This window comes from Geomonas azotofigens (genome assembly GCF_018919395.1).
Taxonomy (GTDB): Bacteria; Desulfobacterota; Desulfuromonadia; order Geobacterales; family Geobacteraceae; genus Geomonas; species Geomonas azotofigens.
In genome coordinates this window covers 1-57,671 of the sequence record NZ_JAHLME010000005.1, presented here as the reverse complement: position 1 = coordinate 57,671, position 57,671 = coordinate 1, and the positions used below count along the sequence as shown (strand labels likewise).

At 61.9% G+C, this 57,671-nt stretch carries 49 protein-coding genes, 4 tRNA genes and 1 riboswitch (1 of these 54 running past the window's edge); of the genes, 36 read left to right on the top strand and 17 right to left on the bottom strand.

Features of this window, described 5'->3' with window-relative positions:
• On the top strand, positions 1 to 1,010 hold the 3' portion of the coding sequence (locus tag KOL99_RS16495) for a cytochrome c3 family protein (RefSeq protein ID WP_216511568.1). 784 nt of this gene lie to the left of the window's left edge; 1,010 of the gene's 1,794 nt are visible here — the last part of the coding sequence; its start codon lies beyond the left edge, outside the window; its stop codon occupies positions 1,008 to 1,010.
• Positions 1,011 to 1,051: 41 nt separating this feature from the next.
• Here KOL99_RS16495 and KOL99_RS16490 read toward each other — a convergent pair whose 3' ends face one another.
• Positions 1,052 to 1,426: a hypothetical protein gene (locus KOL99_RS16490; protein WP_216511567.1), complete on the bottom strand. Its 375-nt coding sequence runs from the start codon at positions 1,424 to 1,426 to the stop codon at positions 1,052 to 1,054.
• A gap of 539 nt (positions 1,427 to 1,965) precedes the next feature.
• Here KOL99_RS16490 and KOL99_RS16485 point away from each other — a divergent pair.
• From KOL99_RS16485 to KOL99_RS16425, 13 genes are all read left to right on the top strand, one after another.
• The gene (locus KOL99_RS16485; protein ID WP_216511566.1) at positions 1,966 to 2,433 is read left to right on the top strand and encodes a cytochrome C; all 468 of its coding nucleotides are present in this window, start codon (positions 1,966 to 1,968) and stop codon (positions 2,431 to 2,433) included.
• A gap of 63 nt (positions 2,434 to 2,496) precedes the next feature.
• Complete coding sequence (locus tag KOL99_RS16480) at positions 2,497 to 6,120, top strand: hypothetical protein (protein WP_216511565.1); 3,624 nt, start codon at positions 2,497 to 2,499, stop codon at positions 6,118 to 6,120.
• A 142-nt stretch (positions 6,121 to 6,262) separates the two neighbouring features.
• The gene (locus KOL99_RS16475; RefSeq protein ID WP_216511564.1) at positions 6,263 to 9,343 is read left to right on the top strand and encodes a hypothetical protein; all 3,081 of its coding nucleotides are present in this window, start codon (positions 6,263 to 6,265) and stop codon (positions 9,341 to 9,343) included.
• Between the two features lie 137 nt (positions 9,344 to 9,480).
• Positions 9,481 to 10,896 (top strand): PAS domain-containing sensor histidine kinase, encoded by a 1,416-nt coding sequence (locus KOL99_RS16470; RefSeq protein ID WP_216511563.1) that lies wholly within the window; start codon positions 9,481 to 9,483, stop codon positions 10,894 to 10,896.
• A 58-nt stretch (positions 10,897 to 10,954) separates the two neighbouring features.
• On the top strand, positions 10,955 to 11,629 hold the full coding sequence (locus tag KOL99_RS16465) for a response regulator (RefSeq protein ID WP_216511562.1): 675 nt from the start codon (positions 10,955 to 10,957) through the stop codon (positions 11,627 to 11,629).
• Positions 11,630 to 11,961: 332 nt separating this feature from the next.
• Positions 11,962 to 12,402 carry a cytochrome C gene (locus KOL99_RS16460; protein WP_216511561.1) on the top strand — a complete coding sequence of 147 codons (441 nt, stop codon included), beginning with the start codon at positions 11,962 to 11,964 and terminating at the stop codon, positions 12,400 to 12,402.
• A gap of 18 nt (positions 12,403 to 12,420) precedes the next feature.
• A complete protein-coding gene (locus tag KOL99_RS16455; protein WP_216511560.1) occupies positions 12,421 to 15,474 on the top strand; it encodes a PKD domain-containing protein in 3,054 nt (1,017 codons plus the stop codon).
• A 98-nt stretch (positions 15,475 to 15,572) separates the two neighbouring features.
• Positions 15,573 to 15,971 (top strand): ArsR/SmtB family transcription factor, encoded by a 399-nt coding sequence (locus KOL99_RS16450; protein ID WP_216511559.1) that lies wholly within the window; start codon positions 15,573 to 15,575, stop codon positions 15,969 to 15,971.
• Between the two features lie 8 nt (positions 15,972 to 15,979).
• Positions 15,980 to 17,128 (top strand): mercury methylation corrinoid protein HgcA, encoded by a 1,149-nt coding sequence (gene hgcA, locus KOL99_RS16445; RefSeq protein WP_407931860.1) that lies wholly within the window; start codon positions 15,980 to 15,982, stop codon positions 17,126 to 17,128.
• Between the two features lie 11 nt (positions 17,129 to 17,139).
• On the top strand, positions 17,140 to 17,436 hold the full coding sequence (hgcB, locus tag KOL99_RS16440; protein ID WP_216511558.1) for a mercury methylation ferredoxin HgcB: 297 nt from the start codon (positions 17,140 to 17,142) through the stop codon (positions 17,434 to 17,436).
• Between the two features lie 78 nt (positions 17,437 to 17,514).
• Positions 17,515 to 17,814: a DUF1540 domain-containing protein gene (locus KOL99_RS16435; protein ID WP_216511557.1), complete on the top strand. Its 300-nt coding sequence runs from the start codon at positions 17,515 to 17,517 to the stop codon at positions 17,812 to 17,814.
• Positions 17,815 to 17,962: 148 nt separating this feature from the next.
• Entirely contained in the window at positions 17,963 to 18,151 is a 189-nt protein-coding gene (locus KOL99_RS16430) for a ferredoxin (protein WP_216511556.1), read from the top strand.
• Between the two features lie 21 nt (positions 18,152 to 18,172).
• Positions 18,173 to 18,475, top strand: coding sequence for a hypothetical protein (locus KOL99_RS16425; protein ID WP_216511555.1), 303 nt, complete (start codon positions 18,173 to 18,175; stop codon positions 18,473 to 18,475).
• A gap of 175 nt (positions 18,476 to 18,650) precedes the next feature.
• Here the strand turns inward: KOL99_RS16425 and KOL99_RS16420 are convergent, their stop codons facing one another.
• A complete protein-coding gene (locus tag KOL99_RS16420) occupies positions 18,651 to 19,130 on the bottom strand; it encodes a ferritin-like domain-containing protein (RefSeq protein ID WP_216511554.1) in 480 nt (159 codons plus the stop codon).
• A 436-nt stretch (positions 19,131 to 19,566) separates the two neighbouring features.
• On the opposite strand from KOL99_RS16420, the gene KOL99_RS16415 reads away from it, so the two are divergent.
• Positions 19,567 to 20,613, top strand: coding sequence for a DMT family transporter (locus tag KOL99_RS16415; RefSeq protein WP_268898953.1), 1,047 nt, complete (start codon positions 19,567 to 19,569; stop codon positions 20,611 to 20,613).
• Positions 20,614 to 20,655: 42 nt separating this feature from the next.
• A complete protein-coding gene (locus tag KOL99_RS16410) occupies positions 20,656 to 21,183 on the top strand; it encodes a DUF4337 domain-containing protein (RefSeq protein WP_216511552.1) in 528 nt (175 codons plus the stop codon).
• 265 nt (positions 21,184 to 21,448) lie between these two features.
• Here the strand turns inward: KOL99_RS16410 and KOL99_RS16405 are convergent, their stop codons facing one another.
• The 6 genes from KOL99_RS16405 to KOL99_RS16380 all read right to left on the bottom strand — a co-directional run bounded on the left by KOL99_RS16405 (position 21,449) and on the right by KOL99_RS16380 (position 28,693).
• Entirely contained in the window at positions 21,449 to 23,173 is a 1,725-nt protein-coding gene (locus tag KOL99_RS16405; RefSeq protein WP_216511551.1) for an amidohydrolase family protein, read from the bottom strand.
• A 384-nt stretch (positions 23,174 to 23,557) separates the two neighbouring features.
• Entirely contained in the window at positions 23,558 to 23,872 is a 315-nt protein-coding gene (locus tag KOL99_RS16400; protein WP_216511550.1) for a hypothetical protein, read from the bottom strand.
• Positions 23,873 to 23,973: 101 nt separating this feature from the next.
• Positions 23,974 to 26,076: a methyl-accepting chemotaxis protein gene (locus tag KOL99_RS16395; RefSeq protein WP_216511549.1), complete on the bottom strand. Its 2,103-nt coding sequence runs from the start codon at positions 26,074 to 26,076 to the stop codon at positions 23,974 to 23,976.
• A gap of 478 nt (positions 26,077 to 26,554) precedes the next feature.
• Positions 26,555 to 27,001 (bottom strand): hypothetical protein, encoded by a 447-nt coding sequence (locus KOL99_RS16390; protein WP_216511548.1) that lies wholly within the window; start codon positions 26,999 to 27,001, stop codon positions 26,555 to 26,557.
• Between the two features lie 233 nt (positions 27,002 to 27,234).
• Positions 27,235 to 28,353 (bottom strand): glycosyltransferase family 61 protein, encoded by a 1,119-nt coding sequence (locus KOL99_RS16385; RefSeq protein ID WP_216511547.1) that lies wholly within the window; start codon positions 28,351 to 28,353, stop codon positions 27,235 to 27,237.
• A 109-nt stretch (positions 28,354 to 28,462) separates the two neighbouring features.
• Positions 28,463 to 28,693 carry a hypothetical protein gene (locus KOL99_RS16380; RefSeq protein ID WP_216511546.1) on the bottom strand — a complete coding sequence of 77 codons (231 nt, stop codon included), beginning with the start codon at positions 28,691 to 28,693 and terminating at the stop codon, positions 28,463 to 28,465.
• Between the two features lie 464 nt (positions 28,694 to 29,157).
• On the opposite strand from KOL99_RS16380, the gene KOL99_RS16375 reads away from it, so the two are divergent.
• The 4 genes from KOL99_RS16375 to KOL99_RS16360 all read left to right on the top strand — a co-directional run bounded on the left by KOL99_RS16375 (position 29,158) and on the right by KOL99_RS16360 (position 33,560).
• Positions 29,158 to 29,991 (top strand): hypothetical protein, encoded by an 834-nt coding sequence (locus KOL99_RS16375; RefSeq protein WP_216511545.1) that lies wholly within the window; start codon positions 29,158 to 29,160, stop codon positions 29,989 to 29,991.
• A gap of 236 nt (positions 29,992 to 30,227) precedes the next feature.
• Positions 30,228 to 31,445, top strand: coding sequence for a DUF898 family protein (locus tag KOL99_RS16370; protein WP_216511544.1), 1,218 nt, complete (start codon positions 30,228 to 30,230; stop codon positions 31,443 to 31,445).
• Positions 31,442 to 32,473 carry a M48 family metallopeptidase gene (locus KOL99_RS16365; protein WP_216511543.1) on the top strand — a complete coding sequence of 344 codons (1,032 nt, stop codon included), beginning with the start codon at positions 31,442 to 31,444 and terminating at the stop codon, positions 32,471 to 32,473. Before KOL99_RS16370 ends, KOL99_RS16365 begins: the two co-directional genes overlap by 4 nt.
• 52 nt (positions 32,474 to 32,525) lie before the next feature.
• A complete protein-coding gene (locus tag KOL99_RS16360; RefSeq protein ID WP_216511542.1) occupies positions 32,526 to 33,560 on the top strand; it encodes a DUF5684 domain-containing protein in 1,035 nt (344 codons plus the stop codon).
• 20 nt (positions 33,561 to 33,580) lie between these two features.
• On the opposite strand, the gene KOL99_RS16355 is transcribed toward KOL99_RS16360, so the two are convergent.
• Together KOL99_RS16355 and KOL99_RS16350 are read right to left on the bottom strand one after the other, a co-directional pair.
• Complete coding sequence (locus KOL99_RS16355) at positions 33,581 to 34,489, bottom strand: AEC family transporter (protein ID WP_216511541.1); 909 nt, start codon at positions 34,487 to 34,489, stop codon at positions 33,581 to 33,583.
• A gap of 47 nt (positions 34,490 to 34,536) precedes the next feature.
• On the bottom strand, positions 34,537 to 34,794 hold the full coding sequence (locus KOL99_RS16350; protein WP_216511540.1) for a hypothetical protein: 258 nt from the start codon (positions 34,792 to 34,794) through the stop codon (positions 34,537 to 34,539).
• Between the two features lie 218 nt (positions 34,795 to 35,012).
• Between KOL99_RS16350 and KOL99_RS16345 the strand changes: the two genes are divergently transcribed.
• Together KOL99_RS16345 and KOL99_RS16340 are read left to right on the top strand one after the other, a co-directional pair.
• Positions 35,013 to 35,651, top strand: a complete 639-nt coding sequence (locus KOL99_RS16345; RefSeq protein ID WP_216511539.1) for an NADPH-dependent F420 reductase — start codon at positions 35,013 to 35,015, stop codon at positions 35,649 to 35,651.
• 160 nt (positions 35,652 to 35,811) lie between these two features.
• A complete protein-coding gene (locus KOL99_RS16340) occupies positions 35,812 to 36,465 on the top strand; it encodes a fibronectin type III domain-containing protein (RefSeq protein ID WP_216511538.1) in 654 nt (217 codons plus the stop codon).
• Between the two features lie 935 nt (positions 36,466 to 37,400).
• Here KOL99_RS16340 and KOL99_RS16335 read toward each other — a convergent pair.
• Entirely contained in the window at positions 37,401 to 38,360 is a 960-nt protein-coding gene (locus tag KOL99_RS16335; protein ID WP_216511537.1) for an SGNH/GDSL hydrolase family protein, read from the bottom strand.
• Between the two features lie 460 nt (positions 38,361 to 38,820).
• A riboswitch (cyclic di-GMP riboswitch) is annotated at positions 38,821 to 38,895 on the top strand.
• A gap of 118 nt (positions 38,896 to 39,013) precedes the next feature.
• Between KOL99_RS16335 and KOL99_RS16330 the strand changes: the two genes are divergently transcribed.
• The 5 genes from KOL99_RS16330 to KOL99_RS16310 all read left to right on the top strand — a co-directional run bounded on the left by KOL99_RS16330 (position 39,014) and on the right by KOL99_RS16310 (position 43,726).
• Positions 39,014 to 40,033: an LPP20 family lipoprotein gene (locus tag KOL99_RS16330; protein ID WP_216511536.1), complete on the top strand. Its 1,020-nt coding sequence runs from the start codon at positions 39,014 to 39,016 to the stop codon at positions 40,031 to 40,033.
• 46 nt (positions 40,034 to 40,079) lie between these two features.
• Entirely contained in the window at positions 40,080 to 41,117 is a 1,038-nt protein-coding gene (locus KOL99_RS16325; RefSeq protein WP_216511535.1) for a hypothetical protein, read from the top strand.
• 63 nt (positions 41,118 to 41,180) lie between these two features.
• Complete coding sequence (locus tag KOL99_RS16320) at positions 41,181 to 41,753, top strand: LPP20 family lipoprotein (RefSeq protein WP_216511534.1); 573 nt, start codon at positions 41,181 to 41,183, stop codon at positions 41,751 to 41,753.
• Between the two features lie 353 nt (positions 41,754 to 42,106).
• A complete protein-coding gene (locus tag KOL99_RS16315) occupies positions 42,107 to 42,889 on the top strand; it encodes an enoyl-CoA hydratase-related protein (protein ID WP_216511533.1) in 783 nt (260 codons plus the stop codon).
• A gap of 63 nt (positions 42,890 to 42,952) precedes the next feature.
• Complete coding sequence (locus tag KOL99_RS16310; RefSeq protein ID WP_216511532.1) at positions 42,953 to 43,726, top strand: class I SAM-dependent methyltransferase; 774 nt, start codon at positions 42,953 to 42,955, stop codon at positions 43,724 to 43,726.
• A gap of 31 nt (positions 43,727 to 43,757) precedes the next feature.
• Here the strand turns inward: KOL99_RS16310 and KOL99_RS16305 are convergent, their stop codons facing one another.
• Complete coding sequence (locus KOL99_RS16305) at positions 43,758 to 44,090, bottom strand: type II toxin-antitoxin system RelE family toxin (protein ID WP_216511531.1); 333 nt, start codon at positions 44,088 to 44,090, stop codon at positions 43,758 to 43,760.
• A gap of 6 nt (positions 44,091 to 44,096) precedes the next feature.
• Positions 44,097 to 44,387 (bottom strand): nucleotidyltransferase substrate binding protein, encoded by a 291-nt coding sequence (locus tag KOL99_RS16300; protein ID WP_216511530.1) that lies wholly within the window; start codon positions 44,385 to 44,387, stop codon positions 44,097 to 44,099.
• Positions 44,388 to 45,323: 936 nt separating this feature from the next.
• On the opposite strand from KOL99_RS16300, the gene KOL99_RS16295 reads away from it, so the two are divergent.
• A complete protein-coding gene (locus tag KOL99_RS16295; RefSeq protein ID WP_216511529.1) occupies positions 45,324 to 46,400 on the top strand; it encodes a DUF3089 domain-containing protein in 1,077 nt (358 codons plus the stop codon).
• A gap of 428 nt (positions 46,401 to 46,828) precedes the next feature.
• Here the strand turns inward: KOL99_RS16295 and KOL99_RS16290 are convergent, their stop codons facing one another.
• On the bottom strand, positions 46,829 to 49,063 hold the full coding sequence (locus tag KOL99_RS16290; protein WP_216511528.1) for a vitamin B12-dependent ribonucleotide reductase: 2,235 nt from the start codon (positions 49,061 to 49,063) through the stop codon (positions 46,829 to 46,831).
• 237 nt (positions 49,064 to 49,300) lie between these two features.
• On the opposite strand from KOL99_RS16290, the gene KOL99_RS16285 reads away from it, so the two are divergent.
• The 8 genes from KOL99_RS16285 to KOL99_RS16250 all read left to right on the top strand — a co-directional run bounded on the left by KOL99_RS16285 (position 49,301) and on the right by KOL99_RS16250 (position 53,916).
• Positions 49,301 to 50,371 (top strand): GGDEF domain-containing protein, encoded by a 1,071-nt coding sequence (locus KOL99_RS16285; RefSeq protein WP_216511527.1) that lies wholly within the window; start codon positions 49,301 to 49,303, stop codon positions 50,369 to 50,371.
• Positions 50,368 to 51,657 (top strand): right-handed parallel beta-helix repeat-containing protein, encoded by a 1,290-nt coding sequence (locus KOL99_RS16280; protein ID WP_216511526.1) that lies wholly within the window; start codon positions 50,368 to 50,370, stop codon positions 51,655 to 51,657. Before KOL99_RS16285 ends, KOL99_RS16280 begins: the two co-directional genes overlap by 4 nt.
• A 238-nt stretch (positions 51,658 to 51,895) precedes the next feature.
• Complete coding sequence (gene rph / locus KOL99_RS16275; RefSeq protein ID WP_216511525.1) at positions 51,896 to 52,615, top strand: ribonuclease PH; 720 nt, start codon at positions 51,896 to 51,898, stop codon at positions 52,613 to 52,615.
• Positions 52,612 to 53,208 carry an XTP/dITP diphosphatase gene (locus KOL99_RS16270; RefSeq protein ID WP_216511524.1) on the top strand — a complete coding sequence of 199 codons (597 nt, stop codon included), beginning with the start codon at positions 52,612 to 52,614 and terminating at the stop codon, positions 53,206 to 53,208. The genes rph and KOL99_RS16270 overlap by 4 nt, the downstream gene beginning before the upstream one ends.
• 302 nt (positions 53,209 to 53,510) lie before the next feature.
• Positions 53,511 to 53,588 (top strand) — tRNA-Pro (locus KOL99_RS16265).
• A 21-nt stretch (positions 53,589 to 53,609) separates the two neighbouring features.
• A tRNA-Arg gene (locus KOL99_RS16260) sits at positions 53,610 to 53,686 on the top strand.
• Positions 53,687 to 53,698: 12 nt separating this feature from the next.
• Positions 53,699 to 53,774 (top strand) — tRNA-His (locus KOL99_RS16255).
• Positions 53,775 to 53,832: 58 nt separating this feature from the next.
• Positions 53,833 to 53,916: transfer RNA gene (locus tag KOL99_RS16250), tRNA-Leu, on the top strand.
• Between the two features lie 409 nt (positions 53,917 to 54,325).
• Here KOL99_RS16250 and KOL99_RS16245 read toward each other — a convergent pair.
• The 3 genes from KOL99_RS16245 to sucD all read right to left on the bottom strand — a co-directional run.
• Complete coding sequence (locus KOL99_RS16245) at positions 54,326 to 56,575, bottom strand: NADP-dependent malic enzyme (RefSeq protein ID WP_216511523.1); 2,250 nt, start codon at positions 56,573 to 56,575, stop codon at positions 54,326 to 54,328.
• Positions 56,572 to 56,766, bottom strand: a complete 195-nt coding sequence (locus KOL99_RS21850; protein ID WP_216511522.1) for a ribbon-helix-helix protein, CopG family — start codon at positions 56,764 to 56,766, stop codon at positions 56,572 to 56,574. Before KOL99_RS21850 ends, KOL99_RS16245 begins: the two co-directional genes overlap by 4 nt.
• 30 nt (positions 56,767 to 56,796) lie before the next feature.
• A partial coding sequence (sucD, locus tag KOL99_RS16235) for a succinate--CoA ligase subunit alpha (RefSeq protein ID WP_216511521.1) occupies positions 56,797 to 57,671 on the bottom strand: 875 nt, incomplete at its 5' end.

Below are 57,671 nucleotides of genomic sequence, written 5' to 3'. Positions count from 1 at the left end.
CGCCGCAACGGCTCATGAAGGAGTACCCCGAGGAGCAGGTCTGCTTCCCCTGCCACTCGGCCGGCGGGGTGGGGGCCGACATCCAGGACGTCATGGCCCTGAACTACCGGCACCGCGTCGCCGACACGGCGGGGGTGCATGATGAGGCGGAAAATACGCTGAGCTTCCAAAAACACGCGGAGTGCGAGGACTGCCACAACCCCCACGCCCCGCAGTACACGGGGGCCTCGGCCCCGGTGGTGGTGGGCGCCCTGGCGGGGGTGAAGGGGATTTCCCTGGCCGGCGAGGTGAAGACCAAGGCGGACTACGAGTACGAGATCTGTTTCAAGTGCCACGCGGACAAGGCCTTCGCCGGGACCTCGATCACCCGCCAGGTGGACACGCTCAACACCCGCTTCGAGTTCTCGCTCGACGCCCCCTCGTTCCACCCGGTGGAAGGGCCGGGCAAGGGGGGCGACGTGCCGAGCCTGCGCACCGACCTCGGGCTGAGCAGCTCCAGCGTCATCTACTGCTCGGACTGCCACGGCAGCGACCAGAGCCGGAAAGGGGGGGGGACCGGCCCCAACGGGCCCCATGGCTCGAGCTACAAGCACCTCCTGCTCAGAAACTACGACACCGACTTCTATCCCCAAAGCTACAGCGACGCCAACTACGCCCTGTGCTTCCGCTGCCACTACCAGCAGCGGCTCTTCGACGCGACCTCGCCGTTCTCGGTGACCGCCACCGGGCTCTCCCTGCACAACGTCCACGTGGTGCAGCAGGGGGTTCCCTGCTTCATCTGCCACGACCCGCACGGGGTGAGCCGGGTCAACGGCGGCAGCGAGCAGCATAACGCGCACCTCATCAACTTCGCCACCAACTTCGGCATCGTGGCCAGCTACGACTCGACCGCCACCCCCAAGAACTGCACCTCCAACTGCCACTCGTCCAACCCCAGAAGCTACGGTCCGGGCGCTCCCGCCGGCCGCGTCCTTCCCAGAACGAAAAAGCCCGCGCTGCGCCCCTTCTAGGGAGCGCCGCGCGGGCCCTTTACGCCACGCCTCGTCCGAGGCTACTGGATGACCACGGTGTTGTCGGCCGCCGAGTAGTCGAGCACGACGTCGTTGTCATCGAAGCTCACGCTCATCTGGAACACCTGCTGCGCGCCCCCCTGCGCCACGGCCTGCAACGGCGGGGCGGTCCAGTACTGCCAGGTCTGCGCCGCCCCCCCCGTTTGTCCCAGCGCCCTTCTCTGCACCGCGTTGGGCACCCCGATCTTTTCCAGGATCTCCTTCTGGGTTGTCTTCCCCTTCACGATCACCTCTTTGGCCCACGCCACCGAGAGCTTGCGCTCGCTTTTTTGAGCTTCGACCTTGGCGTTTTGCGCCGGGGCGTGCGCGCAGGCACCCAGCAGCAGCAACGCCAGCACCAGAGACATCTTTTTCATCTGCGACTCCTCCTGTAGATTCGAAATGCCGGAACTTGAATATGCAAATATTCAGCCGGAAAAGGGGGCGACGTGGTTACGGCTGGTTAGCGGCCTGGCCTTGACCCGTGGCGGCGCCGGCCGTGGGTCTTTTCCCCCAGCTAGGTTATATCACCCCGCGGCATGCCCCACCGCCCCGGCGCGGTTCGCCCCGCCCCTGGGGCGTTCACCCCAGGGGCGCTGGGGGGGGCGGCTCACCCCGGGGAAGCTCCCGCCATTGCTCGCCGCGCGTGGCAGTAAGCCGGAAATGGTCTTGTGATTCAAGCTGTTTGCCGCCCCGCCGCGGCGCCGGCTCCCCTCCCTTCGCCACCGTGACGACCAGATTAATTACGCGATTTGAATATATTGGTACCGCTATTGCTAAAGGTTGTTACGGCTCTCTAAAACTCGTTGTGGCTTCACCGCGGTACCCCGCACCCCTGCACCCCCCGAAAAACGCAGGAAGGACGGGTGGAAGATGTGATGAAGGTTGTCAAATTCAATCAAAAAAGGAACCACTCATGAAGAGAACGAAAAAGATCAGTTCGCTTCTGACGGTTACAGCAGCGGCGGCAGGGGTTGCCATGGGCGCGAGCATCGCCATGGCAGCGCACCCGCCGGTCCAGCTGTACACCTACGAAGAAGTGGCTCAGCAGATGGGCTTCCCGAAAGCACCGGTCATGGTCGACCGGGTGACCAAGCAGGGCATGCCCTACTCCCCGAAGCAGACCTGCTTCGGCGACCAGAACGGCGTCGCCTGCCACGGCACCACCCAGGACGGCGCGAGCGCCAAGCTCAAAGTCGACTACGACGGCATCTCCAAGCACGCCTACCACGCCGCCCTCGGTTTCAACGAGTGGATGGACAACTCCAAGAGCGGCCTGTTCGTGAGCACCGGCACCGCCGACCTGGTACCCGCGGGTACCCAGACCGGCCTCGCCGCCAACAAGCCCTGGGTCCAGTCCCACGGGCACAACGGCAAGTGGTGACCGCCTTCTCTCCGCCAGGTGGCGGATTATCAGAAAGACAGCACCGGTCATCACATCAACTACATGAATTCTGGCGCCAACGCCTTTGAGAACTTCCGCCTCGGCGGCAACAACTACCCGAAGGTCGACATGTCCCTGTGGGACCAGGCGACCATGTGCGCCACCTGCCACGTGGGCGGCGTCTTCTACGAGCAGGACAGGGAAGGGAACCGTCTCCCCGCCAAGACCATGGCTGACTGGGGTCCGTCCATCATGGACAACACCCAGCCGCCGGCGAGCCTGAACCCGATCACCGCCACCGTCTGGGAGAACTACGACCCCGCGACCGGCAAGGACCAGTCCTTCGTCACCATGTCCCCGTGGGTCTACCCGGTCTACATGGGTCGCGGCGGCGCGCCCGACCCGACCCTGCCGGGCGGCGGACCGATGACGGTTCCCAACGGCTGGGGCGTCAACGCCACCATGGCCAACCCCAACGGCGGCTCCAGCTACACCGTGGTCAACAAGCAGCTCATGATGCCCAACGTGAAGGAGATGGACTGCCTCTTCTGCCACCTGAAGGGTTACGACAACGTCATGGCCTCGGTCATGGTCCAGGCCGGCTCCCTCTCGGCCACCCCGACCACCGGCGCCGGTCTCTTCGACATGTTCTCGCTCTCCCAGACCTTCATGGGGTATGACCCGAACAACGGCAAGACCTCCTTCGTCAAGATCAGCGACACCCCGATGGGCGGCATGCTGGGCCAGATGGGCTTCGCGAGCTACTCCTCGCACGAGCTGGTCTTCCTGACCGCCAAGGTCACCGACAACATCAAAGGGAAGCCCGACGAGAACAACTGCCACCAGTGCCACGCCACCAAGACCCTCAAGAACTTCCCCGAGATGTTCGGCGTCACCGGCGGCAGCACCGGCTTCCTCTCCTCCGCCCCGATGGTGTACGACCCGGCTTACGGCGTCGGCCCCCTGGGCAAGAGGATGGTCAACTACGACATCAACTCCCCGTTCATGCAGACCGGCACCTCCCCGAAAATCACCGCCGACAACTTCATGAACTTCATGATGCCGGGCCTCACCTACCTGCAGGCCAACGGTCCGTCTCCGTTCAACACCCTGGGCGACGGCGAGCTGGGCGGCGGCAACATGGCCATGACCGGTCCGCTGTACTACTACACCATGACCGGCCAGGCCGACCAGAACACCCTGAAGAAGTCCACCATGCCGTTCCCCCGCGCCGAGTGGTTCAAGCGCGGTGACGCATGGCAGGCCGGCCAGGACGTTCACGGCAACTTCGGTTGCGCCGGCTGCCACTTCACCGGCAACTCGACCGACAAGAACATGTGCGACCCGGCCCGCGGTTTCGACGCGGCCTCGACCATCCAGGACGGCCTGCCGGCCTTCAAGGAGCGTCAGCCCGTCATCGAGGGTGGCGACGTAGCCGCCACCATCAAAAAGCACGACACCCGCAACACCATCAAGCGTTGCGAGTTCTGCCACGTGACCGGTACCGACTACCAGGGCAACCCGATCGAAACCTTCGGCGCACCCAACCCGAACACCGCTCACGCCAACGCCGGCCTGCTCGCCAACATCAACCAGATGGTTGACAAGATGGGTCTGCACGGCGACTTCGGCGGCAAAGGCGTGCCCAGGGAGTCCAACTTCACCTCCCAGGAGAACGGCACCACCGCCGGCGGCACCATCCTGAGCCGCGGTAACCACCTCGACGTCATGGACTGCACCGTCTGCCACGTGAACAAGGTGAGCATGGCGGTCCGTTCGCTGGACGCCTCCTCCGGCATGCGCTTCCCGGCCATCGTCGGTACCGACCCCTCCAGGGGTATGCTCGGTCTCTTCGAGGACCCGACCGGCATGGGTGCCGATGTCACCAAAATGGGCGGCAAGCTCCAGAACTGGAAACCGGTGGCCATGTGGCAGCCGTACGGCAACATGGAACTGCCGCTGTCCATGGGCAACACCCCGAAAAACGACTTGAAGTTCCGTCGCAAGCTGTACCTCACCAACCCGATCACCGCCGTGCTCTGGAACAACGAGAGCGGCTCCGTCGACGCCAACGGCGACGGCGTGCCGGGCGGCCTGCTCATCGGCGACGACCCGGTCACCGGCCAGCCGACCGCCGAGACCAAGCCGTCCCTCAAAGGCTACCGCGACATCTTCACCGGCGACGTCCCGGACGCGAACAACACCTCCGGCTTCGAGAAGCCGATCTTCGACCCGTGGGCCATGCGTGACCTGAAGTCCGGCTTCAACTTCGTCCCGGGTCCGCTCTCCGTCATCTCCACAGGCTTCGGCGGCTTCGGCACCCCGGCCGGCAAGACCGACCCGACCGGCGGCGCCTACCAGAGCCTCTACGGTCCGAACGGCATGTTCGCCAACGACAACTGGAAGTACGCCTCCGTCTGGAGCGGCGCGGTCGTCTTCACCGAGCCGGACCAGATCCGCGGCTACAAGGCCTACCGTACCGCCATCAAGGACGCCACCGACGGCAAGTCCTGGGACGGCACCACCCTGACCCTGATCGGCGCTCCGTTCATGGTCACCCACGGCGTGAAGTCCGTTTCCACCTACGTCAAGGGTAAATCCTGCGCCGATTGCCACGCTGCTGGCGCCGGCTTCTTCAAGGGCAGCTTCGACATGATCGGCCCCGCCCTGCCGTCCACCCAGACCTACGACCCGAGCACCTACCCGACCGTCGACACCTTCGGCAACCTCGTTGTCGATGCGGCCACCGGCGAGCCGGTGCGCCCGGCCGCCAAAGGGTGGACCATCGAGGGCGACCAGGGCAACATGATGATGCGTCCGCTTGAGCCGGTCCGCATCAAGGCCTACAAGGGCGACCTCACCGGCTACTTCGAGGGTTACAACAAACTCGGCCAGCCGCGCGAGATCAACTTCGTCCACGACGTCAACGTGGCGGGCACCGAGTACAGCTACGCCTCCACCGTGGACCGCTCCGAGATCCTCTACCCCGAGGAAGACGGCGCGATCTACTACAAGGTCGGCCAGGTCAACGCCGACGGTTCCGTCAACGGCGGCGCCCCGCTCGACGGCGCAGCGTACGCGACCTACCTCGAGACCGGCATCGATACCAACCTCGCCAACTACGGTATCGGCATCGCTCCGCAGGCCGTCATCAACACCCCGCTCGCCGACGACGACGCGGTCCAGCTCGGCGTCCAGTGGGCGACCGGCGTGGACCACGCCGTGACCGCCAAGGTTGCCCAGGTCGACGGCAGCAACAACCCGGTGGGCACCGTGGCCTACACCTGGACCACCAGCGACCCGGCCGCCGTCATCACCAACGCCAACTCCAGAACCGACGCGAAGGTGAAGTTCACCACCACCGGCAGCAAGACCGTAACCCTCACCGTCGTCGACGAGGAAGGCAAGACCAGCAGCACCTACGTCACGGTCAACGCCATCGTACCGCCGGTAACCATCGCCTGGGACCACGCCCTGCGCACTGCCACCTTCTCGAACCTCCCGAGTGGCACCAACCAGGTCAAGGTCTACTGGGGCGACGGCGGGACCACCACCAAGACCAGCGGCGTCACCAGCCCGCTGAGCCTGAACCATACCTACACCACCACCACCCAGAAGGTCATCAAGATCTACTGCTACAACTCGGGTGTCCAGGTAGGCTACATGCAGGCGACCATCACGCCGTAACGATGCGTCGGTAAGATGATGTGCATTCGCCCGGGGGGGAAACCTCCCGGGCTTTTTTAAATGAACGCTGAAATGGAGCAGGGAGTAAGCCGGAATCGATGGTTAACCGCAGCCGCATCACGAAAGAAAACCAGGAGGATGCATGAAGATTAACCTAGCCATTATCGCTGCACTCATTTCGACGTTGGCGCTCAGCGGGGCGCCCCCGGCGCACGCGGCCCACCCAAAGCCCGGGGAGACCGGCACCAGGGGGATGCAGTTCAATCCCGCCATGGTCGGCATCCCGCTTTTGGACTACTTCAACGACTCCCCCATCAAGCCGACCGGCGCCCCCGTTTCCGGCCGCTACCTGGGACTCCCCCCGTTCAGCATCAAGGCGAGCTGCAACCTGTGCCATTTCGACATCGTCGCCAACGAGAACATGAACCGGCACGCGACCATGTCCTTCAACAAGCTGCCCCTGTCACCGTACGGCTACGGCTACGACAAGGAGCGCCCATGGGTGTCCGGTCCCGGCAAGTTCGGCAACTGGTCCCCCATCTACAACCGCCAGCTGGGCAACATGAACGCGACCTACTCGTCCCCGTCGCAGCTCTTGCAAAAGCTCGACATGGGGGCCTTCGAGTTCGTCACCGAGTGCGGCGTCTGCCACGTCGGCGGCGGCCCCGGCACCTCAAACCCCTACAGTTTCACCTTCCCGTGGCGCGTGAGCGACTACTTCGGCCGCGACCGCGGGCCCGGCGGGGTGCACAACAACCTCGACAACGATCAGCGCAACCTCTCCATCGCCAACGACTACACCTTCCCGCTGCCGCTCTCCAGTCCGTACTACCCGCGTCGCGTCCCCCTGAACCCGTGGGACTTCTTCGTCAGCTCCGACGGGGCGGTGAAGACGGTGGACTGGGCCATGTGGGGGATGAACGGCACGCTGCAGATGGACTGCCTCATGTGCCACCTCGAGGGGTACGATCACCTCGCGCGCAACCAGGAGATCGTGCGTGACAGCCGCCTCTACAACGCGGGAACCCTCGGCTCGGGGCTGGCGGTCCTGAACCCCGGCGAGGGAGACGGCTTCAACATGGATTACGACGCCGCGCAGCTGAACCTCGGCAGCGACGGCACCCTCTACCTCGGTTTCGCCTTCACCGACCGGATCAGCAGGTACCCCAAGGCGGGCAACTGCGTGCACTGCCACATGCCCACGGTGACCAAGGGGCAGAACGTGGCGAACTGGAAGAACTTCTTCTATTCCTATGACGCGATCCCCTCGGACGACCCCGCCAACCCGGGGAACGTGAGGCCTGCGCGCTACTTGAGCGACCTCGTGAAGCGCGGCGACATCTGGAACCAGGACGAGCTGCACAACGGTCTGCAGTGCGCGGGATGCCACTCGGCCACCGGCAAGTTCCAGGCGTACAACCCGAACCTCCCCAACTACATGCACAGCCCCGGGAAAGGGTACGATCCCATGAGCGGCACCGCGGACGACTTCGGCGGCACCGTGAAGTTCTGCTACGACTGCCATACCCTGCGCGGCGACCTCGACGGGGACGGCAGGGCCGACATCGACACCTTCTCGGCCCCCTCTCCCGACGGTGCCCACGCCGGTGCCGGCCTCATGCTCACCATCGTCCCGGGCGCCCGCCGCATCGACGCCAGCGGCGCCGAGGTCGAGTTCACCGGCAGCCACCTCGATGTCATCTCCTGCACCGCCTGCCACATCCAGAAGCGCTACGCCGCGGCCCGCTCCGTCGATTACAGTACCGGCGCCCAGTTCTTCAACTTCGTGGGGAACCCGCTGGACCAGCCCGGCGCCGGCCAGACGGTCGACCTCCTCTACAGCTGGAAGGAGACCACGCCGCAGCGGACCCTCGCCGACGGCAAGCCCAACCCGCTCTGGCGCCGGCTCATCTACCCCTTCAACTACGTCACCGGCATCTACTGGAACAACGTCGGCAGCAAGGACGCCAACGGGGACGGCTTCACCACCGGCATGAGCAATAACGGCAAGGTGGTCTCCGGCGACCCCTTCTTCCTCAGGAACGTGAAGGAGAACTTCACCTTCGGGGTGAACGCCGACAACAACCGCGTGCCGGTGGCGCTGACCGGGACGGCGGCCTTCGACGCGCAGGCGGTGAAGAACCAGGACGGGGCGGTCATGTTCACCCGTCCGGCCGAGATCGAGGCCTACAAGGCGAAGGTTACCGGCAAGGACGCCGGCTTCGTCCCGCAGCTGGTCCTCGAGTCCGAGCCCTACCTGGTCATGCACAACGTGGTCCCCATGGCGAGCTTCGCCCTGGGGCGGCGCACCATCGACGCCGCCGGCAAGACCGTCTATGGCTGCTCGGACTGCCACGGCGGCGCCGCCGGGGTGTTCAACGGCAAGGTCAACATGATCGGCAAAGGGAAGCTCCCCGACGGCTCCGCGGCCGCGGTGACGGTCTCCTACAACGGCGCCGCCGACGTGGCGACCAAGGCCCTTTACTGGGACAAAAACGGCGTGAAGAAGACCCTCGCCTACGCCGATACGGGCGCCTCCCCCAAAAAGACCCGCGAGCCCGACCGCTGGGAGTTCCTGGGGTACGACGCCGCGCGCGTCGCGGCGCTCAACCTGCCGCAAAGCCCGGCCAACTACGGCATGGGGGTCACGCCGGTGGCGACCATCAACCCGGTCGCCGACGCCGACGCCACCGTGGTCGGCACCCAGGTGGTGGCCGGGGCGCCCCTGGCGCTCTCCTGCCCGCCGGGACAGTACCTCGACGCCAACGGCAACGGCAGGTACGACGCCGGCGAGAAGACGGTGGGGACGGTGCTCTACTCCTGGAGCAGCACCGACACCGGCGCCGTCGTGACCGGCGCCGCCACCCAGACCCCCTCGATCACCTTCGCCACCCTGGGGCCCCAGACCATACGGCTGTCGGTCACCGACGAGGAGGGAATCACGGTGGCCAACACCGCCTCGGTCACGGTCATCGTCCCTCCCATAGCCATCGCCTGGAACCACAGCACCAAGACCGCCACCTTCAGCAGCCTCCCGGTCGGGACCAGCGCCGTCAAGGTCTACTGGGGTGACGGAGGGAGCACGACGCTGTCAAGCGGCGTGGTCGCCCCCTTGTCGCTCGTCCACAGCTACACCACGACCACCGACAAGATCATCAAGATCTACTGCTACAATTCCAGCGGCACACAGTTGGGCTACATGCAAAAGAGCATCACTCCGTAACGACCACCGTGAGAGCCCGGAGGGTATCGACTCCGGGCTCTCAATTCCCGCGCTTTTTGATGTTGATTGAGGCGGCGCGATACGATAAGCTGCTGCCGCCCCGGCCTTTCACCCGCGGTTACCAGAGAGGAAAGACAGTGAAGACCGATCTCTTTGCCAGTATCGTCGCCAATCTCTCCGACGGCATCTACGTGATCCAGCACGACAGGGCGATTTTCCTGAACCAGCGCTTCGGCGAGATCTTCGGCTACCGGGATCATGAGAGCCTGATCGGCTGCGACATGTTCGGCACGGTGTACCCGGACTGGCAAAGCGTCGACCTGTTCCGCAAGGTCCACGAGCAGCTTTTGTCCGGCAACTACGAGAAGATCTCCTGGGGGCAGCCCTCGGCCAAGGTGGACGGCACCCCGTTCTGGATCGAGGTGGAGGCGCGCCTCATCGAGGTGCAGGGGGAGCCGGCCGTGTTCGGCACCTTCCTGGACCGCACCGACTGCAAGCTGATCGGCGAGGCGATGCACGCCTCCCAGGAGACGCTGCGCCTGTTGCTCGACGCCATGGAGGACCGGGTCTACGTGGTCACCGACGACTACCGCCTGGTCTACGCCAACCGCAAGATGAAGGCGGCCCTGCGCGGCGAGATGGAAAAGGAATACTGCTACAAGCTCTGCCGGGGGCTGGACGTGCCGTGCGAGGACTGTTCCACCGACCACGTCTTCATCTCGGAGCGCCCCATGCAGAAGGAGTACTTCAACCAGCTCGCCCAGTGCTGGTACTCGGTCATCGAGCTTCCCGTCCGGATGCCCGGCATCGACCGCCCGACGAAACTCGCCGTGGCCCGCGACATAACCGAGCGCAAGGAGGCCGAGGAGAAGGTCAGGGCCCTGTCGCACCGGCTCATCAACGTCCAGGAGGACGAGAGAAAGCACCTCTCCCGCGAGCTGCACGACGACCTGGGGCAGCGCCTGAACGCCGCCAAGATCGCCGTTGACCTCCTGGCCCAGGACCTCTCCGGGGCTCCCGGGGACGTCGCGGCCCGCCTGGGGCAGCTCTCCCAGATGCTCAAGGGGGGAGTGGAGAGCGTGCGCCACCTGAGCGCGGGGTTGCGCCCCACCTCCCTGGAGCGGCTCGGGCTGGTGGAGGCGATCCGCACCGAGTGCGACCAGCTGGCCGCCCGGCACGGGGTGAAGGTCGATTTCACCCACAACGGCATGGAGGGGGTGCGGCTTTCCCAGGACGCCGAGATCAACCTGTACCGGGTGGTGCAGGAGGCGCTCAACAACGTGGTGAAGCACGCCGGGGCGAGCGAGGTGGGGATCCAGCTGGTGGCGTCCCACCCCATCGTGAGGATGCGCATCCGGGACAACGGCACCGGCTTCGATCCCGCCTCCTGCAAGGGGAAGCGCTGCGACGGCCTCGGGCTCGTGGGGATGGCGGAGCGGGTGGAGCTGTTGCACGGCTCCTTCAAGATCCACTCCAACCCCGGCATGGGGACCCGCCTCACCGTGGAGATACCGATCGCCGAGGAGGCCCAGGCCGAGCCGGCGCGAAAATAACGCCCCGGGGGAGCTTGATCCGCCGCGGGGATGAACTGTGATGCAATGAGGAGGGGAAATGGCAGCGAAGAGCCGAGTGATCATCGTGGATGACCATCCACTGTTCCGTGACGGTCTGAAGAGCCTGATCGCCAGGAGCAGCAAGTACGAAACCGTCGGCGAGGCCGGCAGCGGCGAGGAGGCCCTGCGCCTGGCGCAGGAGCTCAAGCCCGACCTGATGACCATGGACGTCTCCCTGCCGGACATGAGCGGCATCGAGGCGACCAGGAAGATCGTCCAGTCGGTCCCCTCGGTCAAGATCCTGATGCTCAGCATGTACCAGAACCTCGAGTACGCCACCGACTCCTTCAAGGCCGGCGCGCGCGGCTACATCGTCAAGGAGGCGACCAGCGACCGGCTCATCGAGGCCATGGACGCGCTCTCCCAGGGGGAGCACTTCCTGGACGGGCAGCTCTCCGGCGACATGGTGATCAGGCACCTGAGCGGGCAGGGGAAGGACGGCGGCGTCCAGGACGCGCGCTACGCACTTCTTTCGGCCCGGGAGCAGCAGGTGATGCGCCTGGTGGCCGAGGGAGGCTCCTCCCGCAGCATCGCCGACCAGCTCCAGGTGAGCGCCAAGACCGTGGAGAACCACCGTACCAACCTGATGAAAAAGCTGGACGTGCACAGCCGCATCGAACTGGTGCGCTACGCCGCGCGGCTGGGCCTCATCGACCTGGAACAGTGGAAGTGACCGACCCCTGCTGGGGCAAACACCCCACCTGGCCTCCCGGTGGTGGGGTGTTTGCCCCAGTTTAGCGCCCCGTTTTCATCCCCCTTGATTCCCCGTCCTGCGGACTCTTCCGCGTAACCACTCGTCATCGCTTCCTTTTTTAGTATAAGTCCGACACCCCAAGGCATGGGTACACTTCCTGCTACTTCCCGGGAAAGCTTCGGCTCTCTACCGTTCCCGCGGAAGTCACGCACCGCACCCCGGTTCCCCCACCGGGGAACCCCGCGTGCTTGCTATCGATCGCCCCTCACCGCGCGACCTGCAATGGCAAAGATCTTTCAAGGAGGCTACCAATGCACCACTCGAGGAAGAAGGTCGTGAAGTCGGCCGCCGTCTCTTCCGCAGTCCTGTTAGGGCTCGCGGCGGGAACGGCGCTGGCCGCCACCAGCGACCACACCAACATCATCCTTAAAGACTGGCAGGGCCAGGAGATCGCTCGTCCGCTGGACGGCTCCGCCGCCCCCGCCTACAGCGTAAAGCAGACCTGCTTCGGCACCAACAACGGGGTTGCCTGCCACGGTAACAGCACCGTCGGCAACGCCAAGTTCAGCTACGACGACATCGAAAGGCACAGCTACCACACCCAGCTGGGCGCCAACGAGTTCAAGGGCTTCAACCCGGCCAACCCCGACGCGTTCAACCCCTACACCAACGCCGGTGACAAGTGGCGTCCGGGCGCGGGCCCCCAGGGCAAGAACTGGGTGCAGAGCCCCGGCCACTTCGGGAGCTGGTGACCGCCTTCCGCTCGCCAGTTGGCGAGAGCATACAAAGATGGCGCAGGCGCAAGCTACGACGGCACCACCAACCAGTTCGTGACGGTTCCCTTCGGCAGCGTCCTGGTCGATTCGACCAACCCCGGCGCCGGCCAGCAGGCCAACCCCACCGGCAAGTTCTTCGAGATCTTCTCCTTCGGTGCCGACAGCGGCGCCGGCCAGGCCGCCTATAAGCAGAAGGTCGACAACTCCAACGCGGGCGTGATGCGCGACTGCGCCGAGTGCCACGTCGGCGGCGGCATGAACGAGTACGCCTACGCCAACATGCCGAGCGCCGCCTACGATCCGGCATCCCGCACCTCGCTGCGCAGCTTCGACTTCGGCACCGCCGTCACCGCCTGGAACTACTTCATCGATATCTTCAACCCGGACGTGTCCAAGCGCGGCGATGTCGTCAAGCAGGACTACGCCCAGACCGGCGTCCTCGAGATGGACTGCCTCATGTGCCACCAGACCGGCTACGACTGGGCGGCCCGCAAGGAAGCCGTGCGCAAGGGCGAGTTCGACGCCTCCCGCGCCGTCGGCGCCAAGCTGGTCAACTCCGTCGCCAGCGGCACCCAGGTCTTCTACAACTACACCACCGTCAAGACCAACGCCTCCGGCAAGCTCTACGTCGACCTGAGCGCCAGCCTGAACAGCAAGCCGGCCTCCAGCAACTGCTCCTCCTGCCACCAGTCGCAGTACAACGTCGACTGGAAAAAGCGCGGCGAGCAGTGGCTGGAAGGGCAGGAAGTCCACTACAGCCTGGGCTGCATGGCCTGCCACCAGAGAAAGGACGTCGCCAACCCGCAGGTCGGCACTTCCGGCCTGGTCACCGAGACCAAGCTCGGTCTGTGCGACCCGGCCAAGGGTGGCGCCTCCGATTTCGACGCCATGTGGAACAAGCTCGACACGGTCGCCTTCAAGCACTGCACCGACTGCCACGAGCCGACCGGCACCCCGACCTGGCCCACCTACGGCGCGCCCAACTCCGCTTCCATGCACGCCGCCAAGGGGCTGACCGCCAAGATCGCCTACGACAAAAACGGCGCTCCGGCCAGCCACATGGACATCATGGACTGCACCGCCTGCCACATCAGCAAGGAGTTTGACGGCGGCGCCATGGTTGACGGCACCGGCGCCGACGCCGAAGGACGCGTGGCGCTGCACGACGAGCCGCAGGTCGCCCGCGACATGGCCGGCACCGCCGGCAATGCCCTGTACTGGAACAACGGCAAGCTCTACGGCGCGAACCTGCTCACTTCCTCGTTCCTGCGCGACATGAACGGCATGGATGCCGCCAACGGCGGCCTGGACGCCAACAACGACGGCCGTAACGCCGGCATGGACACCCTGCTGCAGACCCACATCAACGACCTGAACAACGCCGCGGGCGCCAAGGCCGTGACCATGGAGCAAAACGCGGACGGCAGCTGGGTCAACGAGACCGAGATGACCTCCCTCTACGCCAGGGTCAACGGCGACAACCTCGGCACCGCCTCCACCGGCACCGGCACCTACCCGGGCGGCCTGAAGCAGCTTCTCGGCGTCAGCGACCCCACCAACACCTACAAGCTGATTCCCAAGATGTCGTTCCTCATGGTCCCCTTCAAGGCGAGCCACAACATCGCCCCGATCAAGAAGATGGCATGGGGTAAAGGTGGCTGCACCGACTGCCACGGCGCCAACAAAGGGTTCTACAACGGCGCCTACCCGATCCTGGGCAACATGAGCGGCGTGGACACCACCGGCAAGAACAAGTTCCGCTTCTACTCCAACCAGGTCACCACCTTCACCAAGGTCAACGGCCTGGCCGACACCACCGACTCGCACCCGAGCGTCGTCACCAAGAAGGGGGACAGGACCGTTCCGGTCACCCTGCTGACCAGGTTCGACGGCCCGTACGTGAACAACACCGCCGCCGCGGATAACCAGACCCTGCGCAACATCGACAGGAGCGAGGTGATCTACGAGGCGAACTTCCAGACCCGCGACACCGCCTGGTACACCACCATCGCCGGTTCCGCCCCGGCCGCGGTCTGCTCCGGCCCGACCAGCCCGTTCTTCTGCGCCACCCCGACCGGCGTTCCCGCCCAGGATGCCGTCAAGTCCAAGGCGACCTCCACCAAGGGGTGGCTGATCAAGGTCGAGGTCCGTCCGGCCGGCGACACCAACGTGGGGCACATCACCTTCCGCAGCGCACAGCTGGGCAAGGACAACGCCACCAGCATGGCCGAGGTACTGGCCGCCCTGCCGGCGAGCTTCACCACCAACTCCGACTTCACCGTCACCGAGGCTGGCGGCGCGCTCACCATCACCGCGGCCGCGGGCAAGGAGATCCGCATCTCGCCGCAGACCGACTCCGCCCCGCTGGGGCTGAAAGGGAAGGTCTACAAGGCCGACCCGATCGTGCGCGGCGCCAACAGCTACGCCACCCGCGACGCCTATGTCGGCTACCTGAACGCCCTGTCCACCAACGTGTCCGACTACGGCATCGGCATCGCGCCGCAGGCGGTCATCAACACCCCGCTTGCCGACGACGACGCGGCCCAGATGGGGGTACAGTGGGCAACCGGCGCCGACCACGCCGTCACCGCGGCACTAGCCCAGGTCGACGCCGGCAACAACCCGGTCGGTACCGTCACCTACACCTGGAGCACCAACGACGCCGCTGCCGTCATCACCAACGCCAACTCCCGGACCGACGCCAAGGTGAAGTTCACCACCACCGGCAGCAAGACCGTCACCCTCACCGTCGTCGACGAGGAAGGCAAGACGGCCAGCACCTACGTCACGGTGAACGCCATCGTGCCGCCGGTATCCATCGCCTGGGACCACGCCCTGCGCAAAGCCACCTTCTCGAACCTTCCGAGTGGCACCAACCAGGTCAAGGTCTACTGGGGCGACGGCGGGACCACCACCCTGACCAGCGGCGTCACCGACCCGCTGACCCTGAACCATACCTACACCACCACCACGCAGAAGATCATCAAGATCTACTGCTTCAACTCCGGTGTCCAGGTAGGGTACATGCAGGCCACCATCACCCCCTAACGGGGTAAGCTGAACCTTGCTTCATGTTGGCCCGGAGGAGCGATCCTCCGGGCCTTTTTTTACTTGACCATATCCGGTTTTGCGGATATGGTTCCCGCATGGAAAACCTCGCCCTGCTGTTCCAATCCCTGGACGACCAGACCCGCCTGCGCCTTTTGGCGCTCCTGCTGCAAGGCGGAGAGCTTTGCGTCTGCGACCTGGTGGCCGCCCTGCAACTCCCCCAGTCGACCGTCTCCCGCCAGCTTTCCATCCTGAAGCATGCGGGATGGCTCAAGGGGAGAAGGATGGGGGCCTGGAACCACTACTCGATCAACGCGTCGCTGGAGCCGGTGCAGCAGTTCCTGGTCCCGGTGCTGCGCACCTTCCTCCTGGTCACCGACACGGCCCGTGCGGACCTTGTGCGGCTCCGGGAGCTGAGGGACGGTTCCTGCTGTGCCGAGGTTGAATCCGAAAAAACGAATATGACGGGGCGTGCCCCCGCTGGAGGTGACGCGTGAGCGACGAGATCAAGACGCGCCGGTTCAAGAAGGTCGAGGTGAAGCAGCCGGCTCCCTCCTCCTGCGCGCCACAAACCGGCGCCAACCCCGATGCGCCCCCCTGCTGAGGCCCTCCCACCTCCGCCGGCGGCGGAGAGATCAGCGAAAAAGTCCCCGGTTTCCTGGGGTGGATTCCGGCCGGCAGCGGCCGGGCAGCGCGGATCAGCGGGAGCCTGACCTGGAGCGACCACCTGGGCGCCTGCCTCGCGCGCTGGGGCATCAACAGGATGACCTTCATGGTCCCCCCCGGCCTCTACGCCGTCGGTGAGCCCGATGCCGAGGCGCCGGTCGTGGTGACCGCCAACTACAAGATGAGCTACGACATCGTGCGCCGGGCGCTCTCCGGCCGCGACGTCTGGCTCCTGGTCCTGGAGACCTACGGCATCAACGTCTGGTGCGCGGCGGGGAAGGGGACCTTCGGCACCGGCGAGCTGGTGCGCCGCATCGCGGCGAGCGGGCTCGCCCAGGTGGTGAGCCACCGGCGTCTCATCCTTCCCATCCTGGGTGCGGCCGGCGTGGCGGCGCACCGGGTCAGGCAAAGAAGCGGCTTCGAGGTGGTCTACGCCACCGTGCGCGCCGACGACCTTCCCGCGTACCTGGACCAGGGTGCGGCGACCCCCGCCATGCGCGAGCTCCGCTTCACCTGGTACGACCGCCTGGTGCTGGTCCCGGTGGAACTGGTCCTGGCGGCCAAGCCGGTGGCCCCGGCGACGGCGCTCATCTACCTCGCGGCCCGGCTGTTGTGGGGGGCGGATGCCGCGGCCGCCGCCGCCCTCTCCGTTTTGGGGGCGGTCTTCACCGGCATCGCGGTCGGCCCCGTTTTGTTGCCGCTGCTGCCGGGGCGGAGCTTCGCGATCAAGGGGGCGGTTGCGGGGGGGCTCTACTGCGCGCTCCTCTATGCCCTCGCCGGCGGGGCGAACTGGGGAGGGGCGGCGACGCTCGCGTCCTTTCTGGCGCTTCCGGCGGTTTCCTCCTTCTACACCCTCAACTTCACCGGCTGCACCACCTACACGTCGAAGTCCGGGGTGAAGAAAGAGATGCGCCTGGGACTGCCGATCATGGCGGGCGCCCTCGGCGCCGCGCTCATCGTCGTTATCGCCGGCCGCTTTCTGGCCTGAGGGAGGAGCATATGAAAGGTTTCCGATATCTGGCCGGGGTGGCCACGCTGGAGCTCGAAAGCTCCCTTTGTGTCGGATGCGGCAGGTGCGTCGAGGTCTGCCCGCACCAGGTGTTCCGCATGGCGCAAAAGCGGGCCGTCGTGGCGGACCGCGACGCCTGCATGGAGTGCGGCGCCTGCGCGCTCAACTGCCCCGCCGCCGCCCTGAAGGTCGATGCCGGGGTCGGCTGCGCCAGCGGCCTCATCCACGAGTGGCTCAGGGAACGCAAGATTCCCGGCTTCAACGGCGGGGGGGGGTGCTGCGGGTAGGCCTGGACGCCTTGACTATCAAACCACGTCTGTTAAAACCTCCTAATGCGCGAAGGGGGCCGCGAAAAGGAGGCAGACATGCAAGAGAAGCAGATGGTGAAAATCAGTTCCTGCAACGTAACGCAGTGCGCCTACAACAAGCACAACTCCTGTCACACGCTCGCCATCACGGTCGGGGGGGCTGACGACGCCTGCCCCGAGTGCGACACCTTCCTGCAGGGGAGCCAGAGGGGGGGGATCATCGACGTCCAGGGGGGCATCGGCGCCTGCAAGGTGGAGAACTGCAGCTACAACCGGTCCCTCGAGTGCACGGCTCCCGCCGTCGACGTCGGCATGCACGAGTCTCATCCCGACTGCTTCACCTACAAACCCAGATAACCCGTCGCCGCTTCACCATTCCCCACAAAAATGCAGCCCCCTTCCGCAGCGAGACATACCGACTCCCGCCCCCGCCCCGGGCGGGTTCGACATTCGGCGGCCATCGTGTATCTTTTACCAGTTCGACTTCGATCGGGAGGGACTACAGATGCCGAGCCAGGTGTACGTCGACCAACGAGTCTGCATAGGGTGCGGGCTCTGCGTGAGCATTCTGCCCGAGGTGTTCCGTCTGAACGGGGACGGGGTCTCGGAGGTGCAGGGGCAGGGGGGCGGAGACAGCGAGAAGATCCAACAGGCCATTGACAGCTGCCCGGTCAACTGTATCAGTTGGCGCTGAAGTCGGCGCCGGGGAGGGGCGATGAGTTCCGAAATGAACGACGAGAGGTTGCGGGAGCTTTCCGAGAGCAACTACGTCATGCTGAAGGAGGTCTACTGCATGTCCCAGCAGTTGAAGGGGCTGGTGGACCGGCTGCTGGTAAGCTACCTGAAGCAGGGGATCGTTGAGGAGATGGACACCGTGATGGCGATCAAGCTGACCTCCGATCGCCTGTACGACGAACTGGAGCGCTACCTCCGTCCGGAGTGCGACCCCGACAGCGCCTACGATCCCGCCAGGGCGGAGAGCAGTGAGCCAAAACCATTGGCCTTGGAGAAAATCTGAGGACTTCGGAGAAGGACGAAAAACGTGGAAGCAAACGCCGCTACCCCTTCTTCTGTTTTTGACGTCTCAGATTTCCTCAGATAGTTTTCCGTGGCCAATGGTTTTGATTCCTGTCTGAAACGAAGAAGCCCGCCGTTGCCGGCGGGCTTCTTCGTTTCCCGCTGCGGATGCGGCGCTAGAGCTCCTTCATGTTGCTGAACTCGCTCCAGGCCAGGAAGGTTTTCGGATCTTCCACGAAGGAGTAGATGTTGGTGACTTTTTGCAGGTGGCGGCGTTCCTCCTCGGCCAGCAAGAGCAGACCCTTGCGGGTCATCTCGTCCGTCGCCGCCGAGGCCAGTTCCTCATAGAAGCGGATGTCCTGCTCGTCGTTGCCCACCGCGAACCGGTACAGGTTCGGGTCCCGATCGGTTTCCTCCAGCAGCTCTTTCTGGCTGAGCAGCGGTCTGAACCTGCACAGGTTGCCGTTCAGTCCTTCCAGTGTGGCTCCCTGCATCCTCTTTCTGAGTCTTCTCAGTCTCCTTTGATGTTCCTCTTCGGACGCGGCAAGCATGGAGAAGAGCGTCTTCATCTCCGGCTCCATAGCTTCGGCCTCCAGTCCCTCATAGTATGCCTTGGTTTCTTCCTCTATCTTTATGGCGCAATCGAAAACGTTCATGGTGTCCCCCTTGCTGTCAGGCAAAGCGTGAGTCACAGGCACCTCTCGTGCCGATGCTTAAATTATAACAAAATGCCGATCGCAAAAGATACTTAGCATTCTCTCAACACCTTCAACGCTAGACGCGGAGCCGCCAAAGGCACAAAGAGAAACAGAAACGTTTCCCCTTTCATGTTTTTACTGTATCCGTTGTTTCCGCTGTCTGCGCGCCTTTGCGTTACAAAAACGGCTTGAACGCGAAGACGCGGAGTCGCCAAGAAGTACGGCAACGCACATTCAATGCGTTCATCGCTTTTCGGTCGTCGCGTCTTCGCGCCGTGGCGCCGTGGCGCCTTCGCGTTGAGCCTTTTGGGGCCTGTTTACGCTCTGGAAAAATCTGCCGGATTCGGTTATTGTTCTTCTCCCATCAATGGGATGACTCTCGCGGAGGTGCCGCCTGCCTGTCTTCACCGGACAACTTTTCGCCATGCTTTCCGCGGCGCTTTTCGGCGTGTCCCCGGTCTTTTGCAAGATGCTCATCGGGGACATGTCGCCGGCCCTGCTCGCCGGACTGCTCTACCTCGGCTCGGGCCTTGGCCTGCAGGCGCTGCTCCTGGTCCAGGGGAAGAGCTCCCGCGCGGAGTTGCGCCTGCTTTCTCCCGGGCACAGGTGGAAGCTGGTCGGCGCCGTCATCTCCGGCGGCATCGTCGCTCCCCTTTGCCTCGCCTTCGGCATCAAGTACGGCACCGCCTCCGAGGTCTCCCTGCTCCTCAACCTGGAGACGGTGGCCACTACACTGATCGCCTGGCTGGTGTTCCGGGAGTACATCGGTCCCTACGTCTGGTCCGGGAAGGTGCTCATCCTGGTGGGGGCCGGCCTCGTGGTGCTGAGGGCTCAAGGAGGGCTCTCCTTCTCGCTGTCCGGACTTCTGGTGGTGGTCGCCTGCGTCTTCTGGGGCATCGACAACAACCTGACCCGGGACGTGGACGAGATTTCCTCGACGGTGCTCGCCTCGGTGAAAGGGCTCGCGGCGGGGCTTTTCTCCATCGTCCTGGCTCTTTTGTTCACCGCGGGGGGCGCGTCGCCGGGGCAGATCGCCGGGGCGCTCGCCGTAGGCGCCCTGAGCTACGGTCTCAGCCTTGTTCTGTTCGTGGAAGCCCTGCGCCAGATCGGCGCCGCCCGGACCGCGACTTTCTTCGCGGTAGGCCCCTTTTTCGGGACGCTGCTCTCGGTGGCGCTATTGGGCGAGCGCCCACCCGCTCCCTACTGGATCGCCACCGCGCTGATGCTGGCCGGCATCCTGCTCCTCTACGTGGAGGTCCACGGCCATCGTCACAGCCACGAGGAACTCTCCCATGCCCACCTGCACCGTCACGACGACCATCACGAACACGAGCACCTGGAAGGGGAGGGGACGGAGCCGCACGACCATTTTCACGTGCACCGGCCGGTCACCCATTCCCACGTTCATTGGCCCGACCAGCACCACCGGCACGAGCACTAGCCGCCGGTGTCATAACTACCGTTACCAGCAGGAGGTTTGACAATGGCAGAAGAAAAAAAGGAGCCCTGGCTCAACTATCTCGCACTCACCACCGTGGTCCTCGCCGTCTGCGCCACGCTGGCCACCTTCAAGGGGGGCGGCTTCTCCACGAGGTCGGTCCTGGCGCAGAACCAGGCCTCCGACCAGTGGGCCTTTTACCAGGCCAAGAGCATCAAGCAATCCCTGGCCGAGATGGAGCAGGGGCAGTTGGAGCGCGAGCTCCTGAGAACCGGCGGGAAGCAGGTAGGCGCCGCCCTGGAGGCCAGGGTCCAGGCGCTTAAAGGCAAGATCGCCAAGTACGACCAGGAGAAGGCCAAGATCCAGGATGAAGCCAAGAAGCTCGAGAAGGACAGGGATGACGCGCAGCGCCATGGCCGCCCCTTCGGGCTCGCGGTGATCTTCCTGCAGATCGCCATCCTGCTCTCCTCGATCGCCGCGTTATTGAAGAAGAAGGCGATCTGGGTCGCCGGCCTCGCCGTCGGCATCTGCGGGCTGGTCCAGTTCGCCAACGGGTTCCTCCTCTTCATGTAACCCGGGCGTCCAGCTCAAACGAAGAAAGGGGACGCAGCCCGCGCTGCGTCCCCTTTTTTATGTTCATCGAAGCACGTAAGCGATGAATACCTCGCCGCCAAGCGTCGCCCTGACTGTGGAATACCAGCCAACAGCGGGAGTCCCCCTTGCCCGCTTTTTCAAGGGGTGCACGTGGCGATGTCTTTGGCCACGAAGCGCGGCCCGTGCCCAAGCGTCCCCCCCCTTTGCGAAGGGGGGACAGGCGGGATTTGCCTCGCCTGTTGCCCTACCTCTTCCCGAAATACTTTCCGTACCCGCGCCAGTACTCCTTGAGCCGCGCCTCGTACTCCCACTGCGCCGTCGCCCTGGCGCTCTCCTTCAGAAACCTGCCGCACCCCTTTGACATGGTGGCCGAACCGGGGCTGTCCCCGGCGCAGGCGTTAACGGTCTTCCCTTTGGCCACGTCAGCCCACAGCGGCGCCCCTGGAATGAAGCTGTACTGCAGGCTGTTGCGCCCGAGGTACTGTAGCTCGTCCCGGGTCAGCCGGTAGTTCTGGTAAGCGTAGATCCACTCGTCGGTGAGGTTCGCGTGGGACACCCCCTCGTCGTCGCTCGCGAAAGCGACCGGGACCCCATAGGCGCGGTACTGCTGGAACGGGTGCTTTATCCCGGTGATGCCGAGGATCTGCGCGTTGCTGGTGAACATGATCTCCACCAGGGCGTCGCTGCGCCTGATCAGGTCGGCCACCTCCGATTGCTCCGCCTGCTTTAGGAACGCGAACGAGACCGCGTGGCCGATCCGCTTCGCCCCCGCCTTGAGCGTGCCGGTCAGGTGCTCCTTGAGTGCCGGGTTGCCGGCGCCTACGAAACAGGGGGTGAGCTCGCCGGCGTGCAGGGCGATGTTCACCTTGGGAAAGGCCTCGTGGAAGTAGCCGAAGATCCGCATCTGGTCCTGGAATGCCGCCAGGGATACCGCCGTGTCCTCCTTGCTCAGGAGGTTCACCCCGACCACGCGCCCCTCCGAGGAGGAGAGCAGCATGGAAAAGGCGGCCTGGGTGAAGACCTTGGCGAGGTCCGGACTGCCGTCCCCTTGGGCGGAGGTGCGGTTCACCGTCGCCAGGAAGGCGTAGGAGACGCCGCAGGCAGGCTCGGCGTCGGGGCTGTCGCACTTGAGCAGCGTCCGGGTCTTGTTGACGTACTGCGCGATCTCGGTGCGGGCCGCGGCCACCGTGTCGTTGAGCCCCGCGTCGACGAGGAAATCCCTCAGCGCGGGAAAGCGGCGCTCGTCCCGGTAGGCCGCCTCCTCCGGGAACTTCTGCCGCAGCTGCCTCGCCAGCGCGTTCACCGCGGAGGACTGGAAGGAGAGCATGGTCTCCAGGTGCGACACCCCGTCCTGGCTGGACTGTCTCAGCACCTCGGCGAGCATGGGCGCCGTGTTGCAGGCGTTGTCGGAGACGGCCCGAAACCTGGCGAACGTGGCGAAGAAGTGGTCGTGTCCCTGCTGGGTGTCCGGATAGCCGAACCGGTACATGGAGAGGGACTCCATGATCCTTTCCCGCTCCGCCGCGGAAGCCCCGGAGATGGGGCTGAAGCCTGCGCCGCAGCCGCCGGAGGATGTTCCCCCGTTGAGGGTGTAGCTGTCCGCGCCGCCGTCCGGGCCGTAGCAGGCGCCGTCCGCGCCCCCAAGGGTCAGGTACTTCTCGGGTGGGATGGAGCCGGAGAGGTGGTTGTGGAGATCGGCCCCCTTGGGGAAGACGCGCAGCGCCTCGGCGAGTTCCGGCTGCTCCTTCCTGGTCCGCTCGATCACCGCGGCGTACTCCCTCACCGCGTCGTTGGGCTGGGCGCAGATCTTCGGCGCGCTGACCGTTGCGGAGGCGGCGGCATGGGTGTCGGCCGCGAGGGAGGGGGCTGCGCCGAACAGCGCCGCCGCGGCAAAGTCGGCCGGCGCTCCGAGAGAAAGCGCCGCGAGGAGCACCGCGAGCCCTGTGGCGGGTTTTATTGCAAGCTTCATCTGGGTCTCTTTCGATGTGGTGTGGGCGGCCGGCTGCGCCGCGGTCGGAGGCGAATCTATGACGCTTTGACCGTGATGTCAACGCCTTAAAGCAGCAAAGAGGATACCACATCCCCGGGCGCGTGCAGCGCGCAGCGGGGGTGCCTCCGCACGCTTGAGCGGTCGCTCCCCTGCCGGCCGTTGTTTCCCACCGCCCCATCAGCTTTTGATCCCTTGGCACTCGCTGCCTATTGGCCCCGCCACCCCCTCCGACGGCACCCTGACGACCTCGGTTCCGGGGAGCAACAACATGCCCGCATCGACGGTCAAAGTGCCGACCGCCTTCTACGGTGACACCAAGGTGGTGTACAAGTTCCTCGTGAAAAACTGCGGTGAGGTGATGCTCTACAACGTCCGCCTTGGTGACTGCATCGACACGAGATCGGTGGGCTCGGACGGGTTCCTGCTGGGAGCGACCGACAACAAATGCATCTGGAATCCCCTCCTGGTGCCCTCCACGACCATGTCCACCATGTCCACCATGTCCACCGTGTCCACCATGTCCACCATGTCCACCATGCCCACCATGTCCACCATGTCCACCATGTCCACCATGTCCACCATGTCCACCATGTCCACCATGTCCACCATGTCCACCATGTCCACCATGTCCACCATGTCCACCATGTCCACCATGTCCACCATGTCCACCGTGTCCACCGTGTCCACCGGACGCAAAAAGGGCCGGCGCCTTCTCTTGCTCGCCAGCCCTTACTCCTTCCCCCTTGAGGTTTTGATTTTTAGAGGCCGATGCCGCGCCCCTAGAGCCTGAAGGCGCCGGCGCCCTGCTGCAGCACCTCGACCTGCCTGGTGAGGTCGCTGGCGCCTGACTCCAACTGGGCCGCCGCCTGCAGGCAGCGGTCGGCGTCGGAGTGGATTTCGGTCACGGCCGCCGCTATCTGCTGGTTCTCCTTGGCCTGCACCGCGCACGCCGTCTCTATCTTCCGGGACATCTCGCTCACGTCGAGGATGGAATCGGAAATGGAGCGACCTACCTTGCTCTGCTCCCGGGTGGCGGAGTGGAACTGCGTCGCCAGCTCCCTCATCTCCTCGGCCGCGAACATGATCGCCTCCTTGGCCCCCGCCTGTTCCCTGATCGCCTTTTCGATCTTCTCCGTCATCTGGGTGATCCGGTCCATGGCCTCGCGGATCAGGCTGGTCCCCTTGGCCTGCTCGGCCGTGGCCAGGGCGATGCCGCTTACATGGCTCCTGGCGCTGGATACGCCGCTCACGATCTTCTCGAGAGCCGCGCTGGAGCGCGAGCTCAGCTCCTCTCCCGCCACGATGCGCTGGTCGGCCTCCTTGATCGCCTTCACCGCGTGCTCGGTCTCCAACTGCACCGCAGCGATCAGCGCGGCGATCTCGTTGGTGGAGTTGGCGGTGCTCGAGGCGAGCATCTTGATCTCCTCGGCGACCACACCGAACGGCTTGCCGTGTGCCCCCGCCTGCGCCGCGATGATGCTCGCGTTGAGGGCGAGCAGCGAGGTCCTCTTGGCGATGTCGTCGATCACCGAGGAGATAGCTCCGATCTCGTGGGTCCTGGAGGTGAGGGTCGCGATGACCTGGTTGGTGACGCCCGACGAGGCGCGGATGTCGCTCATCCCCTGGCGCATGGCGCGCATCGCCTCCACCCCTTTCAGCGCATCCTCCTCGACCCCCTGGGCCACCTCGGCCGTCAAGAGCGCGTTACCCTTCACGCTGTTGGTGGCCGCCTCCATCTCCAGGATGGAGGAGGCGGTGGAGAGTGACGAGGCGACCAGGGACTTGGTATGCTCGCCGATTTCACCCGTGGCGGCGGCACTCTGCATCATCGCCGCCGTCACCTCCGCCACCAGGTTGGTCAGTTTTTCGGCGTTCATGGCGACCTCGTCCGTGCTGGCGGTCATCTCCAGGATGGCCGAGGACGATTCCGCGGCCGCCTGCGCCAACCGTTGGGTCCCATTTTGGATCTCCTCCGCCTTGTCCGCTATGGTCCGCACGTAGGCCGAGGTCTCCATCACCTTGTCCTGCTGGTGCCTGGCCGCCGCCACGGCGTGTACCGCTTCCGCCGCCAGACGCCCGGAGATCTCCTGGAGCGCCGTGGTCGAGCCGGTGACCCTGCTGATCATGCCGCACAGCCCCGCGACCATCGTCTTCAGCGAACCGAGCAGTTTGCCGGCCTCGTCGCGACCGCCGGCCGGTATGGCAACGGTGAGGTCCCCTTCGGCCACGGCCTCGGTGATGGCCACGGCCTTGCCCAGGGGAGCGAGCAGCATCTTCGTGAACCAGGCGGCAAGACCGCTGGCCAAAAGGGTGAAGCCTATGGCGAGAGATATGACGACGGCCCTCGTCTGCTCGAAGGACTGCAGGAAGTCGGCGGTCTTCACCCCCACGTAGAGCGCGCCGATGACGTGCCCGCCCGCATCCAGGATGGGGTCGTACGCGGTGAAGTAGGGGATGTTGAGGATGGGAGCCACACCACGGTACGGCTCCCCCTTGCGGAACACGGCGTCGAAGGCCGGCCCCTGCAGCTTGGTTCCGACCGCCCTGGTGCCGTCCTCCTTGATGACGTTGGTGGCGACCCGTTCATCGTTCATGAATATGGTCGCCGTGCCGCCGCAGATCTTCGCCACCTTGTCGGGAAGCTCGTTGTTGCCGTTGATGACGTAGTCGCCGGCCATGAGGCGGTTATCGACGATCCTTAGTTCGCCTTTTTGCCTCAAGAGCTCCCCAAAAGTGTTGATCCTGCTCTCCTGCGACGCCGTCGCCACGCGCACCATCTCCTGCCGCATCTGCGCAAGCGATATGTACGTCGTCACGGTCACCGCCGTGATGACAATGATGATGATCAGTGCCGTGATCTTTTTTACGATGCTTGCTTTCACACCTTATCCTTATTCGCCCGGTACTGATACTTTCCAACACCGTCAAGTACTGATTAATATTATGCTCGTATGCTTATTGGGTCGAATTACCCGCAGCTGACACTACCTTTGTGATTCGTAAAAAGTGTTAATTGGTTTAAATGCAAGATTTGACTGGCAAATTTAGTATTACATTTTCCGCCGGGCGTTTATAGCCGAAAAAAAGACCTGCATCAAGTTTTTCGTAAACAGTAAAGTGTATACGGTATTGTGTGAAATAACGCTGGTGGTTGCAACAACTTCAAGTCGAGGTAGATGAACTTTACTTCGCGAGGCGGGATTCAAGGCGGAAAAAGCAACGGAAGGGAAAGCCGGCGTGGCATGCGGCGGGAAATGCCGGGGAAAGATAAGGCTGGCAGTCTGAAGATCAGGCGCCTGACGCGCAGATGCCCCCGGCGCGGGAGCCAAAGGCATCTGCATTGAGTGGCGCGTCACACCGCTAGAGGTCGGGCGAGTAACGCTTCTCGCAAGCCGCCTTCTGCGTCAGGTACTCTTCCTTAGTCATGGCTCCGAGGCTGAACCTGGTATCCAGGTCATGCAGTTCCGCGTTCCGCTTCTTCTCGACCACGCTCACGGTGGTACTGTAGTTGAGCGCCTCGGCGCCGTTGTAGCCGCTGACCGGGTCCCAGAGCACGGAGAAGGGCCACAAAAGCAGGTTCGCGATGCCGAAGCCGTAGTTCCTGGTGTAAAAGGAGCCTCCTCCCGGCAGGATCCCGAACCATGCCGCGGTGGACGGGTTCTTTTCCTCGATGGACAGCCCCTTGTTGCGGTACCCCTGCAATTCGGCCTGCTGCGTTCCGGTCAGTCCGGCGGCGCAGCCGCCGATCACGGCGACCGACATGATCGCCGCGCACGCCAACGACGCTACTCTCCCTGTAGACCCCATGGCCGTCCCTCCTCTTCCTTGTGGTGCTGCAAAAGGGCGTCGGGCCCTGCCCGGGCTGTGTCCCCTTTAGCTCAGAGTATGGGAGATCTGTATCAGTGGAGCAGAGCCTTTCCGAGGGGCAATAAAAAGGAGGACCAAGTAGCACAGACCCCTGTCATAAGCCTATGCCTCTATGGCACTAAGTCAAGGTTTCTGCGTTACTTCTTGAGGGGATGTGAGTGAGCGTGCCGTGTTCACCGCACGGCTTCGATGACGGCATCCATGGCGCCTTGGTCGATCTTGTGGCCCGTGTCGCAGATGACATAGCGGTAATCGAAGCCGCCGCTGAAACTGAGCCAGGCGAAACAGTCCAGGATGTAGTTTTTGGGGAAGATTTCGACCACCCGGCAGGGGGGCTCGGACCAGACCAGGTTGCTCAGACCGGCGCCGTGGCTGCCGACCACGATCTCCGCATCGTGAAAGACGCGGACCTGGTCGGCGAAAGAGAGTTCCTCGCAGTGCAGCACCGTGAACCCCATCTCCCGCAGTATCCGCTCGAGTTCGGCCTCTCCCCCCAGGCGCCGCCTGCTTTTCCTCCTCGAGATGTAGATCTTCGAGCCGGTTCGCCGTTCGAGGTTCCCCGCTCTGCGCGGCACCACCTTTGCCTTCACCGCCGATCTCAAAAGTTCCAGCACCTGGGGGGGCGTGAATTCCGGCTGGGTATGGTACTGCGGCACGACCAGTCTCTCGACCCGGACCGGGGTGGAGCTGAAGATGACGTTGCGCCCCCCCTCCGGGCCGAGCGCCGTCGCCAGCCCGTCCAGGACGTAGCGGGGCGGGTTTTCCGGCAGCACGATCCTGACGTCGGGGAATTGGGCGACCGCGAAGAGGACGTTGGGCAGGACCTCGAGGAGCCAGTGGTAATAGGTGGCGGGATGGCAGACCACCACCGGCTCGTTGACCCGCAACTCCGCCGCGGGGAGCAGGGGCTCGTGCAGCACGTCGCCCCAGTCCATGATGCGGCGCAGCGAGCCCACGCTCTCTTCGAGGATCCTCTTCCCGATCCAGACCATGCCGGAGTGGGGCGAGACGGTGGCGTTGCGCAGCAGGTAGAGGTTGCGCTTGGCGAAGACGGCCTCGGTCCGTATGAAGGGGGGGAGTTTGGCGGCAACCGCGTGCTTGACGATGCACGCCTCGGTCACCGGGACGATGTCCAGGATGTGCGCGCTGATGTCGGTGTAGAAGGAGGCCTTTTCCAGGGACTCGATGCAGGACTTGGGCATCTTCCCCACGATCGGCCCGAGCAGGTCGGTCGAGATGAAACGCAGCAGTTGTTTGCGCCGTTTGGCGGCGGTTTCGCTTAAGCCCGTCATGCGGGCGATCCTAACACAGGAGCCGTTTTCTTTCCAGTTGCATGGGAAACCGGTGCCGGTTTTGGCTTTGGCGGGCACTCCGCGTCTTCGCCGCGCGCGTGGTGCCGGCCTAGTACTCCCTCGGCGGCTCCGTGTAGAGGCACTCCGGGTTTTCCTTGACGTGCACGAAGTGCGCGACGTGTTTGTCACCGGCTGCGCGCGGGCGCACCGGCTTGCCGCATTTATCGCACTCGAAGAGAAGCGAGTGCCGGTTTTCCGGCGTCGCTCCGTCTCTTACGGACAGCGCCTTGTCGATGGTGATGATGTGGCCGAAAAATTTGCACTGTTTTGCCAGACCCATTGTCCTACTCCTTTACAGACTACTTCGGGAGGTCCTCCCTGGATTTCTCGTGAAGAGCTAGAACAATGTATTATTTTACGACAAATTTGTCAATCATCGCGGTGCCCAGACTTTTCTGCGGCGGCAGGAGCAAGTGGTGGACTGGGAGGAATGCTCGTCCTGATTGCTTTAAAACGGTAATCGCATCCGATTACACTGGCGGCATTGGTTTCGAGCGACGACCGGGACGGGGCGCTGGCGGTGCCTAAGCCGCTGAAACGGAGGCGGGGCAGGACGGCCTGCTCGATATTGACAATAGTTTTGATGGGTTATCTGCAGGCTGCAACATTTGCCGCCTCGTTTACGGTTGTAATGGAAGGCGATCTGTTGTATTAAAATATTTTTCCCCTTCACCCTGCGCTCAGTGAGATTTCCCTTGATGCAGGTGTCGGTGGATCATTTCAATGCAGGAGGAGACTGGTTACATGAAGAAGATGGTTTTGGCAGTACTGGGCGGGATACTCATGACAACGGCCACCGCGCACGCGGAACACAAACTGCTGGTAACCGACGTTCTCGACCAGAAGCAGGTCGAGGCACAGGCACTGTTCGAGTATTCGCACAGCAAAGGCGACGTCACCATCCTGGGAGAATCCGGGAAGCGCACCCTCAACGCCACCGAGTCGCTCTATTCCGTGGGCGTCGGTCTCGGCCACGGCCTCGAAGTGTCCGCGTCCATTCCCTACGTTTTCAGCGAGCGGGACAAGCTCCAGATGAACGGGCTCGATCCGGAACAAGAGAGGCGTGACGGCTTCGGCGACCTGGCGCTCCAGGCGAAATACCGTCTGGTCGGCGGTGAGGAAGCACCGTACACCGTCGTGGCGGGCCTGGGCGTGAAATTCGATACCGCGGGCGACAGCCAGGCGGGAACCGGCACCACCGACCTGATCCCCTTCATCGCGGCGAGCGCCAACCTCGGGCACCACAACACCCCCTACGCCATCTACCGTGCCACCATCAGAAACCATGATGAGTACGACACCCACACCATCTCGCTGGGCTTCGAGAAGGAGCTTAACCACACCGTGACCATCGACGCCAAGGTGGATGCGAATTTCAACACCGCCACCCGCGACGTCACCGCCAACGAGGACTTCACCTTCGAGGTTTCCAGCTACCTCCAGATGGCACACAACTTCTACCTGCTGCCCAGCGTCGCCTACGTGGTGGCCACCGATTACAGGAGCAAGGATGACGCGGTCCGCGTCGGCTCCGCCGACGGCTTCCGCGCCGGTCTCTCCCTTTACTACCTGTTCTAACTGCCGTAAAGCACCGCCCGCCCCCATCCGGGAGCGGGCGGTGTCCCCTCTTTTGTCCTTTCTCTCCCATAGTGCCGTCCAAAGCCCGCCGGTCCTCCCGCCGGTCACCTTTGGTCAGCCCCGTCACCTCGGGCAAATCCGGAGTATTTGTAAAATTAAATTGATAACCGCTAAGCCGCCGTGGTATGCTGCGACCGCCTTATCGGGTATTCCCGAGTCCGTAGCAAGGAGGAATCTTGTCCGCTGTCATCTTCCTGACCTGCCCCGTTTGCCACTTCTCCAAGCAGGTCGAGGTCGCCGTCATACCCCGGCCCGGTACCACGGTCACCTGTCCCGTCTGCAAGTCCTTGTTCCCTTTCCAGCCCGATGAATCGGTTGCCGTGCCCGGCGGTGACGAGGTGGCCCCTGCCGCCGCGGCTGGCGCCGCACCGCAGGCCTCGCCGCTGGGCCTGCCGGGAGCGCGCCGCCGCACGGCCCGTTTCGAGTTCACCGGCAACGCCAGGGAATACTTCGGCATCTGGATCGTCAATACGCTCTTGCGCATCGTCACCCTGGGCTTTTATTCCCCTTGGGCCAAGATCCGCAAACGGCGCTACTTCTACGGCAACACCCTGCTCGACGGGGTCCCCTTCGATTTCCTCGGCGACCCCTGGGCAATCCTAAAGGGATGGCTTGTGGCCGGTCTGTTCTTCACCCTCTATTCCTTCGCCTCGCGCGTCAGCCCGATGGTCTCCGCGCTGCTCATGATTTTCTTCATGGGAGTCTGTCCCTGGGTGGTGGTTCGGTCACGGATCTTCAACATGAGGAACAGCTCGCACCGCAACATACGTTTCGGTTTCAACCCCGACTACCGCGAGGCCTACCGGGTCTTCCTCTGGTGGCAGTTGCTCCTCCCGCTGACCATGGGGGTTCTCGTTCCATACATCTATTACCGTCAGAGGCGGTTCCTGGTCGAGAACAGCCGCTACGGCACCACTCCCTTTCGCTTCCACGCCACCCCGGGGCAGTACTTCCGGATCTTCCTGCCCTTGGTGGTCCTGTTCCCGTTGGCCTTGGCGGCGCTCGTCGCTGCCATCATGCTCAAGCCCAGCGCTCTCACCATGGCGCTGCCGGCAGCACTCTTCTTCGTCATCTATATCTGCGCCGCCCTCTATGTCCGAACCGCCCTCACCAATCTGACCTGGAGTTCCACGAGCCTGGGCGATCACAGGTTCACCTCGACGCTCAGGACGCGGGATTTGCTCTGGATCTACTTCTCCAACGCCGTCGTGGTCGCCTGCAGCCTGGGACTGCTGGCGCCCTGGGCCACCGTGCGCCTGCTGCGCTATCGCCTGGAGCGTCTGAGCGCTGCGGGAGCGGGGAGCTTCGATGCCATCTTCGCCTCGCACGAGACCCAGGTCGGCGCCGCGCCCGAGGAACTGGGGGATATGCTGGGGTTTGACCTGGGGCTATGAGCGCTTCCTGCACGGCGACATGGTACGACGGCCGCACCTCGCGGGGACGCGAGGTGACGCTGCGCGTAGTCGATGCCTCACTCGAGGTTTCGGGCGGAGGGATCGATTCGGTCTACCCCCTGGCGGAGGTCGGCGTCGACCCGCCCCTGGGGAGGATGAAGCGCAGGCTGCACTTTCCCGATGGCGCCAGCGCCGAAACCGACGCGCACCGGCTCGTTGAGGAACTGCTGCGCAGGCAGGGGAGGGGGGGAGCGCTACTGGGCGTACACCGCTGGGAGAAGAGCCTGGGGCGGGCCTTGGCCGCGCTGGCGCTGCTGCTTGCCATCGTCTTCGGTTTCCTGCGCTACCTTGTTCCCGTCCTGGCGCTCAAGGTCGCTTTCATCCTCCCTCCCCGAACCGAGGAGCTGATCGGGCGGGAGACCCTGCAGGTCCTGGACAAGGTCATCATGCGGCCGAGCGCGCTGTCCCGGCAACGCAGGGAGGAACTGACCCGCCGCTTCCGCGCCATGATCGCGGGGGAGCCCCAGCGCCAACGCTGGCGCCTGGAGTTCCGCTCCTCGAAGGAGATCGGGGCCAACGCCTTCGCACTTCCCTCCGGGATCGTCATCGTCACCGACCGGATGGTGGAACTGGCTGAGAGTGAAGACGAACTGGCCGGCGTGCTGGCACACGAGATCGGCCACCTGGAGCGCAGGCACGCGTTGCGCCATCTGCTGCAGAATTCAGTGACCGTCCTCGTGGTCGCCACCCTGACCGGAGACATCGTTTCGGCCGGCTCGCTCGCCGCCACGGTTCCCACGGCTCTCATAGATGCCAAGTACTCCCGCGACTTCGAGTGGGAGGCCGATGCCGCCGCCGTCCGCTACTTGAAGCGGCAGGGGATCCCGGTACGGCGCTATGCCGAGATCCTGGCGCGGCTCGAGGCCGATCATTACCAGGACCGCAAGGACGCTCCCCGCATGGGGGAACTGTTCGACGACCACCCGGCCATGCTGGAGAGGGTGCGAAGGGTGCTGGCCGCCCAGTAGGAAAACCGGGTGACTCCGGACCAATGCAGCGTTTTAGCTGAAGGAGGGACATATGAAGGGGGTGCGCATCGGCAGTCTGGTGCTGGCCGTATGGCTAGGGCTGGCGGGAGTTTCTTTCGCCAAGCAGGTCTTCTTTCGGGACGGCAGCGTCCTCGATTGCGAATCCTTCTGGAGACGCAACGGTCTGGTCGTGGTCAAGGTGAACCGCGACGTGCTCCTTGAGTTTGCCCCCGGCGAGATCAACCTCCAAAAGAGCATGGAGCGGGCAAAGCGCAAGGCCGCCCGCGTTTCCCGGCGCAGCAAGCCTGCCGTCGCCAAGGCGCACGTCGCTGTGGAGAGCGCGGCGCCTGCGCCGGCAGTCCAGGGCGTGAAGCCGGCGCAGGGGACAGCGCCGGTACCAGCCGCTGCCGTGGCCAGGAGCGCGGCAACGCCGGCTCCCCCGGCCCGTGTCGTTGCGCCGGCACCGGCACCGGCCGCGCAGCCCGACCCCGCGCCGGAGGCCGCCGCGCCCACAACTTCCCCCTTGAGCAGGGAGGAGGTCGAACGCCGCAGCAAAGAGAACGTGGAGATGATGGCGGAGGCGATAAAAAAAGGTGATCCCGATCTGATGAAGAAGGCCGTCGAAGCGCAGAAGGGCCTTGCGCAACGGCAAAAGGAGGCTGGAGGTGGCGCCGCCGCGCCGGCCAAGGGGCCCAGGCCCGAACCCGCCTGGTTCAAGTACTTCCTCATGATGGTGGTGAGCGGCCTGCTGGTCGTCGTTGCCCTGTGGGTCGTCTTCGGCAAGGCGGGCCAGTCGGGCGTGAAGAGCATCATCCCCATTTACAACTACTACGTGCTGATGCAGATCTCGGGTAAGCCCGGTTGGTGGTGTCTGCTGGTCTTCATCCCGGTGGTGGGCCTGGCTATCCACCTGCTGGCGATGCTCGCGCTGGCGGAGAAGTTCCAGCGAAGCCCGGTTTTTGGCGTCGGTCTGGTGTTTCTCCCTATGGTCTTCTTCCCGATACTTGCTTTCGGCGGCTCACGGTACGGCGAGGTCCGGGAGGACGAACTGGATTTCACCTTCTCCGAGGAGCCCCCGCAGGGATAACCGGTTTCGGGACGGGGCCATCAGGGCAACATGCGCGTCAGCCAGTAGATGGCGGGGAGGGTGCCGAAGGAGAGGATGATGCCGATGCCGATCATGGCCACGGCGAGATCCGCCTCCATCCCGGCGACCACGGCCAGGGCACCGGCGGTCACCATGGGGGGCATGGCCGCCTCCAGGACCGAGACGTCGATCACCATGCCGGTGAGCCCGGCCAGGCGGCAGACCGCCAGGGCCGCCAGAGGGGCGAGCAGCAGTTTCATGGCCAGCCCGAAGCTCAGCGGCCCGATCACCCTGCGCGGCAGCCGCAGCCGCATCTGCATGCCGATCGCGGTCATCACCACCGGCACCAGGGTCAGGGAGATGTTGTGCAGCACCTGCGCGAATTTCTCGGGGTAGGGCCAGCCGCGCGCCACAAGTCCCACCATCAGGGCGATGCTCGGCGGAAAGAAGAGCATCTTGCGGACCATGGCCGAGAGCCTCACCGAACCGTCCTTACCGTAGAGGGCGAGGATGAAGGAGCCGTAGGTCACCATGATGATCATCGTACCCAACTGGTCGTAGATGATGAGGTAGGGGAGGCCGGCGGCACCGAAGAAGGCCTGGATCATCGGTACCCCGAGAAACGAGGTGTTCCCCAGGGGCACGACCAGGAGCAGTACGCCCACCGTGGCGCGGTCCCAGCGCCAAAGGCGCGCCGCGCCGAGGACGGACGCCACTGAGAGGAGCAGCATGCCCCAGGGCACCACCGCGGCGGTGACGATCTCCCGGGAGAACACGATCTGCGGCACCTTAAGGAGTATCAGCGCCGGCAAGGACACGTAGAGGGCGAACATGTTGAGGGTCTGCGCCGAGTCCTTGGGGAAGGCCTCAAGGCGGCGAAAGAGCATCCCCAGGAGGACGAACACCCCGATCAAGACGAAGTTTTCCATTACAGCCAGTTTCTCCCGCCCAGGCGGGCGTTAGCGGCGGCGCCGCGTCACGCCGGTTTGGGGAAAAACTCCTCCCTTTTTTCCGAATGGACCCGCAGGGTCACCGTTTTCTTCGCGAAGTCCGCGAGACTCTGCGCCACCCGGGCGCCGTCCTCGATGATAGGATCGAGCAGGGTGCGCCGCGCGAACACCACCTTTCTCCCGAGCTTGTCATGTCCGTACACCTCGAACCCTTTAGGGTAGGGATCGATGTCGATGACCATATCAGCGATGTTCCCCAAGATGCTGCGTTTCACGTTTGCCACGGTGCCTCCTCCGGTGACGAAGACGATCCTCAAGCCTTTGCTGTAACACAGGCGCGGTGCCGCCACAAGAAAAACAACGCACCGGGCCCCGCTCGCGCCGCCGTATGCTGGCGTGCTAATCCCTGGAAGGGGGATGCCGCCAGGGAGTATACTCTTGGGAAGGGGGGATGCCGTCAAGGAAGGAGGGACCGGAATCAGCGGAAAAGGAGGACCCGAACATGAAGATAACGAGAATAGGCATCGTCGGATCGGGCAACATCGGTGGTAATTTGGGGATCATGTTGGCCAAGGCGGGCTACGAAGTATGCTTCAGTTCCAGGCATCCCGAGAGCCTGGGGGACTTGGTGCGGACGGCCGGCCCCACGGCCCGTGCCGGTAGCGTTGCCGAAGCGATCACCTTCGGCGACGTGGTGCTGCTCTCCGTGCCGCTCAAGGCCTACCGGGAACTGGACAGCGAAACCAGGCAGGCTTTGCACGGTAAGATCGTCATCGACACCTCCAACCCGTACCCCGAGCGGGACGGGGCTATGGCGGTTGAGGCGAGGCAGGATCCCGGAGGGATGGGTAGCGTGGTGGCGCGCCTGCTTCCCGGAGCGAGGATCGTGCGGGCGTTCAACTCGGTCTACTTTGAAGATCTCAAGCAGACCGTGAACAAGAATGGCGACACCATCGGCATCCCGATCGCCGGTGACGATCAGGAAGCGGTGGCAGTCGCGGTCGAACTGGCCCGGAGCGTCGGGCTGGACCCGGTCGTGGTGGGCGGGCTGACCGCTTCGAAGCTCTTCGACGTCGGTACGTCGGTGTACGCGACCAGCGCCTCCGCATCGGAAATCAAGGCGAAGTTGAGTATAGAGTAGATCCCGCCCAGGCAGCAGCCGGGGAAGGCCTTGGTCGTTACCGCCGCCTCCCCCGGTCTTGCCCCCCCGCCCCTAGTCCTGAGACACCGCATTTTCCCGCTTGACCGTCACTGTGTTGTCGGTAATATTGGAAAAAACCAATAATCAAGGAGGAAAAGGCGTGAGCGTCCCAGATAAATTCGAAATGAACCATGAGGAAATGGATCCACCGACACTGATCATATGGCTTGATGACGCTGCAACTTTGCAGGCGGCGCATGTCAAGATCAGCTGCATTAAGGACGACTGGGTCCCGTGGTCTCCCCACTTCAAGGCTCACAAGGAGGCGATCTCAAGGGCGCTGGAGAGAGCCGCGGCCTTGAATCTCGATCATACCGAGGAGGTGGATGCCGCTGTCGCGGCCGCGTTGGAGGATGTGAACATCAACGCGAGCTATCTGGTACTCAGGGCGAAACAAGAAAAAGATGAAACATGGCTTCATAACAACGGCTATCAGCTCAAGGGAAAGCTGAAGAGGGTGTACGATAGACCGGTTTCCGCCGCCGCTTTGGTTATTAGAGCTAAAAATGGGCCGGAGATTGGCGAGATCACCCTGACGTGGGATAAAGACCTTGCGGCCGGTTCCTACCAGTTGCGGATTTGTAAGGGGCATCCGCAGGGGGACGAATCCTATGTTGATTACAGCTTTCTGAAGAAGGTGCGAGTTGTCATCGGTAATCTGGAAAGGGCGTCGTGGTACCACTTCAGAATCAGGGGCATCGGCCACAACCAAACCGGCCCTTGGAGTGAACCAGTCGGAATCATCGTTACATGAAGTATGAGAAGTACTCCCCCGTCAACTGCCTGGCCTCTGGATTCCAGGGGCCAGGTCCCGCAGTCATCTTTCTCTCAATCCATTTGCTGGACGACAACCTCAAGCACAATTCGCCGCCTACCCATTGTGCCGCCTAAAAACCCGCACGCTTCGAGTACTCGGCAATCCGTTCAGGCGGAAACCGAAGGCTTCCGTCGCTCCAACGGAAGCTTCCTCTGAGGAATCGAATACTCCGTCGCGCAGCGGAAGCTTTCTCCGAAAAACGGAAGGCATCGGTCGCCCAACGGAACCGTTCTCTGAGAAATCGATTGCTCCGTCGCCCGGTGGAAGCTTTCCCCGAGAAGCGGAACGCTTCCGTCGCTCAGCGGAAGCTTCCTCCGCGAAATCGAACGCTCCGTCGCCCGGCGGAAACTTTCTCTGAAAAATCGAATGCTCCGTTGCCAAGCGGAAGCTTCCTCTGGGAAACGGAACGCTTCCGTCGCCCGGCGGAAGCTTCCTCAGAGAAATCGAATGCTCCGTTGCTCAGCGGAAACTTTCTCCGCGAAACGGAACGCTTCCGTCTCCCGGCGGAAGCGTTCTTTGGGAAATCGAATGCTCCGTCACACGGCGGAAGTTTTCTCCGCGAAACGGAACACTTCCGTCTCCCGGCGGAAGCGTTCTTTGGGAAATCGAATGTTCCGTCACACGGCGGAAGCTTTCTGCGAGAAACGGAACGCATCCGTCGCCAAGCTGAAGCTTTCTCCGAGAAACGAAGGCATCTTTGAGAAGATCAAGCGAACTTCGCGCACCGTAAAACGTTTGCCCTTCACGAAATGTATTTTGCTGAGCGCGGCATGCATTTGCCGTTCGAGAAGTGGGATGGATGCCGTCCCAGTAGCCGCTGGCAAGCTAAAAACCGGAGCTCCTGTCGCCGGAGGCTCCGGTTTTTTTTCAGCTTACTTCGCCAACTCGGTGAGCGCCTGTTGTGCTATGACACCGTGTACCTTCTCTGTGGGATGCATGCCGTCCCAGAAGATGAAGGTGTCGGGCTTGCTACAGACGTAGGGAGGCGAGCCGGGCGTCAGGCAGGGGGCGTTGACGACGCTCAGGCCGAACGCGGCGGGATCCGCGACCAGTTCCGCGAGCTTGTCGAAAAAGCCGACCCGCACGACCTGGAGGTCGGGGAGCTGGGCGGACATCGACGTCAGCAGGTAGTCGAGGAGATAATTGTAGTACTGGGACAACTGGTGCGCGGCGGCCCCGGCTCCCGGCATGGCTATGTCGGTTGCGAGAAGCGCCGGCGTGAGCGAGAGGTCCGGCGCGTCGCATACCAGGAATTTCCTGGCCCCGGCGTTGTAAAGAGCGGTGATATTCGCCTGCAGGTACGCGACCGCCTGTTCCACGATGGCGGGGTCCTGTGCTTCGAGCGCGTCCCTGATGTCGTTGCTGCCGAATTCCACCACGTAGAGCGCGTTGGGCGGGGCCTGACCGCCGAAGACGTTGAGGAACGTGGTGACCTCGAAGGTGATGGTCGCCTCGCCAGCCTTGTCATGCGCCCTGGCGCCGCCGATGGCGTAATTGGTGGCTTCGACACCAAATTCCCTAAACGCGGGACGGGTGTTACCTGAAAGCGAGTAGTGCCGCGCGAGCTGTTCCACCCAGGTGGCGCCGTTGCTAAAGTGGTGGCCGCCGCGCGCGTAAGGCATCTCGGGGACGAGGAGCTGGTCCAGGAACTGGTAGGGCGGAGTGTTCGCCGTCCCCAGGAAAACGAAGGCGTTACCCGGGTCCGAAAGGCTGTCGCCGAACACCACGATGCGGTCGAAGGACGTCTGCGCCGAGGCCGCTATCGGCACCATGAGCACGAGGGCCAGCAGAAGCCCCACGATCGTCCGCCTCTTCTCTAGAAACATGGCCATGAAATCCTCCTTTGATAGTCACTGCAAAGTGAAACAACCAAGGGTCAACTCCTGCGCCCCTTTTTACCCCTCCTTCCCGCAGGTGTATTGACAACAAGTGTAAGACTTTCCGTCGTTTCTTCAAGCCGTCCCGCCCTCCATTCGACCTGTTTGGAGGACAGAGGAACGCCTTCACTTCTTGCAAGGGATGTGGCGGTTTGTTGTCAATTGTCCTCTTGACAACTAACCGCCAGAGGTATAAATAAGAGACCCATTTAATAAATTTGGTCTTTAACTTCATGGGCAATCGATATATTGCTGGTGCGCTGGTCTGTTTATAGGTGGCAGCTAGATACCCCTCTATATCACATGTGTTTATAAACATTATCTGTGGCTATTTAGATTTTATTTTTGAAAATAAGCTATTTTTCTTGACATCTCTGTGAGGATCAACAAGAGTACCGGACTACAATCTCATACGCACCGATAAGAGCAAAGCCAGAGCGATCTGGTGACGCAAAACCCTAGGGTCCTTAATGGATTGCCGGTTACCGAAGAGCAACACGTGGATGCCTTGCATTTAAAGCGCCCTTTTTCTCATTTCGGTGAGAGGGGCGCTTTTTTCGTGCGCGCGCACAGTGAGGATTTTAAAAAAGTACGGGTAGGGGGGGACTTTGTTTCCAAAAAGCTGCTTGAGAGTTGCCAGGATTTTCGCCTTGTGTGGAATAACCATTTTGCTGTTCTGTCCTGTCGTGCTGTCGAACTCGGTTCCTAAATGGTTCCTTTCTCCTCCTAATAACGACGCAGCATATTTGTACGGTTCCGGACATGGTGCCACCATTGAAGATGCCACGAATGAAGCCCTGAATCAAATAGCTTCCAAGCTCAGTGTCACGGTTGGTTCGACCTTCGAGAAAACCGAAACGGTGTCTTCTCACAACAGTATCCAGAGCTATGATAAGAACCTCAGTAACAACATCACAACAACGGTAGAAAAAATCAAATTCAACAATTACGAAATCATCAAAAACTCCATTGAGGGTAAAGATGTTTTCGTGCTCGTGTCAGTTGATAAACATAAATTTGTGTCCGAAAAAATTCAGGACCTGCAGAATGCGGACCGTTTTATCAAGAGTACTTATGAATTGGGCGCCGAGAAGAGCATCATGGAGAAGGTGGCGCTGTACAGGGAAATTACTTCCAAGATAGCCGAGACGTACCCACTGTTGGGAATCATACACACCCTGTCGCCAGCTTTCGACGTGGACAGCTACTATCTCAAATTCAACAAGTTGTCAGCCGAGATAAAGGGTACTTCCTCCAAACTCCAGGTGTACCTCGATTATGGCCAGGACTCCTCGGAACTAGTCGCCGTTGTAACCAAGCACCTAAACAATGCTGCCATTGTAGTTGTCCCCACCTATGACCCTAACAATAAGAATCTTGTCACTTTGAACATCCGTTCCAGCCTTAAAAAACTCGAACTTTACGGGGCCAAGGTTGTGAAATTCAACACCGACTTCGAAGTGAAGTCCACCTCTGATAACACTGTAGCTGTAGCGAAAATTGAGTCGAAGGGGTCTTCGGCAATTAGCTTCAACGAAGCTTACCAAGCGGCGGCTATCAATCTCGACAAGAAGATCGCCGAACGCGGTATCTGGGCTGTGTTGGGCATAGAGAAAGCTTCACGTTAACTTCAGGGTTCCTGCTTCAGGAAGCACACATCATAAAGGGGGAATTATGTCATTTCTGCAAAAAAGTGTACGCTCGGTGTTGGTCCTGTCTTTCTTCGTCTCAATGGGGTGTGCATCTCACCAGATAAAGTCGCTGGACGAGTTCCAACCGACCAATCTTCAGAAGTCGAAGTTCGCTCCGACCGCTGAAGCCCTCGAGCGTGGTAAGTCCAAGGTGGTTGTCTTTCCTTTTGCCAACAATGGCAACTTTGTAGCGGAAGAAGCTGACCTGGGGGTGTCCCTTGCCGGCGCACTGGAGGCGGTGTTAACAGAAAGTAAAACCGTTGAAATCGTGGACAGGAACGTCGCTAAAAAATTGCAGGATGAGATAAAACTTGCCGAGATGAACCAGACCGGGGCGTACGAAGGTCCGGTTGTCGCTGATTACGCTATTTCCGGCTCCATCAGCAATGCTTCCTTCACCCACAAATTCTTCGAAGCCACACGCAATGTCGACAAGAAAGGAAGGGTTACGGTAACAGCGCCTTCCTTCCGTTATACTGCCAACGTCGAAGGAACGATCAAGGTTTACGAAATCCCTTCGATGAAAGTCGTTCAGGTGTTCAAGATCAGCGACAACAAGGGGAGAAGCGAAGAAACCCGGTCCAGCCAGAATTATGCTGAAAGGGATGATGATCTGGTCCGCGGGGCAGGACGTGATGCGGTAAACTCCATAAAAGCCGAGCTCAAAAACAGGTTGGCGCCGCAAGCCTACGTCATCGGCAAAAAGATCAAGGATTCGACTGCGATCCTCAAGGTGAACCTGGGTGAGGAAAAAGGGGCAAAGCCCGGGGATAAGTGCGAGATTTTCACCGTCACCGAAAGTGTCAACCAACTCACCGGAGCCACTGAAACCGAAACGCGCAAGCTGTGTGATGGCGTCATCACGAATCACATCACACCGGTAAGCTCGTGGGTAATGGTATCGGCAGAAGAAAGTAAAGATGTGAAACTTGGTGATCAGGTGAAAGTAGTTTACTCCAAGAGCGCGTTCGAATATATGAAGGACGCTGGTAGCGTGATGAACACCCTCATCGCCAAATAGTTGCTTTTTTTTACGGGATATACTATCTCTCTCCAGAAGGCAATCCAAATGTAAGGAGAAGCTATGCTAAAAATGAAGATTATCTTTACCCTCCTGGCCCTCGCCCTTTTGGCTGCCTGCAGCAGCACGCAGACCAACGTGGCAAAAGGGGTTGCAAACCCGGTCGGCGAAGGTGCTCCGCAGTGGGTGTTGGATCCGGGGTCTGTTGCTGGACTTAACGCTGTAGGATCAGCAGCGAAAAGCCCCGGGGGGATCCAGTTTCAAAGGAATGAGGCGATGGCTGGCGGCAGAGACGAATTGGCCAGAATTCTCAGTGTTAAAGTGAAAAACTCCTTTAAGAACTTTAGCGAGCAGACCGGCGTCGGCGACAGCCAGACCTTCGACAAGGTGACGACGTCAGTTTCCCAGCAATTGGCGAAGCAAACGCTCAACGGGTCGAAACAGAAAGATCTGTGGCTTGGCCAAGATGGCACCATGTACATCCTGGTGTCGCTTGATCCTAAAGCCGTGGCAGATATAACCAAGCAACTGGCCATCAGCAGCTTGAACAACGAACGCGCTCTGTTTCAGAAGGAAGAGGCCAAGAAGGCATTTAATGAGTTAGAAGCCGATATCGACAAAGAGTTCAATCAATAGTCAGGAGGTTTTGATGAGATCGCTCTTTTTTCTGGTTCTTCTGTCATTATGTGGATGCGCGGCCAACCTCCCGAGCCATACCCACCAGAATAGCTATGAATCTCAACACCAAAGCGCAGATCAGGCTCAAAGAGCCCTGAGCAACGAGTGAGTTTTGCAGCAACTGCTGAAGATGAAAGCACCTGATGGGAGAACCGTCAGGTGCTTTTTTTTGTGCGCCAAGGCGCGGGCGCACATTGCGTGGTGCGGCTTGGTAAGCGTTTAGGCGGTTGTGACTTTCCGATTTCCAGGTATCCTCATTCGTCACAGTGTGACTGTCACAGGGAACAGCCCTGTCATGCAAGGAGGGGGGAATGGACTTGAAGAACTTGCTGCTGGAAGTTAGCGATCATGTTGCGACCGTGACGGTGAACCGTCCGTCGGCGATGAACGCCATGACGCCGGATACCCTTGAGGAGTTGGAGCGGGTGGTCGCCGAGATAGACCGCTACGAGGAGGTCCGCGCCGCGGTGATTACGGGGGCGGGCGCCAAGGCCTTCATCGCGGGCGCCGACATCGGGCTCATGCGGGACATGTCCTCGACACAGGCGCGCGAGCTGGCGCTCAAGGCCCATGGCATCTTCGCCGCCATGGAGCGCTCCTCGAAACCCTTCATCGCCGCGGTCAACGGATATGCCCTGGGGGGCGGCTGCGAACTGGCCATGGCCTGCGATATCCGCATCGCCTCCGACAACGCCCGTTTCGGACAGCCTGAGATCAACATCGGCATCCTCCCCGGCTTCGGAGGGTCGCAGCGGCTCCCCAGGCTGGTCGGGAAGGGCAGGGCGCTCGAGATGATCCTCACCGGTGAGATGGTCGATGCCGCGGAGGCCTTCCGGATCGGGCTGGTGAACCGGGTGGTGTCACAGCAGGAACTGTTGGGCGAGGCGCACAAGCTGGCGGCGAAGATCGCGGCCAAGGGACGGGTCGCCACCAAGCTGTGCAAGGAGGCGGTGGTAAACGGCCTGGAGATGGATCTTGTCCGTGCCTGCGCCTACGAGGCGGAGCTCTTCGGCTACAGCTTCGCCACCGCAGACCAGAAAGAGGGTATGAGCGCTTTCCTGGAGAAGAGGGCGCCGGTTTTCCAGGACCGCTGATCCCGTCTATTCGATTTGCGCGGGATCATGGCATGTTGTGACTGCTATTTCAGGAGGGGGGTAATGTCGAACCACGAGGCGCAGACGCACCAGGAGAAGATCATAGAGCAGTTCTCCCAGCAGGCGGTACCGTTCACGCAGGTGCCGGGGCATCACGATGCGATGCAGATCCTGCTGGAAGTGTCCGGAGTCGGCGCAGAGGATGAAGTCCTGGACGTGGCCTGCGGCCCGGGGATGGTCACCTGCGAGTTCGCGAAACATGCCAGGCATGTCCGGGGAATCGACATCACGCCGGCCATGATCGAGCAGGCAAGGCGGCGCCAAGGCGAGCAGCGGCTGGCGAATCTCTCCTGGGACGTCGGCAATGCCGTCCCGCTGGCTTACCTGGACGATTCCTTCTCCCTGGTCATCACCCGTTACAGCTTTCACCACCTCCTGGAGCCGAGGGAGGCGTTGGCGGAGATGATCCGGGTGTGCCGGCCCGGCGGCGTGGTCATGGTGGCCGACGTCGCCATGCCGCCGGCGAAATCGGCCGCCTATGACCATTTGGAGCTGATCCGCGACCCTTCCCACACCCATGCCTTGACCGTTGAAGAGTTCGAGGCGCTGTTCCAGCGCTCAGGCCTTGTAGACTGCCGCCGGAGCGCCTATGGCGTCGATATCGAGCTGGAGGCGCAGATAAAGGCCTCTTTTCCCAAGCCCGGAGATGACCAGGTGATCCGGGAACTGGTGACCGCCGATGTTGGCGTCGACAGGTTGGGCATCAACGCCCGCCGGGAAGCCGGCAAGGTCGTTTACACCGTGCCGATCGTGGTGTATGCGGGCAGGAAGAGGTGAAAGCGAAGGCGCGGGGGGACTGCCACGGATTTCAGAGCCTGTTGGCCTCGTTCTTGTGGTAGATGTCGAAGAAGATCACGCTGTTGTCGGTGACTTCAGAACAGAACCCGCATTGTTCCAGCTTGTGCCCTTCTTTGCGGCACTGTTCGCACCAGTGGTAGATAAGGCGGTAATCCCTGCGGCCGACGTACTTTTTCAGTCGGCCGTGGTGTTCCCCATGCATCCAGCCGTCAGCGTCGCCGGGGTTATGAAGAAGCCGTTCTATGACCGACTGGATCCGCTCATACCCCGGCGGGTCGTGCTTCTCGATCTTGGCTATTCTTGTTTTGAAATTGGGAGTAGCGAAATAGGTAAATGGAGTCATTTGTTGTCACACCTTTTCGGGCCACCGTTCAATGGAAGGGAAGAGCTTGTTTTCGAAACCGAGGCGAAAAATAGGTTTGGGACTGTTGGGGACGTCGGGGATGCCCAGTTCTTCCATGAGGTAACGCTTGAGGATCTTCCACACGCAGTCATAGCAGGTCTCAAAGCGGTACACCACCGATTCGGCCAGTGCCTCCCTGTCCAGTTCGGGCAGGTTGCGCTGACTAGAGCTGCTGTAGTTGGCAAACTGCAGCTCGAGATGTTTGAGCGATTTTTTGAATTTATCGTAATCGATCACGCACAACCTCCGTGATTCCAGTTGACGTTGTTTTTACCCGCGATTGCCATGCTGACTTTGTTGCGCATTGGCAGAAGCTGCTGGAAGATAGCAGGTTTGTTGCGGGTTTTCCAGTTCTTTGAAGAGAACGAGAAGGCGGGTGTAAGTATTCGCTCGGCACTAGAAAGCCTGCCTCTGGCCTTCCAGTCGTGTGAAGTCGACATAAGGTTATTTGAAGCTTGATTCGGGAGATTCCCTGCTACTCGCTCCAGTCAATCAGACCCCGAGTAAAGTCGATGTGAATACTTGTGGCGGCGTTGACGCAAAGACAGAAAAGATGAGGGGGCGGAGGCAGGAAGCCGTAAGCCGTAAGCTTGCGTCCCAAGGAGAGGGGACGTTCGCACCGAAACGTACGAAGGGGGACCGCGTCTTGCGAGGTCCCCCTTTTTTCCGCTACTTCTTGTTTACTCTTCGCTTGGGCCGTCTCTCTAGACCCCTCGCAGTGGTAGCGCCTCCCGTGAAAACCGCAAAAATGCGATTTTGTCCAAGTGTAAAGTTAGAAAAAAATCCTTGCCCAAAAAGTTTTTTTACTGCCTCTGCCAGGCTTGACCGTTTGAGGCTTAAGCCATGTCTTTCCCCCTAAGCCGCCCAAACCACAAGATACTTTTCAAGATAACTGACCGAGCGGTCGATAAGACTGCTTGAGGCGAACGCTGTCCTCTCGCAAGGTGTATGTCCCAAAACTACCTATAGCAGGGCGTGCTCAATGGATACAATCGACCATGAAGAAATCCGGCAACTGTTTGACGACTACCAGAGGATGTATGGGGCCGGCGCGACAACCGTATTCAGCGAGAACTTTTCCGGATTTACCGGAGGGGGATAAGCTGATCAAAGACCGGGATGAATGGGTCGCGATAATGTGTGCAGGAAATCAATAGATTATAGGGGGATTACATGAAGATCAGATTGTTTGCAGTGTTATTCACAGTCCTTTCGGCCTGTCTGGTTGTTGCCGGGTGTGGGACGGACAATTCCGCTACGAGCACTCCTATCGACTATTCAAAGGCTGCCAATTGGCTGTCCGTGCCATCACAGCTTGATCCCGTTAAAAATGTCGATGTCTTCTACGTCTATCCGACTGCGTACTTTGCCGGCTCGGGGGATCCGATTGTCGGGCGAATAGACAACGCCAACATGGTAGCCGGTGCAAAATCATGGTTTCAGAGACAGGCTACCGCCTTTGCCGCTGTCGGCAATATCTACGCTCCCTACTATCGGCAGGCAGATGCCTTCTACACGCTGGCTTTGCCGACTACAGAGGCCGTGTATGACTTTATCAGCGGGACACCGGCCACGGATGTTACCGCAGCGTTCGATTACTACATCAAAAACTACAACCACAACCGGCCATTCATTCTTGTGAGTCATTCCCAGGGTTCAACGGTAACCGCGCTCCTGCTGCAAAACTACATGAAAGCCAATCCAAGCGTCTATCAGAGGATGATTGCCGCCTACGCCATCGGCTGGTCCTTCACGCAGGATTATTTCGACCGGAACCCCCATCTGAAATTCGCCCAGGGGGCGGATGATACCGGTGTGATCGTCTCGTACAACACCCAAAGCCCTTCCTTTACGGGCAGGAACCCCGTGGTCTTCCCCGGTGCCATGGCAATCAACCCGATCTCCTGGACCAGGACGGCAACACAGGCTCCCGCCTCAGCCAATGCGGGCTCGCTGCGCCTATACGATGCAACCGCAACGGCGCCGTTCTACCAGGGCGATGTCATAATCCCCGTGCAGACCGTAGCCGGCTATGCAGATGCGCAAGTCGCCGCAATCGACCCGGTCACGAGCGCTCTCGATCCGACCTCTTCGACAAATGTGGTGCTTTGCTCAACCGTTGACCCGGCAACCTTCAAGCGCCCGAGTCCTGTCGCGCCCGGCTTTTACCACAGCTATGACTACCCGTTCTATTACGGCAACCTTGCCGCCAACGCCGCCAACCGCACTGCCAGGTTTCTCAACCCGTAATGGAGAACCACCATGAAACGCATACCGCGGTTCAGTCGCTTGATCTTTATGGTTTTGAACTTGGTGGTACTGCTGTTGGCGGGGTGTAGTGGAGGAAGCGACAGCACGCCGGCGAATGGACCCAGACCGGTTCTTTAAACTACCAGCGTCAAAACCATGCCGCGACTCTGTTGGACTCTGGAGGGGGGCTCATTACCGGAGATTCGGCGTACATGCTCGCGCCAGTACTTGGTTGTTTTTTCAGGGCTTTGACCTGCGTACGGTGATTATGTAGTCGAGCGAGAAAGAAAAAGGGGACAGGCTGCTTTTTTGCTGCCTGTCCCCTTTGTATTACTTCAGCGATTTTCTTTAGTGACGGTTTCTTGTGGCGTTTGCATCGATGGATGATCTCTCCTCAGCAGCATGGCCAATTCAAAAAACTCACCAGTCTACGCGCACTCGGAGTAGCCGCAGACGCGGCAGACGGCGCAGCCGCCTTCGTGCTCGACGACGCCGCCGCACTCGGGGCAGGCGCCTCTTTCGAAGCTCGGGGCCTCGATGACTTCGGCATGGCCGGTGATGGCCAGGTGCGCCTGGATCGCCTTGGCGACGGCGTCGGCGCAGGAAAGCACCTTGTTGTCGCCGAAACCGCTCGGGCTGTGGCAGGAGATCCCCAAAAGCTGCTTCACGACCTGGCGTGCCTGCACGCCGCTTCTCCAGGCCAAAGACACCATGCGGCCGATCGCCTCGCTCTGGCTCGCGGCGCAGCCGCCGGCTTTGCCCATGGTGGTGAAGACTTCGAAGAGGCCGGTGGCGTCCTCGTTGATGGTGATGTACAGCGGGCCGCAGCCGGTCTGCATCTGGTAGGTCCAACCCTTGAGCGCCTTGGGACGCTCACGCTTGATGCTGCGCTTCTCCTCCAGCGTGAGCGGAGCGGCCGCCTTGGGCTCCTCCTTCTTGCCGACGGAGAGCACCTGCTCGTCGCGGGAGCCGTCACGGTAGATGGTGACCCCCTTGCAGTTCATCTGGTAGGCGAGACGGTAGACCTCCTCGACGTCCTCGATGGTGGCTTCACGCGGGAAGTTCACGGTCTTGGAGACGGCGTTGTCAGTGTGACGCTGGAAGGCCGCCTGCATGGTGATGTGCTCTTCCGGGGTGATGTCGTGGGCGGTGACGAACACGTCGCGCACGTCCTCGGGAATGGCGCTGATGTCCTGCACGGTGCCGTGCTCGGCGATCCGCTGCATCAGCTCTTCGCTGTAGAAGCCCTGCTCCTTGGCGGCCTTCTCGAAGAGCGGGTTGGTCTCGACCAGGATGTTCTTGTCCATCACCTGGCGCACGAAGCTGACCGCGAAGAGCGGCTCGACGCCGGAGGAGGCGTTGGCGATGATGGAGATGGTGCCGGTCGGGGCGATGGTGGTGACGGTCGCGTTCCTGATGGGATCGGCGCCGGCCACGTCGTAGATGCTCCCCTTGAAGTTGGGGAAGGGGCCACGGGTCTTGGCGAGCTCACGGGAGGCGATCTTGCCTTCCTCGTTGATGAACTGCATCACCTTCTCGCCCAGTTCCACCGACTCCTCGGAGCCGTAGGGGATGCCGAGCAGGATCAGCATGTCGGCCCACCCCATGACACCCAGGCCGATCTTCCTGTTGGCGCGGGTCATCTCGTCGATCTGCGGCAGCGGGTAGTTGTTCACCTCGATGACGTTGTCCAAAAAGTGCACGGAGGTGCGCACGGTCTCTTTCAGCTTGTCCCAGTTCACCTTGCCGTGGGTCACGAACTTGCCCAGGTTGATGGAGCCCAGGTTGCAGGACTCGTACGGCAGCAGCGGCTGTTCGCCGCAGGGGTTGGTGGACTCGATCTCGCCGATGTGCGGGGTCGGGTTGTCCTTGTTGAGGCGGTCCAGGAAGATGATGCCCGGCTCGCCGTTCTCCCAGGCCTGCTTCACGATGCGGGCGAACACCTTGCGGGCGTTCAGGGAGCCGGCCGGCTTCTTGTCGCGCGGGTTGATCAGGGTGTAGTCCTTGTCAGCGTCGACGGCCTTCATGAACTCCTCGGTGATGCCGACCGAGATGTTGAAGTTGTTCAGCTGGCGCTGGTCGTTCTTGCACATGATGAAGTCCATGATGTCGGGATGGTCGACACGAAGGATCGCCATGTTGGCGCCGCGGCGGGTGCCGCCCTGCTTGATGGTCTCGGTAGCGACGTCGAACACCCTCATGAACGAGAGGGGGCCGCTGGAGATGCCGGTGGTGGACATGACCACGTCGTTGGCCGGGCGCAGGCGCGAGAAGGAGAAGCCGGTGCCGCCGCCGGACTTGTGGATCAGGGCGGTGTACTTGACGGATTCGAAGATTTCCTCCATGCTGTCGCCCACCGGAAGCACGAAGCAGGCGGAGAGCTGCCCCAGCTCGCGACCGGCGTTCATCAGGGTCGGGGAGTTGGGGAGGAACTCGAAGTTGGTCATCATGTTGTAGAACTTGTCGGAGAGGGCGGAGATGTCGGCCTTCTTGTCGAACACGGCGTCGGCCTGGGCGATCGCCGTGGCCACGCGACGGAACATGTCGGCCGCAGTCTCAAGGGGGGTCCCGCTCTGGTCCCTCTTCAAATAGCGCTTCTCCAGCACCGTCAGTGCGTTCTTGGTGAGACCCGGGATCTGCCCCTTCTCGACTGTTTTCTTCATAACCTTTCGTCCTCCTTGGGATATTCAACATGTAGCCATGTCATTTGCTTGAGACCCTACATTTTGTGGGCGGGCAGAAATAAACCACAAGATGTATGACGAAGTCAAGCGTTAATAGATTAAAATTTCGGAGTCTCATAAAAATCGAAATTGCCGATGTTTACACAGCTCGGCCATTTACAAGCGGGGCGGCGCTGTGATATTAATGTGTGGTTAATTTTCCTGCCGGGAGCCTCCATGACCCAGTGTGATTGCAACAGCCAGAAGGAGTCGCTTGAGTCGCAAGTGAAGGCGCTCAAGGATCTGATAGAGGTCGCTAAAGCCGTCGTCTCTACGCTCGACCTGGACACGGTGCTGCAGGCCATCCTCACCTCCGCGATGAGATTCGCCGAAACCCCGGCGGGAAGCGTCGCGCTCTACTACGACGCCAAGCGCGAGCTGAGCCTGCACGCGCACTCGGGGCTCACGGCGGACTTCGTCAAGAAGGAGCGCTGGGAGGTGACCGCCGGCGGACTCACCGAGCAGGTGCTCCGCGCGGGGGAGATCTTCTATATCGAGGACACCGAGAAGACTCCCTTCTTCAACAACCCGATCGCCCTCAACGAGGGGATCCGGTCGCTGGTCTGCGTGCCGCTCATCTTCCAGGAGCGCATCGTCGGTATCCTCTACCTGGACGATTTCGCCCCGAGGCGGTTCGACCGGGAGAAGCTGAACCTGCTCTCCATCCTGGCGTCCTTCGCCGCGATGGCGATCCACAACGCCACGCTGCACAAGCGGACCAAACTGCTGGCCATCACCGACTCGTTGACCGGGCTGCACAACCACCGCTACTTCAAGCAGTACTTCAGGCAGGAGATGGCGCGCGCCAAGCGCTACCACAAGCCGTTCTCCATCATCATGATGGACGTGGACGACTTCAAGAGCTATAACGACAGCTTCGGTCACGCCACCGGCGACCGGCTCCTGGAGCTGATGGGCGAACTGATCCTGCAGACCATCCGCGGCGTCGACGTCGCCTTCCGTTACGGCGGCGAGGAATTCATCGTGCTGCTGCCGGAGACGCGGCTGGACCAGGCCATCCTGGCGGCGGAGCGCCTGCGCGACAGCGTGCAAAACGGCACGACCGGGAGGCTCGTCGAGGGGGCGAGCCGCGGCGTGACGGTGAGCATCGGCGTCGCGAGCTATCCGGAGAACGCCGACAAGATGGACGAGCTGTTCAATATCGTGGATTCCCTGCTCTACCAGGCCAAGCGCCGCGGCAAGAACAAGGTCTACCACCAGGAAAGTCTCCAGATCCCGACGACATGAAAAGATACCTTACCCTTATCTGCGGGGGGCCGCTTCTGGCGGCCTTTTTGCTTCCCACCTTCGCCAAGGCTACGGTGGGCAGGCCCGACTTCGCCAAGGCTACGGCCGACACGCCTGCTTTCGCTGTCACGGCGGCGGGGGCGAATGATTATTCGCCCCTACAGGGGAGGGCTCTTGTTGTCGCTGCGGCGGGAGAGACGGACGCAACTAAGACTTCGGGCGCGCAGAGTGAGACGGCTGCTCCGGCGACACCTGCTAGCACCACGCCCGCTGCGACGGCAGCACCGCGACCTGAAGCGGCGTTCAAACCGCTCATATCTTACGGGGACCGGGTGCTGGCGGAGGACACGGTTTGGCGCGGGGAGGTGCTGGTGGAGGGGGCGGTCACCGTGGCTCCCCAGACGACGCTGACGGTGGAACCGGGAACGGTGGTGCGCTTCAAAAAAAGCGAGGGGCGCCCTCCCACCCTGGTGGTGCAGGGACGCATCGTCGCTTCGGGCACCAAGGACGACCCCATCCGCTTCACCTCGAACTTCGCCACGTCCGCGGCGGGGGACTGGTTGGGGATGACCCTTTTGGGGAGCGAGAAGAAGAACGTTCTCGAGAACTGCCGCATCGACGGGGCGCAGACGGGACTGGAAGCGCTGTTCTCGAACCTTACCTTGAAGGGTGTGCGCGCCGAGCGCTGCACCGTGGGGATGCGCTTCCAGGACGCCTTGGTGCAGATGGAAGCCGGCGGCGCCTCGGACTGCGATGCGGGTCTCATCTTCGCCAACAGCGAGGCCACCCTGCGCGGCTTGAACCTGATTGGCAACCACGCCGGCATTACGGCGCACAAGAGTTCCATCTACCTGCAGGACGGAAGTCTCGCCATGAACCGCGCCGCATTCTCGGGCGACAACTGCCGGGTGAAACTGGAGGGGGGGGCCGCGTTGGACAACGGCCGCGGCGTGACCCTTTTGGAGTGCGAGGGGAGCGTCAGCGGCATGAAGCTCGCGCGCAACAGCGATTACGGTCTCTCCTTGACCGCATCGCGGGTCCGGGTCAACGACAACCTGATCATCGGCAACGGCATGCAGGGGATCCTCGTTTTCGACGGTGCTGGCGTGGCCTGGGGCAACACCATCAGCGGCAACAGCGGGCACGACATCTACAACGCCGGGACGGAGGAGTTCCGCGCCCCCAACAACTTCTGGGGTGAGAGCGGTCCCACGATCTATGACAACGGCGGCCGCGGCAAGGTGACCATCGTGCCGCGGCTCAAAACGGCGCCTAACGGCAAGTGACATAACGGTTGTTCAAGAATCGTCTGCCACGGAGAAAAATCTGAGAACTTCGGAGCAAAACCTAACCATTAACAGGGAGAACATCTGAGGGGATCGGAGCAAACCTTTTCAGAAAGATGAACGTGCAGTTTCAGCAGTTGATGATGCAGGGTTAGAAGAGATGTAGCCGTCGGGAAACCGCGGCATGAGTGGAAGCAGGATAACGAACGTTGAACGTTCAACAGTTTTTGGAGAGAGCATGACACGCACAAACGGCCGCGCGGCCGACGCACTGAGAGAAGTGAAGATCACCCGCAACTACCTCAAACACGCCGAGGGCTCGGTTCTGATCGAGTTCGGCGACACCAAGGTCATCTGCAACGCGACCGTCGAGGCGAAGGTGCCCTCGTTCCTGAAAGGGAAGGGGACCGGCTGGGTGACCGCCGAGTACTGCATGCTGCCGCGCGCGACCCATACCAGGAACCAGCGCGAGTCCGCCAAGGGGAAACTCTCGGGGCGTACCCACGAGATCCAGCGCCTGATCGGCAGATCGCTGCGCGCGGTGGTCGATATGGAGAAGCTCGGTGAGCGATCCATCCTGATCGACTGCGACGTGATCCAGGCCGACGGCGGTACCCGCACCGCCTCCATCACCGGCGCCTACGTCGCGCTGGCAGACGCGCTGCAGACCCTGGTGAAGAACGGGGACCTGGCCGAGAGCCCGCTGCGCGAGGCGGTGGCCGCGGTGAGCGTGGGGATCATCGACGGCGTTCCCTTCCTTGATCTCGACTACCCGGAGGATTCCAGCGCCGAGGTGGACATGAACTTCGTGATGACCTCGTCCATGCGCTTTGTCGAGGTGCAGGGAACCGCCGAGGCGGAGCCGTTCACCCTCGAGCAGATGGACGCCATGCGCAGCCACGCCATGCTCGGGCTGTCCCGGCTCTTCGAACTGCAGCGGGAGGCGCTTCAGGCATGAAAGAGCTGCTGGTCGCGTCGGGCAACAAGGGGAAGCTGAAGGAATTCGCCGAACTTTTGCGCGGGGTGGTGGAGAGGATACTCTCTCCGGCCGATTTCCCGGATCTCCCCGATGTGGTGGAGGACGGGGACACCTTCGAGGCGAACGCCATCAAGAAGGCGCTCTCGGCGGCGAAGTTTACCGGCAAGCCGGTCCTGGCCGACGATTCCGGGCTGTGCGTCGACTATCTTGACGGGCGCCCCGGCGTCTTCTCGGCGCGCTTCGCCGGTGAGGATGCCAGCGACGCCGACAACAACGCGCTCCTTCTGAAGGAACTGACCGGCGTGCCGCGTGAGGAGCGCACCGGCGCGTTTCACTGCGTCATCGCGCTCTGCCTTCCCGACGGGACCTGCCAGACCTTCGACGGGATGCTGGCCGGGGAGATTTTGGAGGCGCCGCGGGGCGAGGGTGGCTTCGGGTACGATCCGCTGTTCCTGGTTCCCGAATACGGGCAGACCTTCTCGGAACTGCCCATGGAGATCAAGAACGCGATCAGCCACCGCGGCCGGGCCATGCAGATGCTGAAAGAGGCGTTGTCCTCGCAACAGGGGTAAGGCGAACGGCTTAACGCAAAGACGCCAGGGCGCGAAGGCGCGAAGATGAGGCAAAGGCGAAAAGACTGTATTTAACGCAAAGCCGCCAAGACGCAAAGGTGAAGCAAAGGAATTAAAACAAGGTGTACTACCAGGGACTAAAGGCTTGAAAGCGAAGACCGACGTGCTCCTGGTTGTCTTTGCGACTTTGCGGCTTTGCGTTAAATTTCGGGGGCATTTCAAGATCTGAAGAAATGCCGCGGGGGCTCAAAAAAAGGGCTTGCACGGCATCAGAGGCTGTGCTATAAACGTGCTTCTTGAATCGGGGTGTAGCGCAGCCTGGCTAGCGCACCTGCCTTGGGAGCAGGGGGCCGGAGGTTCGAATCCTCTCACCCCGACCACTCATTGCAGGCTTTACTTCTGCGCCTGTAGCTCAGTTGGATAGAGCAACGGCCTTCTAAGCCGTAGGTCAGAGGTTCGAACCCTCTCAGGCGTGCCACAATTGAATATGGTGGGTATGGTGAAGCGGTTAACACAAACGACTGTGACTCGTTCATACGTGGGTTCGAATCCCACTACCCACCCCAACCTATAAAGACGACCCCGTTTAAAAAGCGGGGTTTGTTGTTTCAGCTGCAAACCTCTGCGGGAGTGGCGGAATGGTAGACGCGGCAGCCTTAGGAGCTGTTGTCTTGCGACGTGCAGGTTCAAGTCCTGTCTCCCGTACCAGCAAAAAGTGAAGGCTTACCTCATGTGGGGTAAGCCTTTTTTTTGACCGAAAAAGCAAATCCCTCTGTCACCCCTTCGCAAAGGGGAGGACGCTCGTTCGCGTGCCGCGCTTCGTGAACAGCGGACAGAGGTCGCCGGAATTGCCGGGTCAACGTCTGCACCAGTTTATAATCACCAAGTAAAAGAAGCGGGGTTGGCCTGATAGCCATCCCCGCTTCTTTGCTTTTGGGCGACCTGTGGGGACAGTGGTGCCAACCGAGCTGAGGTAGCGCAACCGGTACGTAAAGTAGTTTTGGTTGCCCTTCCTATGTTTCGCTACACACCGCTGCCAGCGAGGCGAGCTACTCTCGTACACTCGGCAGGTGGGCGAGAGCGCGTGGCTGCCGTTTCATTCGCTCGCATGTGGGCGCTACAGGTTTTGCACGTCCACCACCGCGATGGCGGCCATGTTGACCACGTCATTCACGTCGTCGCCTCGCTGAAGCACGTGCACCGGCTTGTTCATCCCCATGAGGATCGGGCCGATCGCCTCGGCGCCACCGAGACGGCGCAAGAGCTTGTAGCAGATGTTGCCGGAGTTGAGGTCCGGGAAGATGAGGATGTTCGCCGGGGTCTTCAGTTTGGAAAAGGTGAAACCTTCGAGCAGGTCCGGCACCACCGCCGTGTCCGCCTGCATCTCGCCGTCGATGAGCAGGTCGGGCACGCGTTCCTTGACCAGTTCCACCGCCGTCTTCACCTTCTTCGCCTGCGGATGGTTGGCCGAGCCGAAGTTCGAGAAGGAGAGCATGGCGATACGCGGCTCGATGTCGAGCATACGCACCTTTTCGGCCGCGAGGATGGCCGTCTCGGCTAGCTCCTCGGCAGTCGGGTCGATGGATACCGTGGTGTCTGCCAGAAAGTAGACGTCCTTCTTGAACACCATCATGTAGAGGCCATGGACGCTGGAAAGACCGGCCTGCTTGCCGAGCACCTCCAGGGCAGGGCGGATGGTTTCCGGGTAGTGGGTGTCGATGCCTCCTAAAAGGGTATCGGCGTCCCCCTTGTGCACCATCATGGTGGCGAAGTGGGTCCTGGACTTGCGGCGCATGATGCGCTTGCTCTCGGTAAGCGTGATCCCCTTTCTTTGCCGCAGCTGGTAAAGCTCGTTGGCGTAAAGCTCGGTCAGCTCCGAGTCCGCCGGGTCGACGATGGGGACCTCCAGGTCCAGGTTCAGGTCGTCCATCTTCTGCTGGATCTTCTTTCTGTCCCCGACGAGGATGGGCTGGGCGATCCCTTCTTCCACCAGGGTCTGGGCGGCGCGCAGGATCTTTTCGTCCTCCCCCTCGGGAAAGACCACCTTCTTCGGATCGCTCTTCGCCTTGTTGATGATCATACGCATCACTTCCTTGGATTTGCCCTGCGAAGACTCCAACTGCTCGATGTACTTCGCCATGTCGGCAATGGGCATGCGCGCCACGCCGGTATCCATGGCGGCCTGGGCGATGGCCGGCGCCACGTGCAGCAGGACGCGCGGGTCGAAGGGCTTGGGGATGATGTAGTTCGCTCCGAAGCTGAACTTCTCGTTGCCGTAGGCCTTGGAGACGGAGTCGGGCACCTCCTCGCGGGCGAGTTTGGCCAGTGCGTGCACCGCGGCGAGCTTCATCTCCTCGTTGATGGCGGTGGCGCGCACGTCCAGCGCCCCCCTGAAGATGAAGGGGAAGCCGAGCACGTTGTTCACCTGGTTCGGGTAGTCGCTTCTGCCGGTAGCCATGATCACGTCGCCGCGCACCGCGTGTGCCTCCTCCGGGGTGATCTCCGGGTCGGGGTTCGCCATGGCGAAGATGATCGGGTTTGCGGCCATGGAGCGGACCATTTCCGGGGTGAAGGCACCCTTGGCGGAAAGGCCGAAGAGGACGTCGGCGCCGTTGGCCGCCTCTTCCAGGGTCCGGAAGGGGGTGTCGGCGGCGAAGAGTTCCTTGTAGGGGTTCATCCCCTCGACCCTGCCCTTGTAGATGACCCCCTTGGTGTCGCACATGATCATGTTGTTGGGTTTCACGCCCAGGGCGATGGCGAGCTTGGCGCAGGAGTTGGCCGAGGCGCCGGCGCCGTTCACCACGATCCTGATCTCCTCGATCTTCTTGCCCACGAGCATCAGTGCGTTCAGAAGGGCCGCGGAGCAGATGATGGCGGTGCCGTGCTGGTCATCGTGGAAGACCGGGATGTTCATGGTCTTTTTCAGCTCTTCCTCGATGTAGAAGCACTCCGGGGCCTTGATGTCCTCAAGGTTGATGCCGCCGAAGGTCGGCTCGAGGAGCTGGCACGCCTTGATGATCTCATCCGGGTTTTCGGTGTCGAGCTCGATGTCGAAGACGTCGATATCGGCGAAACGCTTGAAGAGAACGCCTTTGCCCTCCATCACCGGTTTGCCCGCGAGGGCGCCCAGGTTGCCAAGGCCAAGAACGGCAGTGCCGTTGGAAACGACGGCGACGAGGTTTCCCTTCGCGGTGTACGTGTAGGCGTGGTCCGGGTTTTGCTGGATGGCGAGACACGGCTCGGCGACACCCGGAGAGTAGGCAAGCGACAGGTCCGCCGCGGTCTGGCACGGCTTGGTCGCGATGACTTCGATCTTCCCTTTTCTCCCGCCGGAGTGGTAGTCAAGCGCATTAATCTTCTTACTCATTTAAGGGGTCTCCAAGATTTCGTCCGCTGCGGCTGACAATTGACGGGTATCCAGATCTGCAATGCCTCTCGCATCAGGTCGGAAATCGTTTTTTGTGATTGCCGGCACAGCATATTAAGGTTTTCGTGGTCTTCCTCGCTCACTCGTACCGACACGATGTGGTATTTGGGATTATCTGAATGCTTGAACATCTGGTCCTCCAAAAAAAACAGTTCAGACGATTACCGAGGCTGGTAAACCTTCAAAAGCGCCTGCGCCATCTCGGCCGGGGTCGCGGCGACGCTGATGCCGCACTCCTTGAGCACCGCCACCTTCTCGGTCGCGGTTCCCTTGCCGCCGGAGATGATGGCGCCGGCGTGCCCCATCCTCTTGCCCGGGGGGGCGGTCACCCCGGCGATGTAGGCCGCGACCGGCTTGGTCATGTTCTCCTTGACGAAGCGGGCGGCCTCCTCCTCGGCGCTGCCGCCGATCTCGCCGATCATGATCACCGCCTCCGTGTCCGGGTCCTCCTCGAACAGGCGCAGGCAGTCGATGTGGCTGGTGCCGTTGACCGGGTCGCCGCCTATCCCCACGCAGGTGGACTGCCCGAGACCGATGCAGGTCAGCTGCCAGACCGCCTCGTAGGTTAAGGTGCCGGAGCGGGACACGACGCCGATCTTGCCGGGCTTGTGGATGTAGCCGGGCATGATGCCGATCTTGCACTCGCCGGGGGTGATCACGCCCGGGCAGTTCGGCCCCACCAGCCGGGTCTTTTTCCCGACCAGGTACTGCTTCACCTTGACCATGTCGAGGACGGGGATCCCCTCGGTGATGCAGCAGACCAGCTCGACCCCGGCGTCGACCGCCTCCATGATGGAATCGGCGGCGAAGGGGGGCGGCACGTAGATGACGCTCGCGGTGGCGCCGGTCGCGTCGACCGCCTCGGCCACGGTGTCGTAGACGGGGAAGCCGTCGATCACCGTCCCCCCTTTGCCCGGGGTCACCCCGCCCACCATCTGGGTGCCGTACTCGCGGGCGCCCTGCGCGTGGAACAGGCCGGTCGCGCCGGTGATTCCCTGCGTGATGACCCTGGTTTCCTTGCCGATCAATATGCTCA

What these genes read in the sequence shown, in the direction of transcription:
- KOL99_RS16270 (WP_216511524.1), top strand. Translation starts at nt 52,612, where the DNA reads ATGAAAGAGCTGCTGGTCGCGTCGGGCAACAAGGGGAAGCTGAAGGAA.
- KOL99_RS16245 (WP_216511523.1), bottom strand. Translation starts at nt 56,575, where the DNA reads ATGAGTAAGAAGATTAATGCGCTTGACTACCACTCCGGCGGGAGAAAA.
- hgcB (WP_216511558.1), top strand. Translation starts at nt 17,140, where the DNA reads ATGAAAGGTTTCCGATATCTGGCCGGGGTGGCCACGCTGGAGCTCGAA.
- KOL99_RS16355 (WP_216511541.1), bottom strand. Translation starts at nt 34,489, where the DNA reads ATGGAAAACTTCGTCTTGATCGGGGTGTTCGTCCTCCTGGGGATGCTC.
- KOL99_RS16295 (WP_216511529.1), top strand. Translation starts at nt 45,324, where the DNA reads ATGAAGATCAGATTGTTTGCAGTGTTATTCACAGTCCTTTCGGCCTGT.
- KOL99_RS16390 (WP_216511548.1), bottom strand. Translation starts at nt 27,001, where the DNA reads ATGGGGTCTACAGGGAGAGTAGCGTCGTTGGCGTGCGCGGCGATCATG.
- KOL99_RS16365 (WP_216511543.1), top strand. Translation starts at nt 31,442, where the DNA reads ATGAGCGCTTCCTGCACGGCGACATGGTACGACGGCCGCACCTCGCGG.
- KOL99_RS16345 (WP_216511539.1), top strand. Translation starts at nt 35,013, where the DNA reads ATGAAGATAACGAGAATAGGCATCGTCGGATCGGGCAACATCGGTGGT.
- KOL99_RS16310 (WP_216511532.1), top strand. Translation starts at nt 42,953, where the DNA reads ATGTCGAACCACGAGGCGCAGACGCACCAGGAGAAGATCATAGAGCAG.
- KOL99_RS16450 (WP_216511559.1), top strand. Translation starts at nt 15,573, where the DNA reads ATGGAAAACCTCGCCCTGCTGTTCCAATCCCTGGACGACCAGACCCGC.
- KOL99_RS16325 (WP_216511535.1), top strand. Translation starts at nt 40,080, where the DNA reads ATGTCATTTCTGCAAAAAAGTGTACGCTCGGTGTTGGTCCTGTCTTTC.
- KOL99_RS16490 (WP_216511567.1), bottom strand. Translation starts at nt 1,426, where the DNA reads ATGAAAAAGATGTCTCTGGTGCTGGCGTTGCTGCTGCTGGGTGCCTGC.
- KOL99_RS16285 (WP_216511527.1), top strand. Translation starts at nt 49,301, where the DNA reads ATGACCCAGTGTGATTGCAACAGCCAGAAGGAGTCGCTTGAGTCGCAA.
- KOL99_RS16305 (WP_216511531.1), bottom strand. Translation starts at nt 44,090, where the DNA reads ATGACTCCATTTACCTATTTCGCTACTCCCAATTTCAAAACAAGAATA.
- KOL99_RS16315 (WP_216511533.1), top strand. Translation starts at nt 42,107, where the DNA reads ATGGACTTGAAGAACTTGCTGCTGGAAGTTAGCGATCATGTTGCGACC.
- KOL99_RS16380 (WP_216511546.1), bottom strand. Translation starts at nt 28,693, where the DNA reads ATGGGTCTGGCAAAACAGTGCAAATTTTTCGGCCACATCATCACCATC.
- KOL99_RS16410 (WP_216511552.1), top strand. Translation starts at nt 20,656, where the DNA reads ATGGCAGAAGAAAAAAAGGAGCCCTGGCTCAACTATCTCGCACTCACC.
- KOL99_RS16385 (WP_216511547.1), bottom strand. Translation starts at nt 28,353, where the DNA reads ATGACGGGCTTAAGCGAAACCGCCGCCAAACGGCGCAAACAACTGCTG.
- KOL99_RS16335 (WP_216511537.1), bottom strand. Translation starts at nt 38,360, where the DNA reads ATGGCCATGTTTCTAGAGAAGAGGCGGACGATCGTGGGGCTTCTGCTG.
- KOL99_RS16485 (WP_216511566.1), top strand. Translation starts at nt 1,966, where the DNA reads ATGAAGAGAACGAAAAAGATCAGTTCGCTTCTGACGGTTACAGCAGCG.
- KOL99_RS16280 (WP_216511526.1), top strand. Translation starts at nt 50,368, where the DNA reads ATGAAAAGATACCTTACCCTTATCTGCGGGGGGCCGCTTCTGGCGGCC.
- KOL99_RS16320 (WP_216511534.1), top strand. Translation starts at nt 41,181, where the DNA reads ATGCTAAAAATGAAGATTATCTTTACCCTCCTGGCCCTCGCCCTTTTG.
- KOL99_RS16435 (WP_216511557.1), top strand. Translation starts at nt 17,515, where the DNA reads ATGCAAGAGAAGCAGATGGTGAAAATCAGTTCCTGCAACGTAACGCAG.
- KOL99_RS16405 (WP_216511551.1), bottom strand. Translation starts at nt 23,173, where the DNA reads ATGAAGCTTGCAATAAAACCCGCCACAGGGCTCGCGGTGCTCCTCGCG.
- KOL99_RS16290 (WP_216511528.1), bottom strand. Translation starts at nt 49,063, where the DNA reads ATGAAGAAAACAGTCGAGAAGGGGCAGATCCCGGGTCTCACCAAGAAC.
- KOL99_RS16425 (WP_216511555.1), top strand. Translation starts at nt 18,173, where the DNA reads ATGAGTTCCGAAATGAACGACGAGAGGTTGCGGGAGCTTTCCGAGAGC.
- rph (WP_216511525.1), top strand. Translation starts at nt 51,896, where the DNA reads ATGACACGCACAAACGGCCGCGCGGCCGACGCACTGAGAGAAGTGAAG.
- KOL99_RS16420 (WP_216511554.1), bottom strand. Translation starts at nt 19,130, where the DNA reads ATGAACGTTTTCGATTGCGCCATAAAGATAGAGGAAGAAACCAAGGCA.
- KOL99_RS16460 (WP_216511561.1), top strand. Translation starts at nt 11,962, where the DNA reads ATGCACCACTCGAGGAAGAAGGTCGTGAAGTCGGCCGCCGTCTCTTCC.
- KOL99_RS16375 (WP_216511545.1), top strand. Translation starts at nt 29,158, where the DNA reads ATGAAGAAGATGGTTTTGGCAGTACTGGGCGGGATACTCATGACAACG.
- KOL99_RS16430 (WP_216511556.1), top strand. Translation starts at nt 17,963, where the DNA reads ATGCCGAGCCAGGTGTACGTCGACCAACGAGTCTGCATAGGGTGCGGG.
- KOL99_RS16480 (WP_216511565.1), top strand. Translation starts at nt 2,497, where the DNA reads ATGAATTCTGGCGCCAACGCCTTTGAGAACTTCCGCCTCGGCGGCAAC.
- KOL99_RS16360 (WP_216511542.1), top strand. Translation starts at nt 32,526, where the DNA reads ATGAAGGGGGTGCGCATCGGCAGTCTGGTGCTGGCCGTATGGCTAGGG.
- KOL99_RS16475 (WP_216511564.1), top strand. Translation starts at nt 6,263, where the DNA reads ATGAAGATTAACCTAGCCATTATCGCTGCACTCATTTCGACGTTGGCG.
- KOL99_RS21850 (WP_216511522.1), bottom strand. Translation starts at nt 56,766, where the DNA reads ATGTTCAAGCATTCAGATAATCCCAAATACCACATCGTGTCGGTACGA.
- KOL99_RS16465 (WP_216511562.1), top strand. Translation starts at nt 10,955, where the DNA reads ATGGCAGCGAAGAGCCGAGTGATCATCGTGGATGACCATCCACTGTTC.